This is a genomic window from Sphingomonas sp. AC522, assembly GCF_979258125.1.
The window spans coordinates 1,948,095-2,004,738 of record NZ_OZ409836.1; the positions used below are offsets into that span (position 1 = coordinate 1,948,095).

General features: G+C 64.4%; 53 protein-coding genes, 1 tRNA gene and 3 pseudogenes (1 of these 57 running past the window's edge). 34 read left to right on the forward strand and 23 right to left on the reverse strand.

Going from position 1 to position 56,644, the window contains the following annotated elements:
* The first annotated feature begins 56 nt into the window (after positions 1-56).
* Positions 57-953 (forward strand): hypothetical protein, encoded by an 897-nt coding sequence (locus tag ACZZZM_RS09630; protein ID WP_463594883.1) that lies wholly within the window; start codon positions 57-59, stop codon positions 951-953.
* Between the two features lie 91 nt (positions 954-1,044).
* Here ACZZZM_RS09630 and rpoC read toward each other — a convergent pair.
* A pseudogene (rpoC, locus tag ACZZZM_RS09635) lies at positions 1,045-5,323 on the reverse strand (DNA-directed RNA polymerase subunit beta').
* Positions 5,324-5,413: 90 nt separating this feature from the next.
* Positions 5,414-9,568 carry a DNA-directed RNA polymerase subunit beta gene (rpoB, locus tag ACZZZM_RS09640; RefSeq protein WP_463594884.1) on the reverse strand — a complete coding sequence of 1,385 codons (4,155 nt, stop codon included), beginning with the start codon at positions 9,566-9,568 and terminating at the stop codon, positions 5,414-5,416.
* A 368-nt stretch (positions 9,569-9,936) separates the two neighbouring features.
* Between rpoB and ACZZZM_RS09645 the strand changes: the two genes are divergently transcribed.
* The 6 genes from ACZZZM_RS09645 to ACZZZM_RS09670 all read left to right on the forward strand — a co-directional run bounded on the left by ACZZZM_RS09645 (position 9,937) and on the right by ACZZZM_RS09670 (position 18,286).
* Positions 9,937-11,220: a hypothetical protein gene (locus ACZZZM_RS09645; RefSeq protein WP_463594885.1), complete on the forward strand. Its 1,284-nt coding sequence runs from the start codon at positions 9,937-9,939 to the stop codon at positions 11,218-11,220.
* Positions 11,221-11,393: 173 nt separating this feature from the next.
* Complete coding sequence (locus ACZZZM_RS09650) at positions 11,394-13,331, forward strand: CocE/NonD family hydrolase (RefSeq protein WP_463594886.1); 1,938 nt, start codon at positions 11,394-11,396, stop codon at positions 13,329-13,331.
* Positions 13,328-14,206, forward strand: a complete 879-nt coding sequence (locus ACZZZM_RS09655) for an energy transducer TonB (protein WP_463594887.1) — start codon at positions 13,328-13,330, stop codon at positions 14,204-14,206. The genes ACZZZM_RS09650 and ACZZZM_RS09655 overlap by 4 nt, the downstream gene beginning before the upstream one ends.
* A 72-nt stretch (positions 14,207-14,278) precedes the next feature.
* Complete coding sequence (locus ACZZZM_RS09660; protein WP_463594888.1) at positions 14,279-15,673, forward strand: M16 family metallopeptidase; 1,395 nt, start codon at positions 14,279-14,281, stop codon at positions 15,671-15,673.
* Positions 15,673-17,079, forward strand: a complete 1,407-nt coding sequence (locus ACZZZM_RS09665; RefSeq protein WP_463594889.1) for a M16 family metallopeptidase — start codon at positions 15,673-15,675, stop codon at positions 17,077-17,079. The genes ACZZZM_RS09660 and ACZZZM_RS09665 overlap by 1 nt, the downstream gene beginning before the upstream one ends.
* 91 nt (positions 17,080-17,170) lie before the next feature.
* Entirely contained in the window at positions 17,171-18,286 is a 1,116-nt protein-coding gene (locus tag ACZZZM_RS09670) for a hypothetical protein (protein WP_463594890.1), read from the forward strand.
* Positions 18,287-18,506: 220 nt separating this feature from the next.
* Here the strand turns inward: ACZZZM_RS09670 and rplL are convergent, their stop codons facing one another.
* Complete coding sequence (rplL, locus tag ACZZZM_RS09675) at positions 18,507-18,884, reverse strand: 50S ribosomal protein L7/L12 (protein WP_463594891.1); 378 nt, start codon at positions 18,882-18,884, stop codon at positions 18,507-18,509.
* Positions 18,885-18,935: 51 nt separating this feature from the next.
* A complete protein-coding gene (gene rplJ, locus ACZZZM_RS09680; RefSeq protein WP_463594892.1) occupies positions 18,936-19,451 on the reverse strand; it encodes a 50S ribosomal protein L10 in 516 nt (171 codons plus the stop codon).
* A 405-nt stretch (positions 19,452-19,856) separates the two neighbouring features.
* Between rplJ and ACZZZM_RS09685 the strand changes: the two genes are divergently transcribed.
* Positions 19,857-20,039, forward strand: coding sequence for a hypothetical protein (locus ACZZZM_RS09685; protein WP_463594893.1), 183 nt, complete (start codon positions 19,857-19,859; stop codon positions 20,037-20,039).
* 372 nt (positions 20,040-20,411) lie between these two features.
* The gene (locus ACZZZM_RS09690) at positions 20,412-20,948 is read left to right on the forward strand and encodes a DUF4142 domain-containing protein (RefSeq protein WP_463594894.1); all 537 of its coding nucleotides are present in this window, start codon (positions 20,412-20,414) and stop codon (positions 20,946-20,948) included.
* Between the two features lie 13 nt (positions 20,949-20,961).
* Here the strand turns inward: ACZZZM_RS09690 and ACZZZM_RS09695 are convergent, their stop codons facing one another.
* Positions 20,962-22,740: a tetratricopeptide repeat protein gene (locus ACZZZM_RS09695; RefSeq protein ID WP_463594895.1), complete on the reverse strand. Its 1,779-nt coding sequence runs from the start codon at positions 22,738-22,740 to the stop codon at positions 20,962-20,964.
* 121 nt (positions 22,741-22,861) lie between these two features.
* Here ACZZZM_RS09695 and ACZZZM_RS09700 point away from each other — a divergent pair, with 121 nt between their 5' ends.
* Positions 22,862-23,620 (forward strand): hypothetical protein, encoded by a 759-nt coding sequence (locus tag ACZZZM_RS09700; protein WP_463594896.1) that lies wholly within the window; start codon positions 22,862-22,864, stop codon positions 23,618-23,620.
* Between the two features lie 84 nt (positions 23,621-23,704).
* Here ACZZZM_RS09700 and rplA read toward each other — a convergent pair whose 3' ends face one another.
* Together rplA and rplK are read right to left on the reverse strand one after the other, a co-directional pair.
* On the reverse strand, positions 23,705-24,397 hold the full coding sequence (gene rplA, locus ACZZZM_RS09705; protein WP_463594897.1) for a 50S ribosomal protein L1: 693 nt from the start codon (positions 24,395-24,397) through the stop codon (positions 23,705-23,707).
* Between the two features lie 4 nt (positions 24,398-24,401).
* Positions 24,402-24,833 (reverse strand): 50S ribosomal protein L11, encoded by a 432-nt coding sequence (gene rplK, locus ACZZZM_RS09710; RefSeq protein WP_463594898.1) that lies wholly within the window; start codon positions 24,831-24,833, stop codon positions 24,402-24,404.
* Between the two features lie 182 nt (positions 24,834-25,015).
* On the opposite strand from rplK, the gene ACZZZM_RS09715 reads away from it, so the two are divergent.
* On the forward strand, positions 25,016-25,327 hold the full coding sequence (locus tag ACZZZM_RS09715) for a hypothetical protein (protein ID WP_463594899.1): 312 nt from the start codon (positions 25,016-25,018) through the stop codon (positions 25,325-25,327).
* A gap of 137 nt (positions 25,328-25,464) precedes the next feature.
* Here ACZZZM_RS09715 and ACZZZM_RS09720 read toward each other — a convergent pair whose 3' ends face one another.
* From ACZZZM_RS09720 to ACZZZM_RS09755, 8 genes are all read right to left on the reverse strand, one after another.
* Positions 25,465-25,722: a hypothetical protein gene (locus tag ACZZZM_RS09720; RefSeq protein WP_463594900.1), complete on the reverse strand. Its 258-nt coding sequence runs from the start codon at positions 25,720-25,722 to the stop codon at positions 25,465-25,467.
* 91 nt (positions 25,723-25,813) lie between these two features.
* A complete protein-coding gene (gene nusG / locus ACZZZM_RS09725; protein WP_463594901.1) occupies positions 25,814-26,350 on the reverse strand; it encodes a transcription termination/antitermination protein NusG in 537 nt (178 codons plus the stop codon).
* Positions 26,351-26,365: 15 nt separating this feature from the next.
* Positions 26,366-26,563 carry a preprotein translocase subunit SecE gene (gene secE / locus ACZZZM_RS09730; RefSeq protein ID WP_463594902.1) on the reverse strand — a complete coding sequence of 66 codons (198 nt, stop codon included), beginning with the start codon at positions 26,561-26,563 and terminating at the stop codon, positions 26,366-26,368.
* Positions 26,564-26,850: 287 nt separating this feature from the next.
* Positions 26,851-27,099, reverse strand: a complete 249-nt coding sequence (locus tag ACZZZM_RS09735; RefSeq protein WP_463594903.1) for a hypothetical protein — start codon at positions 27,097-27,099, stop codon at positions 26,851-26,853.
* Positions 27,100-27,198: 99 nt separating this feature from the next.
* Complete coding sequence (locus ACZZZM_RS09740; RefSeq protein WP_463594904.1) at positions 27,199-27,765, reverse strand: YqaA family protein; 567 nt, start codon at positions 27,763-27,765, stop codon at positions 27,199-27,201.
* Between the two features lie 38 nt (positions 27,766-27,803).
* Positions 27,804-27,880, reverse strand: a tRNA-Trp gene (locus tag ACZZZM_RS09745).
* 46 nt (positions 27,881-27,926) lie between these two features.
* Entirely contained in the window at positions 27,927-30,284 is a 2,358-nt protein-coding gene (locus ACZZZM_RS09750; protein ID WP_463594905.1) for a putative bifunctional diguanylate cyclase/phosphodiesterase, read from the reverse strand.
* A gap of 268 nt (positions 30,285-30,552) precedes the next feature.
* Complete coding sequence (locus ACZZZM_RS09755) at positions 30,553-32,322, reverse strand: fatty acyl-AMP ligase (protein ID WP_463594906.1); 1,770 nt, start codon at positions 32,320-32,322, stop codon at positions 30,553-30,555.
* 121 nt (positions 32,323-32,443) lie between these two features.
* Here ACZZZM_RS09755 and ACZZZM_RS09760 point away from each other — a divergent pair, with 121 nt between their 5' ends.
* The 3 genes from ACZZZM_RS09760 (at position 32,444) to ACZZZM_RS09770 (ending at position 34,143) form a co-directional block, all read left to right on the forward strand.
* Positions 32,444-32,977, forward strand: coding sequence for a regulatory protein RecX (locus ACZZZM_RS09760; protein WP_463594907.1), 534 nt, complete (start codon positions 32,444-32,446; stop codon positions 32,975-32,977).
* 150 nt (positions 32,978-33,127) lie between these two features.
* Positions 33,128-33,637, forward strand: coding sequence for a cold-shock protein (locus tag ACZZZM_RS09765; protein WP_463596418.1), 510 nt, complete (start codon positions 33,128-33,130; stop codon positions 33,635-33,637).
* 44 nt (positions 33,638-33,681) lie between these two features.
* Positions 33,682-34,143, forward strand: a complete 462-nt coding sequence (locus tag ACZZZM_RS09770) for a DUF192 domain-containing protein (RefSeq protein ID WP_463594908.1) — start codon at positions 33,682-33,684, stop codon at positions 34,141-34,143.
* Positions 34,144-34,171: 28 nt separating this feature from the next.
* Here the strand turns inward: ACZZZM_RS09770 and ACZZZM_RS09775 are convergent, their stop codons facing one another.
* Positions 34,172-34,405 (reverse strand): hypothetical protein, encoded by a 234-nt coding sequence (locus ACZZZM_RS09775; RefSeq protein ID WP_463594909.1) that lies wholly within the window; start codon positions 34,403-34,405, stop codon positions 34,172-34,174.
* Between the two features lie 169 nt (positions 34,406-34,574).
* Between ACZZZM_RS09775 and ACZZZM_RS09780 the strand changes: the two genes are divergently transcribed.
* The gene (locus tag ACZZZM_RS09780; RefSeq protein ID WP_463594910.1) at positions 34,575-34,967 is read left to right on the forward strand and encodes an NADH:ubiquinone oxidoreductase subunit NDUFA12; all 393 of its coding nucleotides are present in this window, start codon (positions 34,575-34,577) and stop codon (positions 34,965-34,967) included.
* Positions 34,968-35,152: 185 nt separating this feature from the next.
* Positions 35,153-35,386, forward strand: a pseudogene (locus tag ACZZZM_RS09785) (DUF2155 domain-containing protein); the annotation flags it as partial.
* Between the two features lie 35 nt (positions 35,387-35,421).
* Here the strand turns inward: ACZZZM_RS09785 and aat are convergent.
* The 6 genes from aat to ACZZZM_RS09815 form a co-directional block, all read right to left on the reverse strand.
* Positions 35,422-36,168, reverse strand: a complete 747-nt coding sequence (gene aat / locus ACZZZM_RS09790; RefSeq protein ID WP_463594911.1) for a leucyl/phenylalanyl-tRNA--protein transferase — start codon at positions 36,166-36,168, stop codon at positions 35,422-35,424.
* A 90-nt stretch (positions 36,169-36,258) separates the two neighbouring features.
* Complete coding sequence (locus ACZZZM_RS09795) at positions 36,259-36,639, reverse strand: hypothetical protein (protein ID WP_463594912.1); 381 nt, start codon at positions 36,637-36,639, stop codon at positions 36,259-36,261.
* A 120-nt stretch (positions 36,640-36,759) separates the two neighbouring features.
* Entirely contained in the window at positions 36,760-38,046 is a 1,287-nt protein-coding gene (locus ACZZZM_RS09800) for a Y-family DNA polymerase (protein WP_463594913.1), read from the reverse strand.
* Between the two features lie 74 nt (positions 38,047-38,120).
* The gene (locus tag ACZZZM_RS09805; protein ID WP_463594914.1) at positions 38,121-38,618 is read right to left on the reverse strand and encodes a DNA-deoxyinosine glycosylase; all 498 of its coding nucleotides are present in this window, start codon (positions 38,616-38,618) and stop codon (positions 38,121-38,123) included.
* The gene (locus tag ACZZZM_RS09810; protein ID WP_463594915.1) at positions 38,615-38,869 is read right to left on the reverse strand and encodes a PIN domain-containing protein; all 255 of its coding nucleotides are present in this window, start codon (positions 38,867-38,869) and stop codon (positions 38,615-38,617) included. The genes ACZZZM_RS09805 and ACZZZM_RS09810 overlap by 4 nt, the downstream gene beginning before the upstream one ends.
* A 124-nt stretch (positions 38,870-38,993) precedes the next feature.
* Positions 38,994-39,263, reverse strand: coding sequence for a type II toxin-antitoxin system VapB family antitoxin (locus tag ACZZZM_RS09815; RefSeq protein WP_463594916.1), 270 nt, complete (start codon positions 39,261-39,263; stop codon positions 38,994-38,996).
* Between the two features lie 70 nt (positions 39,264-39,333).
* On the opposite strand from ACZZZM_RS09815, the gene ACZZZM_RS09820 reads away from it, so the two are divergent.
* Positions 39,334-39,666, forward strand: coding sequence for an Mpo1-like protein (locus ACZZZM_RS09820; RefSeq protein ID WP_463594917.1), 333 nt, complete (start codon positions 39,334-39,336; stop codon positions 39,664-39,666).
* On the opposite strand, the gene ACZZZM_RS09825 is transcribed toward ACZZZM_RS09820, so the two are convergent.
* Entirely contained in the window at positions 39,663-40,094 is a 432-nt protein-coding gene (locus ACZZZM_RS09825) for a hypothetical protein (RefSeq protein WP_463594918.1), read from the reverse strand. The two genes, ACZZZM_RS09820 and ACZZZM_RS09825, sit on opposite strands and share 4 nt — an antisense overlap.
* Positions 40,095-40,231: 137 nt before the next feature.
* Here ACZZZM_RS09825 and ACZZZM_RS09830 point away from each other — a divergent pair, with 137 nt between their 5' ends.
* The 17 genes and pseudogenes from ACZZZM_RS09830 to ACZZZM_RS09910 all read left to right on the forward strand — a co-directional run.
* Entirely contained in the window at positions 40,232-41,224 is a 993-nt protein-coding gene (locus ACZZZM_RS09830) for a cysteine synthase A (protein ID WP_463594919.1), read from the forward strand.
* Positions 41,206-41,607 carry a hypothetical protein gene (locus ACZZZM_RS09835; RefSeq protein ID WP_463594920.1) on the forward strand — a complete coding sequence of 134 codons (402 nt, stop codon included), beginning with the start codon at positions 41,206-41,208 and terminating at the stop codon, positions 41,605-41,607. Before ACZZZM_RS09830 ends, ACZZZM_RS09835 begins: the two co-directional genes overlap by 19 nt.
* Positions 41,608-42,049: 442 nt before the next feature.
* Positions 42,050-42,535, forward strand: coding sequence for a division/cell wall cluster transcriptional repressor MraZ (locus ACZZZM_RS09840; RefSeq protein WP_463594921.1), 486 nt, complete (start codon positions 42,050-42,052; stop codon positions 42,533-42,535).
* Positions 42,532-43,485 (forward strand): 16S rRNA (cytosine(1402)-N(4))-methyltransferase RsmH, encoded by a 954-nt coding sequence (gene rsmH, locus ACZZZM_RS09845; RefSeq protein WP_463594922.1) that lies wholly within the window; start codon positions 42,532-42,534, stop codon positions 43,483-43,485. Before ACZZZM_RS09840 ends, rsmH begins: the two co-directional genes overlap by 4 nt.
* Positions 43,485-44,039, forward strand: coding sequence for a hypothetical protein (locus ACZZZM_RS09850; protein ID WP_463594923.1), 555 nt, complete (start codon positions 43,485-43,487; stop codon positions 44,037-44,039). The genes rsmH and ACZZZM_RS09850 overlap by 1 nt, the downstream gene beginning before the upstream one ends.
* A gap of 83 nt (positions 44,040-44,122) precedes the next feature.
* Positions 44,123-45,510 (forward strand): annotated as a pseudogene (locus tag ACZZZM_RS09855) (peptidoglycan D,D-transpeptidase FtsI family protein); the annotation flags it as partial.
* A 30-nt stretch (positions 45,511-45,540) separates the two neighbouring features.
* Positions 45,541-45,738 (forward strand): hypothetical protein, encoded by a 198-nt coding sequence (locus ACZZZM_RS09860; protein WP_463596481.1) that lies wholly within the window; start codon positions 45,541-45,543, stop codon positions 45,736-45,738.
* Entirely contained in the window at positions 45,735-47,150 is a 1,416-nt protein-coding gene (locus ACZZZM_RS09865; RefSeq protein ID WP_463594924.1) for a UDP-N-acetylmuramoyl-L-alanyl-D-glutamate--2,6-diaminopimelate ligase, read from the forward strand. Before ACZZZM_RS09860 ends, ACZZZM_RS09865 begins: the two co-directional genes overlap by 4 nt.
* A complete protein-coding gene (locus ACZZZM_RS09870; RefSeq protein WP_463594925.1) occupies positions 47,147-48,520 on the forward strand; it encodes a UDP-N-acetylmuramoyl-tripeptide--D-alanyl-D-alanine ligase in 1,374 nt (457 codons plus the stop codon). The genes ACZZZM_RS09865 and ACZZZM_RS09870 overlap by 4 nt, the downstream gene beginning before the upstream one ends.
* Positions 48,520-49,590, forward strand: a complete 1,071-nt coding sequence (gene mraY, locus ACZZZM_RS09875) for a phospho-N-acetylmuramoyl-pentapeptide-transferase (protein ID WP_463594926.1) — start codon at positions 48,520-48,522, stop codon at positions 49,588-49,590. The genes ACZZZM_RS09870 and mraY overlap by 1 nt, the downstream gene beginning before the upstream one ends.
* Entirely contained in the window at positions 49,587-50,867 is a 1,281-nt protein-coding gene (gene murD / locus ACZZZM_RS09880; protein ID WP_463594927.1) for a UDP-N-acetylmuramoyl-L-alanine--D-glutamate ligase, read from the forward strand. Before mraY ends, murD begins: the two co-directional genes overlap by 4 nt.
* Before the next feature lie 38 nt (positions 50,868-50,905).
* Positions 50,906-52,084, forward strand: coding sequence for a putative lipid II flippase FtsW (ftsW, locus tag ACZZZM_RS09885; RefSeq protein ID WP_463596419.1), 1,179 nt, complete (start codon positions 50,906-50,908; stop codon positions 52,082-52,084).
* Positions 52,081-53,241, forward strand: coding sequence for an undecaprenyldiphospho-muramoylpentapeptide beta-N-acetylglucosaminyltransferase (gene murG, locus ACZZZM_RS09890; protein WP_463594928.1), 1,161 nt, complete (start codon positions 52,081-52,083; stop codon positions 53,239-53,241). Before ftsW ends, murG begins: the two co-directional genes overlap by 4 nt.
* Positions 53,238-54,644: a UDP-N-acetylmuramate--L-alanine ligase gene (gene murC / locus ACZZZM_RS09895; RefSeq protein ID WP_463594929.1), complete on the forward strand. Its 1,407-nt coding sequence runs from the start codon at positions 53,238-53,240 to the stop codon at positions 54,642-54,644. Before murG ends, murC begins: the two co-directional genes overlap by 4 nt.
* Positions 54,599-55,540 (forward strand): UDP-N-acetylmuramate dehydrogenase, encoded by a 942-nt coding sequence (murB, locus tag ACZZZM_RS09900; RefSeq protein WP_463594930.1) that lies wholly within the window; start codon positions 54,599-54,601, stop codon positions 55,538-55,540. The genes murC and murB overlap by 46 nt, the downstream gene beginning before the upstream one ends.
* Before the next feature lie 23 nt (positions 55,541-55,563).
* Positions 55,564-56,460: a D-alanine--D-alanine ligase gene (locus ACZZZM_RS09905; RefSeq protein ID WP_463596420.1), complete on the forward strand. Its 897-nt coding sequence runs from the start codon at positions 55,564-55,566 to the stop codon at positions 56,458-56,460.
* A protein-coding gene (locus ACZZZM_RS09910) for a cell division protein FtsQ/DivIB (RefSeq protein ID WP_463594931.1) crosses the window boundary here: on the forward strand, positions 56,453-56,644 show its beginning. It continues 705 nt past the right edge of the window; the window shows 192 of its 897 coding nt (coding positions 1-192); it begins with the start codon at positions 56,453-56,455; its stop codon lies beyond the right edge, outside the window. The genes ACZZZM_RS09905 and ACZZZM_RS09910 overlap by 8 nt, the downstream gene beginning before the upstream one ends.

Sequence of the window (56,644 nt, forward strand, 5' to 3'; positions counted from 1 at the left end):
CCGAGAAGAACGGCTATGGCAGCCGGCCAGACCTGATCTACGCCCGTGGCTGGCTGATGACGCATTATCTCGTCCTTCACCCGCAGCGCAAAGGCCAGTTGGCGGTCTATCTCTCGGCGATGAACCGCGGTGCGACCAGCTTGGATGCCGCGACCAAGGCCTTTGGAGATCCCAAGTCGCTTTACGAGGAAGTGATTTCCTATGGCCGCGGGCTTCTTGCCGCCCCGTTCCGCATCCCGCCGCCCGACAAGCCGGTAGAGGTCAAGCTGCGTCAGCTTTCCAAGGGCGAAGCTGCGATGATCGAGATTCATGCGCGCTCGACCAATGGCGTGAGCAAGCACGGCCAGCTCGGTCATGCGCTGAGTGCCCGCAAGATCGCCGAGAAATATCCTCAGGATGCCATCGTCCAGCTCCAGCTTGCCGAGGCCGAGTTCGTGGCGAGGCGTTATGACCGGGCCGACAGCGCGGCGGACGCAGCGCTTGTGCTCAAGCCCGATCTCGCGGGCGCGCTGATCTATAAGGGCAGGGTGGCGCTTCATGATGCGATCGAGGCCAAGGCGACCGATCCTGCGGTGTGGACGGCGGCGCGCGCCTGGCTCCTCAAGGCGAACCGGCTCCAGCCCAATGCGGCGCTGCCGCTCTATCTATATTATCAGAGCTTCATCGCGGCGAAGGCCAAGCCCAGCGCTGGCGCGGTCAAGGGCTTGTCACGCGCGCACGTCCTGTCGCCGGAGAATCCGTCGATCCGCGTCGCGCTCGCCCGGCAGATGCTCGAAGATGGCGACGGCACATCGGCGCGCAGCCTGCTCCAGCCGATCGCATTCGAACCTCACCATCGCACGCAGGAGAATGTCGCGCGCAAGACGATCGACCTGATCGATGCGGGGAAGGCGAAGGAAGCGCTCGCGGTGCTCAAGGGCGACAAGCCCGAGGATGAGAATTCGGACGGCTGAGCGGACCTAACCGCAAAGAGAAAGCCGCCGCCCGGTATCCCGGACGGCGGCTTTTCTTTGGTCAGAACCGGAAGGCTCCGAACTCAGGCGATCACTCGCTCTTGTTCAGATACTCGCCGGCATCCGCGTCGGTGCCGTGGCCCGAAGGGACCACTGCCGCCAGCGCATCGTCGCCGGTGCCGCTGTCTTCGCGGGCCGAGCGCTCAAGCTCTGCTTCGCGAAGCTCGGCCGCCGAGTTCTGGGGCTACCAGGGCTGCCTGCATCGCGCGCTGCGACACGCGGAGTGCGGCGTCGCGCGAATTGGCGGTGACGCGCAGGCGGTTCATGCCCGCGCCGGTGCCGGCGGGGATGAGACGGCCGACGATCACGTTCTCCTTGAGGCCGATCAGCGTGTCCTGCTTGCCCTGGACCGCCGCCTCGGTGAGGACGCGGGTAGTCTCCTGGAACGACGCCGCCGAGATGAAGCTGCGGGTCTGCAGCGACGCCTTGGTGATGCCGAGCAGGATCGGCTTGCCCTGTGCCGGGGTCTGCTTCTTGTCGAGCTTCTCGTTGACCTCGTCCATTTCCTTGCGGTCGAGCTGCTCGCCCACCAGCAAGGTCGTGTCGCCCGATTCGATGATCTCGACCTTCTGCAGCATCTGGCGAACGATCACCTCGATGTGCTTGTCGTTGATCTTAACGCCCTGAAGCCGATAAACTTCCTGGATTTCCGACACGAGATATTCAGCGAGCGGCTCGATGCCGAGCACCTCGAGGATATCGTGCGGATCCGGGCTGCCGCCGATCAGATTGTCGCCACGCTTGACGTAGTCGCCTTCCTGAACGTCGATCACCTTCGACTTCGGGATCAGATACTCCACGACCTCGCCGCCGTCCTCAGGCTGAATGCCGATCTTGCGCTTAGCCTTGTAGTCCTTGCCGAAGATGACGCGGCCCGAGACCTTTGCGATGATCGCATTCTCCTTGGGCTTGCGCGCTTCGAAAAGCTCAGCAACGCGCGGCAGACCGCCGGTGATGTCGCGGGTCTTGGCGGACTCGCGGGCAACACGGGCAAGAACGTCGCCGGCGAAGACCGTCGCATTGTCCTCGACCGAGAGCACTGCGCCCGGCGAGAGCATGTAACGGCCGGCCTCCTCGGCGCTTTCGCCAGTGAGGGTCAGACGAGGACGAAGGTCCTCCTTCTTTGCCGCAGCACCACGGTTCTCGGTGACGACGCGCTGGGTGATGCCCGTCGCTTCGTCGGCCTGCTCGGTCAGCGTCTTGCCTTCGATCAGCTCGACATACTTCACGGTGCCCGGGTTTTCCGTGATCACCGGCATGGTGAAGGGATCCCACTCCGCCATACGATCGCCCTGCGAGACGATATGGCCATCGTCGAACAGCACATACGCACCGTAAGGAATGCGGTGCACCGCGAGCTCGCGGCCATCCATATCGACGATCGCCAGCTCACCTGAACGGCTCAGCACGACGCGGCGGCCGCGCTGATCCTGGATGATGCGAAGATCGCGATATTCGATCGTGCCGTCCGAAGTCGCCTCGAGCATCGAGGTTTCGTTGAGCTGCGCCGCGCCGCCGATGTGGAAGGTACGCATCGTCAGCTGCGTACCAGGCTCACCGATCGACTGCGCCGCGATGACGCCGACCGCTTCGCCGATGTTCACCGGCGTGCCGCGGGCGAGATCGCGCCCGTAGCACTTGCCGCAAACGCCGATCTTGGCTTCGCAGACGAGCGGGCTGCGGATCTTCATGCCCTGGGTACCCAAGGCTTCGATCTGCGTGATCATCGCCTCGTCGAGCAACGTGCCCGAGGGGATGACGACCTTGCCGTCCTTGTCGAGCACGTCCTCAGCCGTGGTGCGGCCCAGGATACGCTCGCCGAGCGACGCGATGGTCGAACCACCCTGCACGATCGCGCGCATTTCGAGCATGCGCTCGGTGCCGCAATCTTCTTCCATGATCACGCAGTCCTGCGACACGTCGACGAGACGACGCGTGAGGTACCCCGAGTTCGCCGTCTTCAACGCGGTGTCCGCGAGACCCTTGCGGGCGCCGTGGGTCGAGTTGAAATATTCAAGGACGGTCAGGCCTTCCTTGAAGTTCGAGATGATCGGCGTTTCGATGATCTCGCCCGACGGCTTGGCCATCAGGCCGCGCATCCCGGCGAGCTGCTTGATCTGTGCCTGCGAACCGCGGGCACCGGAGTGGGCCATCATGTAGATCGAGTTGATCGGAGCTTCGCGGCCGTCTTCAGTCCGCTTCACTGCCTTGATCTCGTCCATCATCGCCGAAGCAACGCGGTCACCGCAGCCCGACCAGGCGTCGATTACCTTGTTGTACTTCTCCTGATGCGTGATCAGGCCGTCCTGATACTGCTGCTCGAAGTCCTTCACGAGCGCACGGGTCTCGTCGACCAGAGCGATTTTCGAGTGCGGGATGATCATGTCGTCCTTGCCGAACGAGATGCCGGCCTTGAACGCGTGACGGAAGCCGAGTGCCATGATCGCATCGGCGAACAGCACGGTCTCCTTCTGGCCGGTGTGGCGATAGACCTCGTCGATCACGTCGCCCACGTCCTTCTTGGTGAGGAGGCGGTTGACGACTTCGAACGGCACCTTGTGCGACTGCGGGAGCGTCTCGCCAAGCAGCATGCGGCCGGGCGTCGTCTCGACGCGCTTCATGTACTGCTTGCCGGCCTCGTCGGTCTGCGGGACGCGCGAGGTGATCTTGGTGTGCAGCGTCACCGCACCTGCGTTGAGCGCCTGGTGCACCTCCGACATGTCGCCAATGATCATGCCTTCGCCCGGCTCTCCGGTCTTTTCCATCGACAGATAGTAAAGACCCAGGACCATGTCCTGCGAGGGGACGATGATCGGCTTGCCGTTTGCGGGCGACAGGATGTTGTTGGTCGACATCATCAGGACGCGCGCTTCCAGCTGGGCCTCGAGGCTCAGCGGGACGTGGACGGCCATCTGGTCGCCGTCGAAATCGGCGTTGAATGCCGAGCAGACCAGCGGATGCAGCTGGATCGCCTTGCCTTCAATGAGAACCGGCTCGAACGCCTGGATGCCCAGACGGTGAAGCGTTGGCGCGCGGTTGAGGAGGACCGGGTGCTCGCGAATGACTTCGTCGAGGATGTCCCAGACTTCCTTGCGCTCCTTCTCGACCCACTTCTTGGCCTGCTTGAGGGTCATCGACAAACCCTTGGCGTCGAGGCGGGCGTAGATGAACGGCTTGAACAGCTCGAGCGCCATCTTCTTCGGCAGGCCGCACTGATGCAACTTGAGCTCGGGACCAGTGACGATCACGGAACGGCCCGAATAGTCGACGCGCTTGCCGAGAAGGTTCTGGCGGAAGCGGCCCTGCTTGCCCTTGAGCATGTCGGACAGCGACTTGAGCGGACGCTTGTTCGCACCCGTGATCGTGCGGCCGCGGCGGCCGTTATCGAACAGCGCGTCAACGGCTTCCTGGAGCATGCGCTTTTCGTTGCGGACGATGATGTCCGGCGCGCGCAGTTCCATCAGCCGCTTGAGGCGGTTGTTGCGGTTGATCACGCGGCGATACAGATCGTTCAGATCCGAAGTCGCGAAACGGCCACCGTCCAGCGGCACCAGCGGACGCAGCTCGGGCGGGATGACCGGAACGACATCCAGGATCATCCACTCGGGGCGATTGCCCGATTCCAGGAAGCTCTCGACGACCTTGAGGCGCTTGATGATCTTCTTGGGCTTCAGTTCCGACTTGGTGACGGCCAGCTCTTCGAGCAGGTCGCGCTTCTCGCCTTCAAGGTCGAGATCCATGAGCATGATCTTGACCGCTTCGGCGCCGATGCCGGCCGAGAACGCGTCTTCGCCATACTGGTCCTGCGCGTCGAGCAGTTCGTCCTCGGTGAGGAGCTGGAACTTCTCGAGCGGGGTCAGGCCCGGCTCGGTGACGATGTAGCTCTCGAAGTAGAGCACGCGCTCAAGCTGCTTGAGCTGCATGTCGAGCAACAGGCCGATGCGCGACGGCAGCGACTTGAGGAACCAGATGTGCGCGACAGGAGCGGCGAGTTCGATATGGCCCATGCGCTCACGACGCACCTTCGAGACCGTAACCTCGACGCCGCACTTCTCGCAGACGATGCCCTTATACTTCATGCGCTTATACTTGCCGCACAGGCACTCGTAATCCTTGATCGGACCGAAGATGCGCGCGCAGAACAGACCGTCACGCTCAGGCTTGAACGTGCGGTAGTTGATGGTCTCGGGCTTCTTGATCTCGCCGAACGACCACGAACGGATACGGTCAGGCGACGCGATGCCGATCTGGATCTGGTCGAAGGTTTCCGGCTTTGCCACCGGGTTTGCGAAGTTTGTCAGTTCGTTCATTTCTGTTTCCTCTTGGGAGGACAAATCTCTGGGCGGAAGTGGAAGGAGCGGGCGCCTTATGTTGGCGCCCGCCCCATTCCGGTATTCCACTTATTCAGCGGCGATCTGGATGCCGTCAGTGTCGAAGCCGGGCTCGTCGTTCTTGAGTTCGACGTTGAGGCCCAGTGAGCGCATTTCCTTGACGAGAACGTTGAAGCTCTCCGGGATGCCGGCCTCGAAGGTGTCGTCACCCTTGACGATCGCCTCATAAACCTTGGTGCGGCCGACCACGTCATCGGACTTCACCGTCAGCATCTCCTGCAGCGTATAGGCAGCGCCGTACGCCTGCAGAGCCCAGACCTCCATCTCACCGAAGCGCTGGCCACCGAACTGCGCCTTACCACCCAGCGGCTGCTGAGTAACAAGCGAGTACGGCCCGATCGAACGCGCGTGGATCTTGTCGTCCACGAGATGGTGAAGCTTGAGCATGTAGATGATGCCCACGGTCACCTTGCGATCGAATTGGTCGCCCGTGCGTCCGTCGAACAGATCCGACTGGCCCGACGTATCGAGACCTGCCAGCGTCAGCATGTCGGAGACATCGGCCTCACGCGCACCATCGAACACCGGGGTGGCCATCGGCACGCCGGGAGTCAGGTTCTGCGCGAGCTCGATGATCTGGTCTGACGAGCGTGCCTCGATCTCATCGGCATAATGGTCGCCATAGACTTCCTTGAGGCGCGACTTGACCGCATCCGGCATATCGCCGCCGACCGCATCCGGATTGGCATGGCGCCAATCCTCGAGTGCGACGCCGATCTGCTGGCCGAGCTGACGGGCAGCCCAGCCGAGATGGGTCTCGAAGATCTGACCGACGTTCATGCGCGAAGGCACGCCCAGCGGGTTGAGCACGAGATCGACCGGCGTGCCGTCGGCGAGGAACGGCATGTCCTCGGCCGGAAGGATCCGCGAGATGACGCCCTTGTTGCCGTGACGGCCGGCCATCTTGTCGCCCGGCTGCAGCTTGCGCTTCACCGCGACGAAGACCTTGACCATCTTGAGAACGCCTGGGGGCAGCTCGTCGCCACGCTCCAGTTTCTCGCGGCGATCCTGGAACTTCTCCACGATCCGCTTCACGGCCTCGTCATACTGGCCCTTCACGGCCTCCAGGTTCGATTGCATGGCATCGTCCGCGACTGCGAACTTCCACCACTCATGCCGATCGACGCTGTCGAGCAGGTCCGCATCGATCGCGGCGCCCTTCTTCAGGCCCTTCGGCGTGGCGGTTGCGGTCTGGCCGATCAGCATTTCCTTGAGGCGCGACCAGGTCGCACGGTTCAGGATGTTGCGCTCGTCGTCCGAGTCCTTCTTCAGGCGCTCGATCTCCTCGCGCTCGATCGCCATCGCGCGCTCGTCCTTGTCGATGCCGTGGCGGTTGAAGACGCGAACGTCGACAACGGTGCCCGACACGCCCGGGGGCAGGCGGAGCGAAGTATCGCGAACGTCCGAAGCCTTCTCACCGAAGATGGCGCGGAGGAGCTTTTCCTCCGGAGTCATCGGCGATTCACCCTTGGGGGTGATCTTGCCGGCCAGAATGTCGCCCGGCTCAACCTCTGCACCGATATAGACAATGCCCGCTTCGTCGAGGTTGCGAAGGGCTTCCTCGCCGACATTCGGGATGTCGCGCGTGATGTCCTCCGGCCCCAGCTTGGTATCGCGGGCCATGACTTCGAACTCGTCGATATGGATCGACGTGAAGACGTCGTCCTTGACGATGCGCTCGCTGATGAGGATCGAATCCTCATAGTTGTAGCCGTTCCAGGGCATGAACGCGACGAGCGCGTTGCGGCCCAGTGCCAGCTCGCCGAACTCGGTCGACGGACCGTCGGCAAGCACGTCACCGGCGTTCACATACTCGCCAACCTTCACCAGCGGACGCTGGTTGATGCAGGTCGACTGGTTCGAGCGCTGGAACTTCATCAGCGTGTAGATATCGACGCCCGATTCACCGGCATCGACATCGCCGGTTGCGCGGATGACGATACGCGACGCATCGACCTGATCGACCACGCCCGAGCGGCGCGCCGAGATGGCGGCCCCGGAATCGCGGGCAACGGTCTCTTCCATGCCAGTGCCGACGAACGGCGCTTCGGCACGAACGAGCGGAACGGCCTGGCGCTGCATGTTCGAGCCCATCAGCGCGCGGTTTGCGTCATCGTTTTCCAAGAACGGAATGAGCGATGCCGCGACCGAGACGAGCTGCTTGGGGCTGACGTCCATCAGCGTGATGTTATCCGGGATCGCCATCAGGAATTCGCCCGCCTGACGTGACGAGACAAGTTCTTCCTGGAAGCGGCCTTCGCTGTCGAGCTCGGCGTTGGCCTGCGCGATCGTGTGCTTGGCCTCTTCCATTGCCGACAGATAGACGACGTCGTCGGTGACCTTGTGATCGATCACGCGGCGGTACGGCGTCTCGATGAAGCCATATTTGTTGACACGGCTGAACGACGCCAGCGAGTTGATCAGACCGATGTTCGGGCCTTCCGGCGTTTCGATCGGGCAGATACGGCCATAGTGCGTCGGGTGAACGTCGCGGACTTCGAAGCCCGCACGTTCACGCGTGAGGCCGCCCGGCCCAAGCGCCGAAACGCGACGCTTGTGCGTCACTTCGGAGAGCGGGTTGGTCTGATCCATGAACTGCGACAGCTGCGACGAGCCGAAGAACTCGCGAACCGCAGCAACCGCAGGCTTGGCGTTGATCAGGTCGTTCGGCATCACGGTCGACACATCGACCGACGACATACGCTCCTTCACGGCGCGCTCCATGCGAAGCAGGCCGACGCGGTACTGGTTCTCGAGAAGCTCGCCCACCGAACGGACGCGGCGATTGCCGAGATTGTCGATGTCGTCGACTTCGCCCTTGCCGTCCTTCAGGTCGACAAGCGTCTTGACCACGGCGAGGATATCCTCGGTGCGCAGCGTGGTGTGCGTGTCCGGCGCGTCGAGTTCGAGGCGCATGTTTAGCTTGACGCGGCCGACGGCCGAGAGGTCGTAGCGCTCAGGATCGAAGAACAGGCCTCCGAACAGCGACTCTGCCGTCTCGAGCGTCGGCGGTTCGCCGGGACGCATGACGCGGTAGATGTCGGACAGCGCCTGCTCGCGCTCCTCGGCCTTGTCGGCGGCGAGGGTGTTGCGGATCCAGGGACCGGTGGTGACGTGATCGATGTCGAGTAGTTCGAGACGCTCGATGCCGGCCTTGTCGAGAGCTTCGAGGTTCTCGGCCGACACTTCGTCGCCCGCCTCGATATAGATCTCGCCGGTCGACTCGTTGATCAGATCATAGGCCGAATAGCGCCCGAAGATTTCCTCGGTCGGGATCAGCAGCGTCTCGAGACCGTCCTTGTGCGCCTTGTTGGCGGCACGCGGGCTGATCTTCTGGCCGGCGGGGAAGATCACTTCGCCCGACTTGGCATCGACGATGTCGAACATCGGCTTCTGGCCGCGCCAATTCTCGGTGACGAACGGGACCTGCCAGCCGCCCTGGCCGCGGACATAGACAACGCGGCCATAGAAGTGGTTGAGGATGTCTTCGCCGTTGAGGCCCAGCGCATAGAGCAGGGTCGTGACCGGCAGCTTGCGCTTGCGATCGATACGGACGTTGACGATGTCCTTCGCGTCGAACTCGAAATCGAGCCACGAGCCGCGATAAGGGATCACGCGGGCCGCGAAGAGATACTTGCCCGACGCATGCGTCTTGCCGCGATCGTGATCGAACAGCACGCCCGGCGAACGGTGCATCTGCGAGACGATGACGCGCTCGGTGCCGTTGATGAAGAAGGTGCCGTTGCCCGTCATCAGGGGCATGTCGCCCATATAGACGTCCTGCTCCTTGATATCGAGGACCGAACGGGCTTCCGTATCGGGATCGACCTCGAACACGATGAGGCGCAGCGTAACGCGCATCGGCGCCGCATAGGTGATGCCGCGCTGACGGCATTCCTCGACGTCGAACTTGGGATCTTCGAGCTCATAGGTGACGAAGTCGAGCTCGGCGGTGCCGGCGAAGTCGCGGATCGGGAATACCGAACGCAGCGTCTTTTCCAGGCCCGAGACATAGCCGATCGAAGGATCGCTCCGCAGGAACTGCTCATAGGATTCGCGCTGAACCTCGATCAGGTTCGGCATCTGCACCACTTCGTGGATGTTGCCGAACACCTTGCGGATGCGGCGCTTCATCGTGCCGCTTTCGATCGCCTTGGTAGCCATGGATTTATTTGCCTCGTCAGCCGAATATCAACGCCCCTATCCGGGGCCGGGACGTGCGAAGAGACGCGAAAAAGCCGCACGACTCCCCGTTGGGAATTCGGCAGCTCCAGCGTCTTATTGATACCCCAGCGCCAATTCGATCGACCCGCTGCGCGACGGCAAGTCATTTCCCGGTGCTGTGGTGTGAGAGCGATATAGGTGCGGCGGAGGATTCTGTCAAACCGCCCGAGGAACCTTTTTGTAGGAAAAACGTGGTCCCGCCAAAGCGCTGAACGACAGATTAACGAGTCTTTTCGTCGCTTTGGAGCCACCGCTCGGCGCAGGCCGGGGCTCCACGTCGCGGTTCCATTCATTTAACCTGCGATATGATGAAGAACCTCACAATCCGCCCCCGCGCCGCGCTGTTGATCGGTGCCGCGTTCGTCGCAACCCCAGCTTTTGCGCAAGACGCGCCGGGCGCACAAAGCGTGACCCCGCCGCCGATCATGGTCGCGCCGGCGCCCGCGCCGCAGCCCCAGGCGCAGCGTGTCATCCAGATCCAGCCGCAATCGCCGGTGGTGCAGTCGGTACCTGAGGCGCCCGCCGCCGCCGCTGCCGAACCACGCGCTGCCCAGGCGCGTCCGGCTTCGCGCCCCGCTCGGAGTGCCGCGCCGGTCCGCACCGCAACTCCGGCTGCCGCCGCGCCGTCGGCCGCCCCAGCGCCTGCCGCGGCACCGGTGACCGAAGCGCCAGCCCCGCTTGCGGCCGCGCCTGCCGCGGCGCCGCCCATCGTCGATACGCAGGCCGCACCGGCAGCCGCCACTGAGGCCACCAGCACGCGGACCAGCACCGGGGGCATTGCCTGGCCGTGGCTGCTCGGCGGCATCGCTCTGGTTATCGCCGGCATCGCCGCAGCCCTGCTGATGCGCCGCCGCCGCACCGATTATGTCGAGGAAGCCGATTATCGCGCGCCGGTCGCCATTCCGGTGGCCGAGCCGGCTCCGATTGCCGCCGCACCAGTAGTCGAGCGTACGGTGATCGAGCCGGAGCCCGCGTTCGCGGGTCTGCCGGCCGCCATTCCGGTGGCTGAGCCCGAGGTTCGCGAGGCCCAGGCCGCTGTTGCCACGGCAGAGGATGTGACCGTCGAACAGCCGGGCGAGGACGATCTGGCCGGCGTTGTCGATGGCACTGCTCCGGTCGCGCGCCGTCCGTGGATCGAGTTGGGCATGCGCCCGGTTCGCGCCGGCACCGACAAGGAAGACGCGATCGTCGATTTCGAGCTGACGGTCGGCAATTCGGGCGACACTTCGGCCAAGGACGTCCGCATCTCAACCTTCATGCTTGCCGACTCGGCGAGCCAGAGCGAGATCGAGAGCCTGATGACCGAGCATCGCGACGACAGCGCCGTGCCGCCGGTGACAATCGAGCCGGGCGAGGGGACGCGCGTCGATGCGCATCTCGCCGTGCCCAAGGGCGAACTGGGTCGCACGTTCAATCCGGTCGTAGTTGCCGAGGCACGCTATACGCTGCCTGACGGTCGCCAGGGCCGCACGGCCGCTGCGTTCAAGATCGGCTGCCCTTCAGAAACGGGCATGCGTCCGCTCGCCGCGACACGTCCATTCGTGACTGAGACGGTCGAGGCCGAACTCTACGGCACGCCCGAACACGCCTGACCCAGAGCGGGGTTTCGTCGGAGCCCGTCCTTCCCGAGCCGGGGAGGGCGGGCTTTCCGCATCCGGACACAGACCAGCAAAGACGGACCGGCAAAAGAGCGCGCCGGGTGGCTTCCCACTCGGGTTGCTTGGGCCTATCCAACGCCATCCGTCCTGCTGGAGACTGCACCCAAATGCGCAAGATGCTCGTCGCTTTTCTCGCCGGTTCGGCCTTTGCCGCCACTGCCGCACACGCCCAGGATCAGGCCCCGCTCTATCCGACGCCGTTCAACGATGTGCCGGCGAAGTTCACGGTTCCCGAGCAGGAAAAGGATTATATCCGCCGCGAAGTGATGGTGCCGATGCGCGACGGCGTGAAGCTGTTCACGGTCGTGATGATCCCCAAGGGCGCGAAAAATGCGCCCATTCTGTTGACCCGCACGCCCTATAATGCCGGCAACCGCGCCAAGCGCCTCGAGGGGCCGAGCATCCGCAACATGCTGCCCGAGGGAGATGAAGTGTTTGTCGATGCCGGCTATATCCGCGTCTTCCAGGATATCCGCGGGAAATATGGCTCGGAGGGAGATTACGTGATCACGCGGCCGCCGATCGGGCCGCTCAACCCGACCAAGACCGATCACGTCACCGACGCCTGGGACACGATCGACTGGCTGGTCAAGAATACGCCCGAGAGCAACGGCAAGGTCGGCATGCGCGGCTCTTCGTACGAGGGCTTCACGGCGGTGATGGCGCTGCTCGATCCGCATCCGGCGCTCAAAGTGGTCTCGGCCGAAAGCCCGATGATCGACGGCTGGATGGGCGACGACTGGTTCCATTACGGCGCCTTCCGCCTCGCCAATATCGGGTGGATCGCCGGCCAGACCGGCTTCAAGGGCGCGGGCAAAGCGCCTTCGCTCGGCGCCTATGACGATTACGACACCTTCCGCCGGGTCGGCTCGGCGGGGGATTGGGCTAAGAAATACGGCTATGACCAGCTGCCCTCGTGGAACCGCATGGCGGCGCATCCAGCCTATGACGAATTCTGGCAGGGACAGGCGCTCGACAAGTTGCTCGCGAAGAAGCCCTCGAACGTGCCGACGATCTGGGAGCAGGGCATCTTCGACCAGGAAGACATGTATGGCGCGGTCAACACCTGGGAGGCGCTGCAGAAAACGCCCCAGGCGGGCAACAATTTCCTGCTGATGGGGCCGTGGCGCCATTCGGGGTTCAATTATGATGGGCGCGAGCTCGGCACGCTCAAGTTCGAGGGTGACACTGCGCTACAGGCGCGCCGCGACGTGCTGCTGCCCTTCTTCAATGCCTATCTCAAGGACGGCGCGCCCGCCTTCAAGCCGGCGCCCGCGACCTTCTACAATACTGGCGAGAACCGCTGGGATTATCTCAGCAAGTGGCCGCTGGCGTGCAACGAAGGTTGCGGCACCAAGCTCACGCCGATCTATCTCAAGCCGGCCCAGGGCCTGGGCTTCGAGAAGCCGGGCGCGGGCTCGGACAGCTATGTCTCCGACCCCGCCAAGCCGGTGCCGCATCTGCCGCGGCCGATCAGCTTCAAGGACGGGCGCTGGCCGACCTATCTGATCACCGACCAGCGCTTCGCCGACGGCCGCACCGACGTGATGACCTATATGACCGACGTGCTGACCGAGCCGGTCCGCGTATCGGGCGCGCCGATCGCCAACATCTTTGCGAAGACCACGGGCACCGACGGCGATTTCGTGGTCAAGGTGATCGACGTCTATCCCGACGAGATCCCGGGCAAGGAAGCGATGGGCGGATTCCAGCTGCCGATCAGCCTCGACATCTTCCGTGGGCGCTATCGCAACAGCTTTTCGAATCCCACGCCGATCCCGGCGGGCAAGGTGCAGGAATACAAGTTCCGCATGCCCAGCGTGAACCATGTCTTCAAGCCCGGCCACCGCATCATGGTCCAGGTCCAGTCCAGCCTGTTCCCGGTCTATGACCGCAACCCGCAGAAATACGTGCCGAACATCTTCTTCGCCAAGCCTGAGGACTATCAGAAGGCGACCGTCACGCTCGTCTATGGCGGCGCGCAATCGAGCTCGGTGCTGCTGCCGGTGGTGCCGCTCGAGCAGGACGCTGCGAAGGTGAAATGAAGCGGCGGGCTCTCCACGCCCTGATGGGATTATCGGTCGCGGCGTCGGGCCTGTCCGCGGCGCACGCTTCCGACACTCCGGTGGAAGTGCTGCCACGTATCGGCAAATGGGTGCTCCGATACGATCGCGATGCCTGCCATCTGGTCGCGCAGTTCGGGCAGGGCAAGACGATGGTGACGGCGCGGTTCACGCGGTACCAGCCGAGCGACGCCTTCGACCTGGACCTGTTCGGGGACCGCTTTCGCGCATCGGATACCGAAAGCCAGGCGAAGCTGGACTTCGGCCAGTCCGGCGGGCCGTTCGAGGCGCGGGCGGTCAATGGCAGCGCCGGCAAGCTCAAGGCGGTGTTCCTGGGATCGGTGCGGATCGATGGCTGGCGAGCGCAGAAAGAGGGTGAGGACGGCCCGTCTATCACTGCTGCGCAGGAGGCATCCGTCGCCGGCCTGACTGTTGCCGTGGATCGAAAGCGCGCGTTTCGCCTCGAACTGGGCTCAATGGCAAAACCGCTTGCGCAGATGCGGACGTGCACGACAGATCTGGTCAAGACGTGGGGCTATGATCCCGAGGTTCAGGCCGCCCGGTCGCGTGAAGTGACACCGGTCAATTCGCCTGGGCGATGGCTGCGGCCTGACGACTATCCTGTCGGTGCTCTCGCTACCGGCTTGAATGGCATGGTGCAGTTTCGTCTCGACGTGGATGCCGAGGGGAAGATCGGCGGCTGCTATGTTCTGGCGCGCACCAGCCCCGACGCCTTTGCCGATCTTACCTGCAACATGCTGACCAAGCGCGCCAAATTGCTTCCGGCGCTGGATGCACAGGGCCAGCCCGTGCGGTCCTATTGGGTGCAGAAGGTATATTGGAAAATTGGGCGGTGAAGACACGGTATCCGCTATGCGCACGTGTAGCGGTACGCTAGATCACCTCCAGTAATTTCGGAGACTCATCAGATGAAGCAAAGGAGCATTGCGCTCGCGCTCGCAGCCACGGCGCTTGCCAGCCCCGCCTTCGCGCAGGGCGCCAAGCCCGCGGCCGAGAAGCTGAACGTCGATCACCGCTATTTCACGCTGCCCAATGGGCTTCGCGTGGTGCTGGCGAAGGACAATATCGCGCCGACCGTCACGGTTGCGGTCTATTATGGCATCGGCTTCCGCGTCGAGCCCAAGGAGCGCACTGGCTTCGCGCATCTGTTTGAGCATTTGATGTTCCAGGGATCGAAGCATGCCCCCAAGGGAGTGTTCGACCAGACGATCACCAATGCGGGCGGCGTCAACAATGGCTCGACGCGCTTCGATTTCACCAATTATTTCGAGATCGTGCCCTCGGGCGCGCTCGAGCGGATGCTGTGGCTCGAGGCCGATCGCATGGCCAATCCGGTGCTCGACGAGACCGTGCTCAAGAACCAGCAGGGCGTTGTCGGCAACGAGGTCAAGGTCAACGTCCTCAACCAGCCCTACAGCACCTGGCCGTGGATCGACCTGCCGATGCTGGCCAACACCAATTGGTATAACAGCCACAATTTCTACGGCGACTTGAAGGAAATCGAAGCGGCGACCGTGCCCGACGCCCAGACCTTTTTCGACGCCTTTTATCGTCCGTCGAATGCAGTGCTGATCATCGCTGGCGATCTCGATTACGACGCGACCAAGAAGATGATCGAGAAGTATTTCGGTCCGATCGCCAAGAAGCCCGCGGTGGTTCAGCCCGACATTTCCGAGCCGCGCCAGATGGCAGAGAAGTTCAAGAGCCGCGTCGATGCGCTGGCGCCGAAGCCGGGCTATGCGGCGGGATATCACGTGCCCGCGCGCGGAACGCCAGAATGGTATGCGATGGGGCTGATCGACCAGATGCTTCTCCAGGGCGACGACAGCCGCCTCTACACCAAGCTCGTCCAGCAGGAGGGCATTGCCGGCGAGATCAGCGGCGGGATCAACGGCGATCTCGGTGACATGTTCGACTATAAAGGCCCGATGCTGTGGAGCTTCAGCTTCACCCACGATCCGACGCACAGCACCGCGCAGATCACCAAGGCTGTGAACGACGTGATCGAGGGACTGCGCGCCACGCGCGTCTCGGCCGAGGAGCTTGCCCGCGCGCGGACCAAGATGCGCTCGAGCCTGTATGGCACGATCGACGGGGGCGGGCGTATTGGCCTGATCAACCTGCTCGGGGCCTATGCCTTGTTCGATAACGATCCCGGCGCGATCAATCGCATCGAGGATGGCTTCGCCAAAGTGACGCCCGAACTGATCCAGAAGACCGCGCAGGAATATCTGCGCTCGACCAATCGCTCGATCTACGTGGTCGAGCCGGGCGCCGCCGCGCCCAAGATGGGAGCCAAGTGATGAAGCGCGCGCTTTTGCTGACCGTGGCGCTTCTCGCCGCCGCACCTGCGTTCGCGCAGGATTTCCCGCCAGCACCGCCGATCGCGGATCCCAAGCCCTTCCGCTTGCCCGCGACCGAGACGTTTACCTTGCCGAACGGCATGATGGTGACGCTGGTGCCTTACGGCATCGCGCCCAAGACCGTGGTGTCGCTGCGCATCCGCGCGGGCAGCGTGACCGAGGGCGAGACGACATGGCTCGCCGAGCTGACCGGTGCGATGATGAAGGAAGGGGCGGGGGGTCGCTCTGCCGGCCAGCTCGCCACTGCTGCCGCTGGCATGGGCGGAGACCTTAATGTCGGGGTCGGCCAGCAGACCACCCAGATCACGATGAACGTGCTTTCTGAATATGCGCCTGACGCCGTCGCGCTGATGAGCCAGGTCGCGATGCGGCCCGATCTTCCAGCAAGCGAACTCGGCCGCGTGAAGGCCAACCTCGGCCGCCAGCTTTCGGTCGCGCTGTCACAGCCTGGCACGCTCGCGGACATCGCGCTCGCGCGCACCGTCTACGGCCCGGACCATCCTTATGGACGCGTCGTGCCCAGCCAGGCGCAGCTTTCGGGCTATACGATCGACCAGGTGAAGGCCTTCCACGACGCACAGTTCGGCGCGAAGCGGGCGCATCTCTACATCGCGGGCAAGTTCGACGCGGCGGCAGTGAAGGCCGCGGTGATCAAGGCGTTTTCCGAGTGGAAGGCAGGTCCCGAGCCGCTGCGGATCGAGGCGCCGCACAAGCCCGGCCCGCAGGTGGTGCTGATCGACCGTCCGGGCGCGCCGCAGACGACCTTGCGCCTTTCCTTCGATGCTTCGGCGGCGGGAAGCGAGGCGGATATCCCGCAGCGCGTCACCAATTCGCTGCTCGGCGGCGCATTCAGCTCGCGGATCACTACCAATATCCGCGAGGACAAGGGCTATACCTATTCGCCCACCTCCGGGATCGCGCTCAATCCGAGCGATGCTTTGTGGACCTTCGATGCCGACGTCACCACGGCGCAGACCGGCGCGGCGCTGAGCGAAGTGTTCAAGGAAATCCGCCGGATGCAGAACGAGCCGGCGCCGGAAGTCGAGTCCAAGGGCATCCGCACCTATATGGCGGGTTTGTTCTCCATCCAGAACTCGACCTCGGGCGCGGTCATCGGCACGTTGGCGACGCGCGACTTGCTCGGGCTGCCGAAGGACTGGACCGATCGCTATGTCCCCGCGGTACTCGCGGTCGGCCCTGACCAGATGCAAGCCTATGCGAAGCAGGGCTATCCGCTCGAGAAGCTCACGCTGGTAGTGGTGGGCGATCTCAAGACCGTCGAGCCGCAGCTCAAGGCGCTGCCCGAACTGGCCAATCTGCCGACCAGCACCGTCACAATGCCCTGAGGCCGCTCACCTGCCTTGCTCGTGCGACAAGCCGAGCGAGGCGGGGGCGGCATGCAGTTCCAATTCAGTTTCAGAGCGCTAGGGCATTCGAGTGCATGCGGGGAAATATCTGCCGGGCCTGATTGCGGCGTTCGCGGCGTTGCCCGTGCACGCCCAGCAGGTGACTCCCACTCCGGCGCCGACGCAGATTCCGCCGCCGACGGTGACGACGATTCCCGGCGTGGTTCCCGAGCGCTTCAGCATCGGCACGCCCGCGTCCGTGGCGACACCGGTCGCGACGCCAACGCCGACCCCGACGCCGCGTCCCAGGCCCACTGCGACTGCTACGCCGCGTGCCGCTGCGCCCGTTCCGGCCCGGCCTGTGCCGGGTCCCCAGGCCACGCAGCCGCAGCCCGGGCCGACTCCGTCACCGGCGGCTTCAACCGTGATCGCGCCGCTGCCCGGTGTCGCGCCGGCCCAGCCTCAGGTCTTCGCGACACCCGCGCCGCTTCCGGTGCCGCCCGAGCCGGCGCGGCCATGGCTATGGGCATTGCTGGGCGCGGGCGCGGGCGCGACCGCTGCGGCCGGGCTAGGGCTGTGGCTGTTCCTGCGCCGCAGGCGCCCGGAAGAGGACGGGCCGGCACCGGTCGCCGAGGCGCCTGCGGCACCGGCGCCGCCGGTTCGCGGACCGAGCCCGGCCATTGCTGCGCCGCCCGCCGCGCCGGTTTCGGCCGAACCATTCCAGATCGCGGTCCAGCCGATGGGCGTGCATATCGGCGAGCGCGAGATCCGTATCGATTTAGAGCTTACCATCGCCAACGCCACCGGGACCGGGGCGGATGCCGTGCGGTTGTCGCTCGCCGCGATCAGCGCCAGCCCCAATCAGGATGCGGAGATCGCAGGCTTCCATGCGGGCGCGCAACTGGCGCCTAGCGCAGAGCCATTCGACCTAGCCACCGGGGCGGGCGGGCGGATGCCCGTCCAGATCAGCATGCCCCGCGAGGCGATGCATGTGGTCGAGGTCGGCGGGCGTCCGATGTTCGTGCCGATCGTGGCGATCGATGTCCGCTGGCGCGGCGGGCTCAGCCTTCGCCGCTTCGGCGCCAGCTTCATGCTGGGCGGCGCAGGGCAGGGCGGCAAGCTCGCTCCCGTCTGGCTCGACCGCGGCCAGCCGCGTGGGCCGTTCGCGGCGACGCGCTACCAGCCGGGCAGCACCGCTGCCGCTTGAGCGCGGTCTATCTTCCCCGCGGACGAGGGGATCCCGCTGTTCTTTGCCACCGAGGATTTCAGAAGAAGAAGCGGAGCCCTCGCGTTCGCGTGGGTAACGAAGAGGCGACAAACGAAAAGGGCGGCCCGTTGCCGGACCGCCCCTTCCAAATTCTGCCGTGAAGCAGAAGCTCGATCCCGGCCCGAGCCGGGATGAGTCCCTCGCGCTAACGCGCTCAGGCTTACTTGATCTCGACGGTCGCGCCGGCTTCTTCAAGCTGCTTCTTGATCTTCTCGGCTTCGTCCTTCGACACGCCTTCCTTGACGGCCTTGGGAGCCGACTCGACCAGCGTCTTGGCTTCGGTCAGGCCGAGCGCGGTGATCGCACGGACTTCCTTGATGACGTTGATCTTCTTGCCACCGTCGCCGGTGAGGATCACGTCGAACTCGGTCTGCTCTTCAGCAGCCGGGGCAGCAGCGCCACCGCCAGCAGCAGGAGCCGCGGCAACAGCAGCGGCAGCCGAAACGCCCCACTTCTCTTCGAGCAGCTTCGAGAGCTCAGCGGCCTCGAGGACGGTGAGAGCCGAAAGGTCGTCGACGATCTTGTTCAGGTCAGCCATGGTAAACTCCATTCAATTCAATGTGTTGAAAACGAAATCTCGAAACAAAACTTACGCGGCGTCCTTCTCGGCATAGGCCGAGAGCACGCGCGCGATCTGCGCTGCAGGAGCCTGCGTGATCGTTGCGAGCTTGGTAGCGGGTGCCACCAGCAGGCCAACGAGCTTGGCACGCAGTTCGTCGAGCGACGGCAGCGAGGCGAGTGCCTTGATGCCTTCCGCGTCGAGCGCCTGAGTACCCATCGCGCCGCCGACGATTTCGAACTTGTCGTTCGTCTTGGCGAAATCGATCGCAACCTTGGCAGCGGCGACCGGATCGATCGACGATGCCAGGCCCACCGCACCAACCAGCAGCTCGTCAAGCGAGCCGTAGTTCGTGCCGTCGAGTGCGATCTTGGCAAGCTTGTTCTTCGAGACCTTATAGGTCGCGCCGGCTTCGCGCATCTTGTTGCGCAGGACAGTCGACTGGGCGACGGTCATGCCGAGATTGCGGGTGACAACCACCACGCCGACCTCGTTGAAGGTGCGGTTCAGTTCGGCGACGGCTTCGGCCTTTTGAGCACGATCCATGCCATTCTCCTCATATGAGTCTCCCTCGCGGGAAACCCGGTTCACTGATGTCCGAGGGAGCATGATCGTCGCGGCCGGGATATCCCGGGCATGACCCGAACGCGCTGCCGAGAGCGGGGTTCGGTGAAAAATCTGTCCCCGTCTTGGCTGGAAATTAAGACCGGCAAATCCCGGTCACCAACTGTCTCGGACGGTTTCCTGCCGAAGCAGGAGGCGCGCATTTAGCGGGAATGGGGGGAAAGTCAACGCCACGGCGCGTGGCCGGCTGGTAACCACGGCGATCGGAGCCATGAGCCGAAACGCTCCGCCGCGTCGACGGGCCGATGGGCGGCCCTAACATTTGCCGGTGAGGCCGGCGCCGATCTCGCACTAACAGCCCAATATCAACCTCTTGTGGATTTTGACATGGGTACGCAGTTCGACCGCTATTATTACGACCGGGCCGAGGCGGAGCTGGAGCGGGCGCAGCGTGCCGAGCATCCGGCGGCAGTTCGGGCGCATTACACGCTCGCGGGCTATTATCTGGATCTGTTCTATGGCGCACCCGAGGGCGTGGACTCGCAATTCGCTGCGCAGCTGGCGACCTGATCGCGCACGCGACACCGTCGGCTAACCGATGACGATTGCGGCTCCTTTCCGTGCGGCCAGACCGTACGCGGGCGAGCGCCGTCAATTGGTTCACCGATGCGAGTACGCCCATCGTTTGGATGGACCCGAAGGGCGCGTGATCGCAGTGTCGCTCGACGATTCCGGTGCCGTGCGCCGGCCCTATCGCAATGGCGCCATGCTGGGGGACGCGCTCTCGTGCCATCGCCGGTTGTGGAACCGCGCTTGAAGCTTGAACAGCGCTCAAATACCGAAGTAATTCGCAATGCTGATCCATGTTATTACTGACCTATATCAGTATCGGGAACGAAGCATCTTCCTTGTTGTTGGATTATCGCAACGGGAGTATTTCACATGAAGCACACACTTTTCTGCGCGGGATCGCTCGCGCTCGTCACGGCATGCGCGCCGATGGGCACCGATACGACCGATACCGCTGCGCAAATGCCCGCCGATGCGACGCCGACCGAGGCGATGCCCTATGTGGCGATGGCCGGATCCAGCGACATGTATGAAATCGAATCCTCGCGTCTGGCGCTGCAGCGCGCGCCCAGCCCGGCGGTGAAGCAGTTCGCGCAGATGATGATCGATCATCACACGATGACCACGCAGCAGGTGATGCAGGCTGCGCAAGCTGCCGGTCTCACTCCGCCGCCACCGATGCTGCTCCCACCGCAGCGCGCGATGCTCGAAGAGCTCCAGCCCGCAAATGGTGCCGAATTCGAGCGGATGTACCTCGATCAGCAGCGCATGGCGCACCGCATGGCGCTCGCGCTGCACCAGAATTATGCAAGCGGCGGCGACACGCCCCAGCTGCAACAGGCGGCCACCGCCGCGGTTCCGATAATCCAGCGCCATATCGACCAGCTGCAGACGCTTCCCGGCGGCTGAGCTGGGGCGGGGCCTAGCTGGGCAGAGTAGCCAGCAGGACCCGCGCCTCCGCCGCCTCCGGCGATTCATACGCGCCCTGCGCAACCGGGATTAGCATTCGCCGCGCGGCTTCGGTGGCGCCGCGTTTCGCCAGCGCTTCGCCGAGCAGCAGGCGCGGGCCGGGGGCTGCGGGGACGAGGTCTACGGCTTTCATCAGCCCTTCGACCGCGACGTCGGGCGGGGTTTCGCCGGCATCGGCGAAGCTGCGGTAATAAAGGATCAGCGGGAGCGGGCTTTCGGGGTTTTCGCGGATGGCGCGGGCGATCGTCGCGCGCGCGCCCTTGAGACCCGCGGCGCGATTGGACGCGGCGAGCGCGAGACCGACCTGGCCGGCGCCTTTCCAAGCCAAGGCGTCGGTGCTTTTCGGGTCGATCGCCAGCGCGCGATCGGCGGCGGCGGCGCATTCGAAGGGGTGGCCGCTGCGGCATTCGGCTTCGGCGAGGAGCAGCTGGGCCTCGCGATTGTTCTTATAGCGCCGCGCGTCCGTGCGCAGTTTCTCCAGCCATTGATCGCGCTCGCGAACCGCGACTGTACGGAGCGAGGCGAGGTCCGGATTGGCGGCGGGCGGGACGGTGACGCGCGGGCCGAGCTCGAGCTGGCCCTTCACGAATGCCGCCTGGCCCTCGGTCAGCCGCCGCACGATCGGCTCCTCGGCGCGGCCGGCGGGGAAGTTCACCCGCACATAGGGCACCTTGCGATTGTCATAGGTGGTAAGATCGCGCTGGAGCTTCTCCAGATCGCCGAACGCCGCCGCGGCCTGGGCCATGGTGTATCCAGAAGCGATCTTGGCGAGATAGGCGCGCAGCTGCTGGCGGCGCTCATCGTTGAAGAACAGCATGTGGGTGAGCACCCAGGCATGATAGGGCGTCCAGCGCTCGCCGGCCTTTCTGTCACCCAGATATTCGCCGGTCAGGACCTTGGCCGCCGGATAGCGCAGGTGATTGTCGAGCACGCGCGTATAATCTTCCGGCGGGCGGCCGAATTCGATCTCGCCATCGGCCTTTACCGCGACAGTCGCCAGCAGCTCGCCAAAGCCATCGACATACCAGCGCGGATAGGCGTTGGGGAAATAGGTGAGCAGATAATGCTGGGCATAGCCGGCATAGACGCGGTTCTCGGCGGGCAGCCGCACCGACAGCGCGTTGATCTTCACGGAGAGATCGCCCGGCGCGACGAACTGGATATTCTGGCCGGTATAAGGAAACAAAGCGAACGAGCCCGCTTCGGCCGACGGCCCCATGCCGGGCGGCAGCACGGGTTCGGGCGTAAGCTGCGCGCCGCTCAGGAAGCCGCTAAGGTCGCTGCCGCGCTGGAGCTCGACATCCTGATCGTAGCGCGAGCTGGCCATTACGGCGCCGTCCTCGCGGGGATCGTAATAGCGCGCGTTGCGGAACGCCTGGGAATAGGGGCCCGGCTGCGATCGCGTGTTTCGCAGCCGCATAGCGGCGAACTCGACATCGTCACCCACCAGCGTGATGCGCAATTTCACCGTGGGATCGGGCTGCTCGACGCGATCGAGAAGCGCGGAGAGCAGGAAATGCAACCGCTCGAGATTGTTGGCGATGCGGACGAGATCGCTTTCCTTCCCATCGCTGAGCACGGTGACATGATCGGTCTCGGCCAGCCGCCAGTTGCTCGGCGCCTCGCGCGTGCCCGTTACCGTGACGGTGTCGTCCCGCTGGGTCTGGGCCTGGACCGGGATCGCAGCCAGCCCGGCTATTCCCACCGCCAGCATTGCACGCATGCCCAGCATTTTCCCTCTCCCACATTCGGTTAGCGCTAATTTTGGTTAGCGCTAACATGCATTCAAACGTTGCGGGAGGGAAGGGGCCAACATGCTTGACTAGTAGGATTTGGCGGTGGAACCCTGGGCGATGTCAGACAGGAAACTTCGCCAGGCCGGGTATTGCGCGGCCTTTCTCAAGCAATTGCGCCGCACGGGCAATGTCAGCCTCGCGGCTGAGGCGACCGGGATGCATCGCCAGACGCTGCAGCGCTGGCGCGCGCGCGACGCCGACTTTGCGAGCGAATGGGACGCGGCAATCGCCTTTGCCGAAGCGCATTTGCTCGAAGCGGGGACGCAGCCGCCCACGGGCGACGCCGCGGTGACGCGCGGCGGCGAATATAGCGTGCGGGCAACCCGGGGGCGGCGGATGCAGGTTCGCCGTGCTGCGCCGGGCCTGCTGACTCCGGCGGGCGAGCGGACTTTTCTCGCGCATCTCGCGGCGACTGCCAATGTGCGGCTGTCGGCGGCGGCGACGGGGATCGGCTGGAACGCGATCTATGCGCGGCGGCGCAACTCGGAGACCTTCGCGCGCGAGATGGAGGGGGCGTTGTCCGAAGGCTATGATCGACTGGAGCTTGCGCTGTTTGCGCGCGCGATCGCATCGCTGGAACCCGATGGCTCCGATCTGAGCGGCTGGCGCGAAGATGCCGATGCCGCACCCGAGCCGCTGGAGCGCATGACGCCCCGCGAGGCGCTGCTGCTGCTTGGATACCGGCGACCGAACATGATCGAGGGACGGCGGCATGGCAGCGCGCGTTCGCTCTACGCGAGCGAGGAAGAGACCGACGCTGCGCTCGGCAAGGCGCTGGATCTGATAGAGAGGCGCCGGGCGCGGCGCGGGGAATGAGGGAGCGACAGCGCGGGAAGGGCACAAAGCAAAAGGGCCGGAGCTTGCGCCCCGGCCCTTCCGATTTTCTGCTTGAAGCCAGGCTTAGGCCGCGGCGACTTCCGCGGTGTCGACCTTGACGCCCGGGCCCATCGACGAGCTCATCGCGACCTTGCGAAGATACTTGCCCTTGGCGCCCGCGGGCTTGGCCCTGACCACTGCATCGACCAGCGCATCGAAGTTCGCACGCAGGTCTTCCGCCGGGAACGACGCCTTGCCGATGCCCGAATGGATGATGCCGGCCTTTTCGACGCGATACTCGACCTGACCGCCCTTGGCAGCCTTGACCGCGCCCGCAACGTCCATGGTGACGGTGCCGAGCTTGGGGTTCGGCATCATGCCCTTCGGGCCCAGGATCTTACCCAGGCGGCCGACCAGGCCCATCATGTCGGGCGTGGCGATGCAGCGATCGAAATCGATCTTGCCGCCCTGGATGGCTTCCATCAGGTCTTCGGCACCGACCACGTCTGCGCCCGCTGCCGTGGCTTCTTCAGCCTTGGCGCCCTTGGCGAACACGCCGACACGGACATCCTTGCCGGTGCCCTTGGGGAGCGTGACCACGCCGCGGACCATCTGGTCTGCGTGACGCGGATCGACGCCGAGGTTGAGCGCGACTTCGACGGTCTCGTCGAACTTCGACGTCGCGTTCGACTTCACGATCGCGATCGCTTCGTCCACGCCGTGGAGCTTGTTCGCATCGACCGACCAGGTCTTCTGCTTCTTGCTGAGCTTTGCCATGGTCTTAACCCTCCACAACCTGGAGGCCCATCGCGCGTGCGGAGCCTTCGATGATCTTGGTAGCTGCGTCGAGATCGTTCGCGTTCAGATCCTTCATCTTGACCTGGGCGATCTCCTCGAGCTTCGAGCGCGCGATCTTGCCCGCGGAAACCTTGCCCGGCTCCTTCGAGCCCGACTTGAGGTTCGCAGCCTTCTTGATGAGGTACGACGCCGGCGGCGTCTTGGTCTCGAACGAGAAGCTCTTGTCCGCATAGACGGTGATCACCGTCGGAATCGGCACGCTCTTCTCCTGATCGCCAGTGGCGGCGTTGAAGGCCTTGCAGAATTCCATGATGTTCACGCCGCGCTGACCCAGAGCAGGGCCGATCGGGGGCGAGGGGTTCGCGGCGCCGGCCGGCACCTGCAGCTTGATATAGCCGGTAATCTTCTTTGCCATGTCACTCTCTTTCTGCGACCCGGGGGCAAGCCCCGAGCCGGATCAAGTTTAGCGGTACAGACGGACGCTGGTTGAGGGCGCCCTCCCGCAGGGTTTCCATTGCCAATGCGTTGGAAGGGCGCGCGGTTAGCGCAAATATGCGGGGCTTGCAATGTAGGATTTGGCTTGCAAGCTACTCGCGAATGGCCCGACCATTCACACACGAGCATGCGCTCCAGAATCACGCCTTCCTAAAGGCGCTCGCCCGCACCGGCAATATCCGCCTCGCCGCCCACCAGACCGGGCTGAAATACGGCACCGTCCAGCATCGCCGCCGGCACCATCCGAGCTTCATGCAGCAATGCGATGCCGCGCTCGCCTTGGCACATGCCGCTCCAATTCCCGCAGAACCTCGAGCCCCACTTCCCGGCGGTCCATCATGGAGTGCAACCGTTAACGGCGTTCATGCGGAGACGAGTTCGTACTCCGTGCAGAAAGGCGACGAGATTCACTGAAGTCCCGAGTGGGCGCCTGACCTAACGAGCGTCCGCTTTTAGGCGCAAACCGCGCCGACTGGAACGACGGCAAGTGAGGCGCTAAGCAGACTATTGACCGTAGCTCGTCGGCGAATGTCAAACCTCAGCGGAAACCACTAAAGCCCGATCTTATTCAGCGCCGAGGCCAGTTCCTCGCTCACCATGGCCTCATCCTTCGGCGTAAGCCGGTTGAGTGCGGTCTGGATGCGCTTCTGCGCGACCTGGAGCGTTTTGTGGCGGACTTCGCGGGTGAGGTTGGTGCGCCAGGCCGGGCTTTCGCCGAGCAGGGCGGCCCATTTGGCTTCCTCGGCGGCGAGCAAAGCGAGGGCGAGGCGGAGGCCGTCGCGCTGGCCGCGGGCATGGTCTTCGGTCATCGGCTGGCTCCTCACCCCAAGCGGTTCCAACGAAAAGGCCGGAGCTTTCGCCCCGGCCCTTGCGGCATTTCATCGAAGAGGCGCGCGCGGCTTATTTGATGCGCTCGACATCCTCGAAGCCCAATTCCAGCGGCGTGGCGCGGCCGAAGATCGAGATCGAGACCTTGACGCGGCTCTTGTCGAAGTCGAGCTCCTCGACCACGCCCGAGAAGGTCGCGAAGTTGCCGCTGGTGACCTTGACCGTGTCGCCGATGTCGTAATCGACGCTGACGCGGGCCTTGGGCGCGGCGGCGGCTTCTTCCTTGGTGTTGAGGATGCGCGCGGCTTCGGCTTCGCTGATCGGCTGGGGCTTGCCCATGCTGCCGAGGAAGCCGGTCACCTTCGGCGTGTTCTTCACCAGGTGATAGATGTCGTCGTTCATGTCGAGCTTGGCCAGGACATAGCCCGGGAAGAACTTGCGCTCGGACTGGATCTTCTTGCCGCGGCGAACCTCGGTGACGGTCTCGGTCGGGACTTCGACCGATTCGACCAGGGCGTCGAGGCCCATACGCGTGGCGTCGGCCAGGATCTGATCGCGGACCTTGCCCTCAAAGCCCGAATAAGCGTGGATGATGTACCAGCGCGACATGTGGTTTCCTTGGGATTACTTGGCGAGGCTGAGCAGGAAGCGGACGAACACGTCGAAGCCCGAATCGATGAGCATGAAGAACAGGCCGAGCAGCGTGGTCATGATGACGACCATCACGCCGGTCATGATCGTCTCGCGGCGCGAAGGCCAGACGATCTTCTTGGTCTCAGTCTGGACCTGTTTGACGAATTCGATTGGATTGGTCTTCGCCACCTTGGGCCTCGCAAAAAAAGGTCGGTTCCGCTGCGGGGCATGGGTCCGCCGCCGCTTCCTTGTCAGGAACCGGCGAATACCCATCACGCTATCGGATTGGGCCGGATATCTAGCGATGGTTTCGCGGGTACGCAAGCCGCGTCGTGGGGCGGCGGCAGGCGGGGGCAGGGCGATGTGAGCGACGGCGCAGAGGCCCACGCACGTTTGAATAAATGCCCCGAACAGAAATGGGCGCCCCGACCGAAGCCGGAGCGCCCAAGTATTTGGCTAAGCTAGCCGAAAGCCGATTACGGGCTGTCGGGCGAATCGTCGACGATGTTGATCACGCCGGTCAGCTCGAGAACGCCAACAACGCCCACGATGCCGAGGACGAAGAACAGCGGGTTGATCGGGCCAACCTGCTTGCTGTCCTTCTTCATCGAAGTCACGGCGCGCTTCTGGCCGAGGCTGAGGGCCGAAGCCGAACCTGCCTGAGCTGCGGTGGCGGAAAACACCAGAGCAGACGCAGCGGCAGCCGCTGCAAATTTCTTGAACAAGATAACCTCCCTTATCATCCAGCGTCCGACGAGAATCGTGCGCTCAGGTCATGTATTAACAGGATTCGATCCTGGCATCAACCCGCTACGGAAACAAAGTTAAATCAACGCTACCGCAGCGAATCCTCCGACGAGCAATATCAGAAAACCCCAGGCGAACAAGTTGAGTCGTTCTTCGATAAAGGTTTGGACTGGGGCGCCAAAACGCTTGAGCAGAGCCGCAATTGTAAAAAAACGTGCCCCGCGTGTAATCGTCGCGAGGATAACGAACAGCGCGAAGTTGAAATGGGCGATGCCGCTGGCAATGGTCACCAGCTTGAAGGGGATGGGGGTCAGTCCCTTAAGCAGAATGATCCAGGCGCCATATTCGTTATAGGCGCCGGTGTAGGCGACGACCTTATCCTGGAGATGGTAGAGGTTGACCACCCATTGGCCGACGCTCTCCATCAGGAACATGCCGATGAAATAGCCGAATATTCCGCCGAGCACCGACGAGACGGTGCAGACGGTGGCGATCAGATAGGCCTGTTCGCGGCGCGCGATGACCATCGGCACCATCATCGCATCGGGCGGGATGGGGAAAAAACTGCTTTCGGCAAACGACACCACGGCAAGCGTCCGCAGCGCATGGCGATGGTGCGCCATGCGCAAGACCCAATCATACATTGCGCGGAACATTCGGGCCTGGGTCCGATCCTATGAGATGGCAGGGGCGCTCGGATTCGAACCGAGGGCCTTCGGTTTTGGAGACCGACGCTCTAACCAACTGAGCTACGCCCCTGTGCGGTTCGCGCCTGTAGCGGGCGCACGCGGCGTGGGCAAGGGCCTCAAGCCGCGACGCTTCCCCCGAGCGGGCGCATCGCCAGGGCGCGGGCTTCGTGGGTGGGGAGGGGGCGGCCGAAATAATAGCCCTGGACCTTGGTGCAGCCGAGCCCCTGGACCATGAGGTGCTCGTCCTCGGTCTCGACGCCTTCCGCGGTGGTGGCCATGCCCAGACTGTTGGCCAGGGCAACGACGGCGCGGATGATTGCGATGGCTTCCTTGGTGCCCTGCGATGCGCCCTGGACGAAGCTGCGGTCGATCTTGATCGAGCTGAAGCGGGTGCGCGCGAGATAGCCGAGGGACGAATAGCCCGTGCCGAAATCGTCGAGGCTTAGGCGGATGCCGAGATCGAGGATCTTTTCGAGCACTTCGATCGCCACCGTGCCTTCGCGCATGAACACGCTTTCGGTGACTTCGAGTTCGAGGCGATCGGCCGGCAGTCCCGATTGCGCGAGCGCCTGCGCGACCATGCCGACAAAGGCGGGATTGTAGAGCTGCTCGGGGCTGACATTGACGGCGACGCGGACGGGGATATCCCAGCGCGCGGCTTCGTCGCAGGCGGTCCGCAAAACCCATTCGCCGATCGGGGCGATCAGCCGGGCCTCTTCCGCGAGCGGCACAAACTTGGCAGGGGAGATGTTGCCGAATTCGGGGTGCGTCCAGCGGAGCAGCGCCTCGAAGCCGGTGAGCTGTCCCGTGCCGGCATCGACCACCGGTTGATAATTGAGGTGCATCTCGCCATTCTCGACGGCGCTGCGCAGCGCGATTTCGAGCACGCGGCGTTCTTCGGCGGCCATGTGGAGCTGGGGCTCATAGGCGTGGAAAACGCCGCCGCCGGCGTCCTTCGAGCGATAGAGCGCGAGATCGGCCGAGCGAATCAGCATCTCGGCAGTACGGCCGTCGCGCGGGCCGGTGGCGAGGCCGACCGAGCAGCCGATATAGAGCGTGTGCTGATCGACTTCGTAGGGGTCGGAAAGCTTGTCGATGATCGCCTGGGCGAGGCGCTCGGTGCGCGCGGTATCGGTCGCGTCGCGCACGACCACGGCAAACTCGTCGCCGCCCAGACGTCCAATCATTTCGTTCTGCGTCATCAGCTGCTTGAGCCGGTCCGACACGCGGCCCAGCAGGCGATCGCCCATCGGGTGGCCGAGCGTATCGTTGACTGCCTTGAAGCGATCGAGATCGATCATCATGAAGGCGCAGCGCGAGCCCCATTTCTCGGCCTCGGCCATAGCGTGTGCCAGGGTCTCGTTGATCAGCAGGCGATTGGGCAAGCCGGTGAGCGTATCGAAGCGCGCCATCTTGTTGATCTTGTCGGCGGACTTGCGCTGCTCGGTGACGTCCGAGCCGACGCCGCGGAAGCCGCAAAAGCCACCGCCCTCATCGAAGCGCGGCGAGGCAGAGATTTCCCACCAGCGCTCATCGTCATTGACGATGACGGGCAGGAGGATGTCGTGGAAGGGCTCGCGCGCCTTCAGCCGGTCGGCGAGTTCGCGCAGGCCGGCGGCGAAATTGCCGGCTTCCCAGGTCGGTCCGGCGAGGACCTGGAGGAAAGGCGTGCCGTTGATCGTCTTGGGATCGGCGCCGAGCGACAAAGCGAAGCGTGGATTGGCGCGGATCACGCGGCGCTGCGCGTCGATTTCCCAGAGCCAGTCGGCGCCCGAATCCTCGGTTTCGCGCAGCAACAGGCTGACGGTCTCGTCACGCTCGGCGATGGCCATCTCGCCGGCGCGGATGACGACCAGCGCCTTGCCGCGACCGAAAGTCGCCATGATGAGGAGAACGGTGAACAGCGCGGCGGCGGCGGCGAGGACGGGGCTGGCGATCAGCGCGAGCGTGGTGACGATCGAGGCGCCGACGATCGAAACGAAGGCGATCGTCGCGAGCGGCAAGGCGGCCATCGCCACTGCGGACGCGGTCATCAGCAGCGAGAGGATGATCCACAAGCCGAGCGCGGCGCTGGCGTCGGCCAAATGCCCGAAGGCTAGCGGTGGGATCGACCAGACGGCACCGAGCGAAATTCCGTCGAGCACGGTCTCACGCACGTCGCGCAACGTTGCGGTGACGGCGGAGCGATGGCGTTTGGAAAGCCGACGAAAGGCGACAGCGAGGCCTACGGCAGCGGAGAGCGCGCCCCAGCTGGCCAGCTGCCATAGCGGCACCAGCGGCGCGAGGATGAGGGTGATGAGTGCAGCGCCGATCAGATTGGCCGCGAGCATGAACATGGCGAGCTGGCTGCCCGCATGCATCTGCGCGGCGCGGATCGGCCCCCAATCGGTGGTGTCCGCCGGATCGTACAGACCAAGCAGCGCACGCGCATCGATGCGCGGCCTAGCGAATTGGGAAGTCGTCTGGCGTGTCACGCTCCGGGATGTACCGGAGGGGAGGTTAGCGAGTGGTTAGGTTTGGGGGCTGGAGGGAGGAATATTTTTTGGCATCGTAGACGTCTCACAAACCTTCTTCCGCCAGGGGAAGGATAGTGCAGCTTGGCGCTCCAGCGCCTAGCGGAGGTTGGATGAGGGTTCGGGAGCTATGGGGGCGATAGCCCCTCATCCAGCTTCGACTAAGGCCGGCCGAAGAAGCTGACCCAAGTCTTCGCAACCGCTCCCTATTGGAGAGGGGCAGGGAGGCTTACGCCGCGAGGTCGTAGGGCTTAATCTCGCCGTTGAGATAGAGGTTGCGCGCCTTGGCTCGCGAGAGCTTGCCCGAACTGGTGCGGGGCAGGGTGCGCGGGGGGACGAGCTCGATCACGCAGTTCATGCCGGTGACGGTGCGGACGCGTTCGCGGATTTCTTCGCGGAGGCGGACGCGTTCACCTTCGTCCGAGGTGCGACATTGGACAAGAACCGCGGGGGTCTCTTCGCCGCCGGGGGTGGTGATCGCGAAGGCGGCGACGTCGCCCTGCTTGAAGGCCGGCAGTTGCTCCACGGCCCATTCGATATCCTGGGGCCAGTGGTTCTTGCCGTTGATGATGATCATGTCCTTCGCCCGGCCGACGATGTAGATATAGCCGTCCGACAGATAGCCCATGTCGCCGGTATCGAGCCAGCCATCGACCAGGCAGGCGTCGGTCGCTTCCTGATCGCGGAAATAGCCGACCATCACGCTGGGGCCGCGGCACCAGACCTTGCCGATCGCCTTGTCCGGAAGCGGAGTGCCGTCTTCCTCGCGGACCTGGATTTCCATGTCGCGCGCGGCCTTGCCGCAATTGACGATGGCACGGTAGCGCTGGGGGCGATCCTCCCGCGAGACGCCGCCCGAGAGCTGGGTTTCCTCGACCAATTCGACCTGGATGCCTTCGCCCGGGGGCATGATCGACACTGCCAGCGTAGCTTCGGCGAGGCCATAGCTGGGGACGAACGAGCTGGCCTTGAACCCGGCATCGGCGAAGGCGTCGACGAACGCCTGCATCACGTCCGGACGGATCATGTCGGCGCCGTTGCCGGCGACGCGCCAGCGGCTGAGGTCGAAGCGGTCGCCGGCCTTGGTCTGGCTCGACATGCGGCGCGCGCAGATATCGTAGCCGAAAGTGGGCGAATAGCTCATCGACGTGCCGGGATTGCGGCTGATCAAATCGAGCCATGCCAGCGGACGGCGGGCGAAATCCTCGGTCTTGAGATAATCGCACGAAACCTGATTGGCGATGAGCCCGAGCAGGCAGCCGACCAGACCCATGTCATGATACCAGGGCAGCCAGGAGATGACGCGGTCGCCCTCCTGCAAAAGCATGCCATGCGAATGCGAGGAGAGATTGTGGAGCAGGGCGTTGTGCGTGATCGCGACGCCGTGCGGGAAGCGAGTCGAGCCGCTCGAATATTGCAGATAGGCAATGTCCCAGGTGTCGGCCTTGGGCAGATCGACTTCGGGAGCCTCGCGGCCCGCGAACTCGTCCCAGGCTATCCCATCGACGCTGCAGACGCGCGCGGCCTCGGCGCACATCGCCCCGATCTCGGGCGGATAGATCAGCATCATCGGATCGCTGCTCTTCAGCTGGACCGAGAGCTGATCAATATAGCTCTGCGCCCCGCCGAAGCTGGTCGGCAGCGGCAGCGGCACCGGCCAGGCGCCGGCATAGACTGCGCCGAAGAACAGCGAGGCGAATTCCGGCCCGGTTTCGGCGATCAGCGCGATCCGGTCCTTGGGCTTGACCCCGGCGGCGATCAGCCGGCGCGCCTGCGCCAGCGCATCGGTGCGCAATTCGGAAAATGGGTAAGGGCGCACCAGCGTGCCGCGCGCATCATGGAAATTGAGCCCGCGAACGCCCTGCGCAGCATAATCCAGCGCCTCGCCCAGCGTGGGGAAGTCGGCCAGACGACGCGGCAGCGTGTCATCGGTCGGCGTCGCAATCGGCTTTGCCTGATCCGCGCTCATTTCGTGCGATCCCGAAACTTCAGAATTCATTCTTTTGTCCGTGCCCCTGTCTAAAGGCTCGCCGTGCCCCCACGGCGCGAAAAAACTTCTTCTGGCCTCTGCAATGCACTGGCGTTCAAAATCCGTTGCCACTGTGGCACAATCATGGCCGATGCGCCGCGGCAAACGCCCCCTTGAGCCCCTCAAGCCCTCCGATCTGGAGTGGTTCGCGCTGCGCTATGTCGAGCGCTACGCCACGACGCGAGGCAAATTGGGCGACTATCTCCGCCGCAAAATTCGCGAGCGCGGCTGGGGCGGGGAGACCGATCCCGACGTGACGGCGCTCGCTCAGCGCCTCGCCGATCTCGGTTATGTTGACGACCGCGCCTTTGCCGAATCCCGCGCCGGGGCGATGGGAAGGCGGGGCTTGGGCGCGCGGCGGGTGACGCAGGCGCTGCGTTTCGACGGCATCGAGGAGGAAGATGCCGCGGCGGTTGCGCCGATCATCGAAGAAAATGTTGCCGCCAGCGCGATCGCTTTTGCCCGGCGCAAACGTATCGGCCCATTCGGGCGAGAGGCCGCCGACCGGCCTTTGCAGGAGAAGCAAGTCGCGTCGATGATGCGCGCGGGGCATGCGCCGGGGCTGGTCTGGAAGATCGTGCGAATGGTTCCTGGCGATGATCCCGAAGCACTGCTCGAAGACTGATTAAGATGCATTGATACAAAGCAATTCCATTTCTGGAAAATCTTGTGTTAAGTTCGCGGCTGGGGGACAATGAAAATGCGTGCTGACCCGCAGCTTGCGTCGAGGGACTTCGCCATTGCGGCACCGGTCAATGATGCTTTCGATGCCGATATGGCGTCGGAAGATCAGGTCTATTCCGGTACAGTCAAATGGTTCGACGTTACCCGGGGCTTCGGATTTCTGGTCGCCGATGACGCGAGCGTCGGTGATATCCTGATACACTTCACTGTGCTTCAGGAGCACGGCCGCCGTAGCCTGCCCGAGGGGGCGCGGGTGGAGTGCACTGCCGTGCAGCGCAATCGGGGCCTGCAGGCGCGCGAGATCAAGTCGATCGACCTGAGCGAAGCGATAGAGGCGCCCAAGCGCCAGCCCGAACGCGCCGACCGGCTCGAGATGATCGCCGCGGCCGGGCCGTTCGAGGCAGTCGAAGTAAAATGGTTCAATCGGCTTAAAGGTTACGGATTCCTGGTGCGCGCCAGCGACTCGGCCGATATATTCGTCCATATGGAGACGTTGCGGCGCGCCGAGATCGAAGAGATCGAGCCCGGCCAGCCCCTGAGGGCCCGCATCGTCGATGGCGACAAGGGGCCGCTCGCGGTGGCGGTCGAAAGGACCAGCTGAGTATCATGATTTCGAAGCGCGGGTTTAAGGCGGCGTGTGCCGCAATGGTGCTGCTCGGCAGCACGGCATGCAAGACCGATGCGGGGGCGGCCGCGAGCGCCGACCAGAACGCGGCCAAGGTGACTGTGACGGTTCAGACCGCAGGCGGCCCGCGCGTGTTCAACGTCGATGTAGCGCGCACCTCCGCCGAGCAGGAGCGCGGGCTGATGTTCCGCACCAATATCCCGGCGGACGGCGGCATGATCTTCACGCCCTATCCGGCAGCGGGCGGCGGGCCGCGCGAGGCGAGCTTCTGGATGAAGAACACGCCGAGCCCGCTCGACATCGTCTTCATCCGCCCCGACGGCACGATCGCCGCGATCGCCGAGAACACCGTGCCCTTCTCGGAGACCCCGGTGAAATCGGGCGAGCCAGTGAATGCCGTGCTCGAGATCAATGGCGGCAAGGCCGCCGAGCTGGGGATCGCGCCGGGCGACAAGGTCACCTGGCCGGGGCAGGGGCGGTAGGTTCCTGTCAAAGGTATCGGCTAATTATCTAGTCGGTACCGCGCTGGTCGGTGAGTTGCCTTGGCTTTGGCCGGAAGAACCGATCCCAGGCCCAGGAATAAGCGCGGTTCTTTCTGGCGCGCACCGCGCGCCGCGAGCGCCGCTGGCGCGTCTTCCAGCTATTGATCCAATAGATCGCGGCTGAACTGATCAGGGCGATGGTCAGCACAGCCCATAAAACTGCCCATATAGAAGCCGGAATCAGTTCCCAATGAAGTCGCATCGAGCCTCCCCGGGGCTCCTTTCTGCTAACTTATGCGAACGTGCAAGAAGCGGATGGGCTGTGCGCCAGTGCGCTGCGTTTCATTATGGGGTCGAATGTGGGGACGCCGAACGCGGCGACTTGCGCTTCGTCATTGCCTCGCTCACCGCGCGCGGCTAATCCGCCCGGCATGGGTATCTTCAAGAATGTCTTCACCTGGTGGGAAGGGGCCACCTTCGGCACCTGGGTCGGCTTGCGCGGCAAGGACCGGGTTGGCCAGGATGCGCTCGGCAACGTCTATTGGCAGGGCGGACGCGACGTGAACGGGCTTACCCGGCGCTGGGTGATGTATAACGGCGCGAACGATGCGAGCCGCGTGCCCGCCGAATGGTTCAGCTGGCTGCATCATCAGATCGACGACGTGCCAGATGTCGCGCTGCCGGCGCCGCGCGTGTGGGAAAAGCCGCCCGAACCTAATATGACCGGCACCGAGCTAGCGTATCGCCCGCCCGGCGCGCTCGAAAAGGGTGCGCGGCGCGCCGCGGCCACGGGCGATTACGAGGCCTGGACCCCCGGCGCATGAGGCCAAGCGGGCCGTTCGTTGCCGGACTGCTGGCGCTAGCGACGGCCGCATGCACCGGCGGCGGGGGCACGGGCAACAATGCCGCGGCCGACGAAGTGGTCACGACGGGCGAATCGCGCACGGACGGCACCGAAGTGATCTCGGTGCGCTCGGATGCGGCAGCCGAGGATGCGGCGGCGACGCCGATGGCCGATCGCGTTGCAGTCCTCGGGCTCCTCAACAAACGCAACGGCGTGACGCGCGAATTCAAACTCAAGCCCGGCCAGGCGACGCAGATCGACAATGTCATCGTGCGCCTGCGCGCGTGCGAAAAGACCGCGCCCTGGGAGGCGGACCAGCTGACCGGCGCATTCGTCCAAGTCGACGTCCAGCAGCTCGACAAGAAATGGTATCGGGTGTTTTCGGGCTGGCTCTACAAGGAGCGCCCGGCGCTCAACGTGGTCCAGCACGGCATCTACGATGTGTGGCCCAAGAGCTGCGAGATGACCTTCAAGGAAAGCGGTGCCGATACGGTCACGGCGCCGTCGGGCGGCGGATCGTCGCGGTCCAACGCGAAGAAATCGCCATCGACAGACGGCGCGCCCGATGCGAGGCCCGCCGCGGAATCGCCAAGCGCGCCCGCCAGCAACGCGACATAATCGTCGCGCGGGACTTCGACTGCGCCGAGCGAAGCCAGATGATCGGTCTGGAACTGGCAATCGAGCAGCGTGAAGCCGCCGGCCTTCAGCCGCGCAACCAGATGCGCGAACGCGACCTTGGATGCGTCGCGTACGCGGGTGACCATCGATTCGCCGAAGAATGCGCGGCCCAGTGCCAGCCCGTATAGCCCACCCGCCAGCCGGTTGCCGTCCCAGCACTCGATCGAATGCGCGAAACCGCGGCGGTGCAGTTCGACGAAGACGCGCTCGATCGGGCCATTGATCCAGGTATCGGGGCGGTCGCTCGCGGATTCGGCGCAGAGCTGCATGATCCGCTGGAATTCCTGATCGACAGTGACGCGGAAGCGGTCGGCGAGGATCGTCTTCCGGAGCGTGCGCGAAAGGTGGAACTGGTCGAGCGGCATCACGCCGCGCAGCTTGGGCTCGACCCAATAGACGCTCGCCGCCAGCCGATGATCCGCCATCGGGAACACGCCCATCGCATAAGCGCGAAGCACGAGGCCGGGATCGAGTTCCAGCTGGGGGGGAATCGGATGGCTCATCGCTTCATGCCTGATAGCAAACGCAGCCAGCCAAGAAAAAGGGCCGGCGGAAATCTCCGCCGGCCCCGGGAATTTTCAGGAAAGAGCGGCTCACGCCTTGCAGGTGCGCGTGCCTTCGTTCGGCGTGACGACGGTCGCAGTCTTGGCATTGCCGGTCAGCTTGTAGCCGCCCTCTGCGACGAAAGGCTCGCCGGCGTTCGGCGCCTTGAGCATGGTGCCAGCACCGTCCTTGCTGGTCTTGATCTGGACCATCTTGTCGCCTTGGAAGAAGTCCACGAAGACGAGGCTGTTGTCGCCGCAACGCATTTGCTTGCTGGCGGCGATTGCCGGCGGAAGCTCGACCGGCGCGGCGTTGGCGAGCTGCGAGGCCATCGGATCGGGCGCGACGCCGCTTACTTCCTCAGGCTTGTTTTCACAGGCCGCGAGCGAGAAGAGCGCTGCGGCGACGGCAATAAGGGGGAGTTTGTTCATAGCGAAACCGGTTTCCTCGAAGGGCTAACAATCGTCAAGCGATTCGTGATATAAAGTCACATTATTTTTGTGCGCCGCGGTATAGCATTGCTATTGTTGCGCTGGCCTGAATTGGCCGCCTTACTCGTGGAATTCGCTCATTTCCGGAATACGTCCGAAGGCGATCTTCGTGCCGACGCGATCGATTCTGCCGCCGTGCAGCGGACCGACCGAGACTGCGTTGCGGCCGAACCGCTCGTTGATCCGGTCCATTGCCTTGCTCAGCGAGAGCGTCCGCGTTTCGCGGGCGAGTGGATCGTTCGGATCGAGCGCGACGAAGAGCGAGCCCTGATCGCCGACCACGCCTTCGATCTCGCATAAGGTGACGCCGACCATGCGCAGCCTGAAGCCGCCGGTTCGCGCGCGCCCGGCCTCGGCGAGGCGCGGAAACAGCGAATCGAGCGCATGCAGGATGACGAAGCTGTCCTGCGTGTTGGGCAGCTTGATCGACGCGCGCCAATTGGACTTGTCGTCCTCGAACTTGCCGTGGAGCACCAGCAGTCGGCTGCGATAGCCTTTGCGCCGGAGGCGGCTGGCGGCCTTAAGCGCGAGGCGGCGCGCCGTGAGACGGACCGCCTCGAGACCCCGCTTGCTGGGGCTCAGCACATGGCTGTGGCCGATCGTGCGGCTCTGAGTGGGCTTTTCGGGCAAGTCAACGCCGTGGAGCTGATACCAGAGCCGATCGCCATTGACGCCGCCCCAGGCATTTCCGGCATCGCGCGGGCGGCGCTCGCAATATTGGCGGATGTCGAGGATGCCGTCCTGCGCCAGGCGCCGCTCCATCTTGGCGCCGATGCCTGCGATATCGCGCAAGGCGAGATCGAACAGGCGGTGCGGAAGCTGATCGGCGGTGAACATGACGAGCCCGTCGGGCTTTTGCAGATCCGATGCCAGCTTGGCGAGCAGGCGATTGGGCGCGATGCCGACCGAACTGGTCAGGCATTCGCCAATATTCGCGCGGATGCCAGCCTTGATCCGGTGCGCCAGCGCAATCGCCGCCTTGGGCGAATTTTCGTTGTCGAGCAGGCGGCAGGCGACTTCATCGATCGAGCAGACATGGGTGACGGGCACGTGCCGCCAGATCTCCGCGACGATCGCTTCGTGGAATTCGACATATTTGTCGTGCCGCGCGGGCGTGACGATCAAGTCGCGGCACAGGCGCTTGGCTTCCCACACGGGGGTGCCGGTGCCGATGCCATATCGCTTGGCCTCGATCGAGGCGGCGATAGCCACCGTGGTGTCGCTATCGACTGGCGCGACGATCACCGGCTTGGCGCGCAATGCCGGATCGAGCTCCTGCTCGACGCTGGCGAAATAGGAATTCAGGTCAAGGAACAGCCAGCGCAGCGGCCGTGGCGGAAAGGCCAATAGGGGCGAATCGGCAGGCTCCACGATGTGAACAATACCGGAACATCGGGATCGGGTGAACCCTGCCGATGGGATTAGTCGCGCAGAAAGCCGCCGAGCCCCTCCCATGCCGGTAGCTTGGCGGCAAGGCCGACGGTGTGGAGCGGGCTGCTGGAGGGGAGGGGGACGATCGCGTAGCGCTCCGTGGCCGCGCCAAGTTGCTTGAGGCCGTGCTTGAGCGAAGTGCCGCCGTTGAAGGCGATTGCGCGCAGATCGGGGAGGGATGCGGCGAGCGCGGCTATGTCGTGCCCGAGGATGTCGCGGATCGCGGCATCGGTGCTGCCGGGGCGGGTGGCGCTCGCGACGACATCCCACAGGCCGATATGCGCTTCGAGCAACGCGGCGAGGCGCGCTTCATAGGGAAGCGCCGCGAGGTCGCGCCCCGCGGCGGGGGAGATAAGCCGCCAGAACTGGTTTTGCGGATGCGCGTAATATCGCCGCTCGGCCAGCGAGCGTTCTCCCGGCAGCGAGCCCAGTACGAGCAGGCGGACGCGGGGATCGACGACGGGGAAGCTATGCTTTCGCAGGTTCACGCGGCGGCGATGTCCGTGTGGACGAAGTCGCTCTTGAAGAGCAGCGGCTCGCCGGTGGCCTTGGCCAGGGCATAGGCGAAGCAGTCGCCGAAATTGAGGCGGGCGCGATGATGGCCTTTGCCAAAGGTGCCATAGACCTTGCGCCCAATATCGGCTTGCTCGGCGGTCACTGGCGCGACCACTAATCGCGCTGCGTTGACAAGTGAGAGGAGGTCAGCTTCGACCTTCGCGTCGCCATAGCCACTGAGCACCGCTCCCAATTCAATTCAAGATCCCGCAGAATGCGAGCGCCAGGATTGGCGTGCAATTTTATCAAGAAATCTTTCGCTTCGGCTTCACCGCGCAGGATCGCGACGATAGTCGAGGTGTCTACGATCACTTGGACAGACCGCGTTCATCATAAAGATGGTCTTTATACGTGATCGACAACTCTTCGCCGTCGAACTCTGGCTTCCAGTGCGTGCGGGATTCCCTAACGATGGATCGCATCTGCTCCAGGCGGCTTTCCTGCTCTTCACGAAAAATCTCAAGTTCGCGCTCGATAGCCGTTCTGATCACCTGTGTGATCGGCTGTCCGGTTATCTCGGCTAGCTTTCGCGCGAGCCGCACCGTCTCGGCATCCTTGATATTCAGCTGCGCGCCCATCGTTCTACCTCCATCGCGCGGCTTTCTACCATCGCTTGCAACATGGCGAAAGCGATGTAGCTTCGGGGGCATGCAAGCCAAGATCACCCGCTATCGCGACTTCTGGCCCTTTTATCTGCGCGAACATGGCAAGCCGCAGACGCGGGGACTGCATTATGTCGGGACCGCGCTCAGCCTGTGGTTCCTGTTCATTGCGCTGGGGACCGGCGGTTGGTGGTGGGTGCTGGTGCCGCTGGCGGGGTACGGCTTTGCCTGGGGCGCGCATTTCGGCGTGGAGAAAAACCGGCCGGCGACCTTCACTTACCCGCTCTGGTCGCTGTTTTCGGATTACCGGATGTTCTTCCTGTGGCTGTTCGGCCGGCTGGACCCGCATCTGCAGGCGGCCGGCATCGCGCGGGCCTAGCGCGAGAGGCCGGCCCGCCGGAGATCGGCGTGGACGCGCTCGATCGCTTTCTTCGCCTCGCGCTGGGCAGTGCCGTCGATCGCGCGCTTGACCGCGGGGTCGCTCATCACGGCTTCGACATATTTCTCCGCGCGTGCGGAGATGCGGCGAGCCATAATGCGGGTTTCGTCGTCGTCGACGCGCTTGCCGTCGGCGCAGATCAGGGCGCCGTCCTTGATGTTGGTGTTCTGCTCGTTGAAGTCGCCGGTATAGCCGCATTTGCGGGCGATCAGCGCCTTGTCGCTCTTCGTGACGATCGGCTCCTGCGAGGCGCCGGCCTTGTGGATCGCTTCGCTGATCTCATCGTGCTTTTGTGCACTTGCAGGCGTTGCCGCAAACATGGCGGTCGCGATGATCGCCGCAGCCGAAAATCGAATGAACGCCGTCATTTCCCACATCCTCGCCGTTACGACTACAGTTGTAATCGTAAGTCGGGCGCGGGTCAAGCGGGTGCCAGAATTTGTGTTGCCGGGGGCATAGCATCGCTTGCTTGCCCCGCGGGCACTCGCACCCCTATCTAGGCTCCATGCACACAATATCCGACACGCTGGCGCTGATCGGCAACACGCCGCTGGTTCGCCTGAAGGGGCCGAGCGACGCGACCGGCTGCGATATCTATGGCAAATGCGAGTTCGCCAACCCGGGCGCATCCGTGAAGGATCGCGCGGCTTTGTTCATCGTCCAGGACGCGGAAGAGCGAGGCGCGATTCAGCCGGGCGGAACGATCGTCGAGGGCACTGCGGGCAATACCGGCATCGGCCTCGCGCTGGTCGCGAATGCCAAGGGCTACAAGACGATCATCGTGATGCCGGAGACGCAGAGCCGGGAGAAGATGGATACGTTGCGCGCACTCGGCGCCGAACTCGTGCTGGTGCCAGCCGCACCTTATTCCAACCCGGGCCATTTCGTGCACACGTCGCGGCGGATCGCGGAGGAAACGCCCAACGCGGTGTGGGCCAACCAGTTCGACAATATCGCCAATCGCCGCGCGCATATCCAGGGCACCGCCGAAGAGATTTGGGCGCAGATGGAGGGCCGCGTGGACGGGTTCACCTGTGCCGTGGGTACGGGCGGAACGCTGGCGGGGGTCGGGCTGGGGCTCAAGGCCAAGGACGAGAATGTCTGCATCGCGCTGAGCGATCCGGATGGCGCGGCGCTCTACGAATATTATGCCTGCGGCGAGCTCAAGTCCGAAGGCGCCTCTGTGGCCGAGGGAATCGGGCAGGGGCGGATCACAGCCAATCTTGAGGGCGCGCCGATCGACGCGCAATTCCGTATCTCGGATGCGGAGGGAATGGAATGGGTCGAGCGGCTGCTGGCCGAAGAGGGGCTGTGCCTGGGGCTTTCCTCGGGGATAAACGTTGCCGGAGCGATACGGCTGGCGCGACAATTGGGGCCGGGCAAACGCATCGCCACCATCCTGTGCGACACCGGATTCCGTTACCTTTCAACGCTCTACAATGGCGAGTGGCTGAAGGCGAAGGGATTGCCTGTCCCGGCATGGCTCGCGGCGAACTGAGCCGCAGTCTCGACAAGCCGACATTAACGCGTTACATTTATGCCACAGGTATGAAGTCGGGATCGCATCAGGACTCCGCTCAGGCGATGCAGCGAGTACGGGTCGGAATGACCGGGCTGCTGATCGTGCTGGTATTGATCGGGCTGGCAAGCGCGGTCTTTTCATCGGCAAATCGGGACGTCCCGGTGGCCGCTATCGGCGCGTCCAATGCATCCGTAGTCGCCAACCTTGCCGATGGCGGGGCCGCCAACGTTATCGTCGAAAAGGGCAAGGATGAGCCGCTCGCCGAAATGGGCGTGACACCGAGCACGGGATCGACCGAGGCCGTCGACGCCGCCGCGATCGCTCGGCAGCAGCGGGCTGCGCGCCAGGGGCAACGTTAACCTAATTGTCGTGAAATTTCGCGGCGACTCGCAGGATTCCTGCGGTTTTCCGAAGGTCTGATGACGTGTGCCGCCTTATCGGCGATGCTATGCTGGTCGCGAATTAAATCTAAGATTTGCCGATACTTGCGTCATTCCACTGACTAGGAGCCATTTCGACTGGCTTGTCTGCCGATTTCCAATGCTTTCATGCGCAGAGAAGAGACATTGAAACCAATCAAGAACAAACGACGACTCTACTAAGAACATTTCTGTTCTAGAACGAAAAGTGGGGCGATTTCCCATGAAATCCCCGTTTCGCCCATTGTGTCCCCAAGCGGCTGTGGTAAACCACGATGCTTAAGAGGGGGCACACCCTTTTACCGTCGGGGATCGCGCCGGGGGCCAGCTGCAGAGGCTGATTCCGGAGACGGGAAAGCTGTGCCCACATGGGGGTAACGGCGTGGCTGACAGGGAGCTCTTCGAAGGATTTGCGCTTCAGGCGGTCGACCAGAAGGGTCGCGTCGCCATCCCCGCAGACCTGCGCGCCGCCGCCGAACGCAATTCCGACATCCGCCAGATCGTGGTCGGCTCGCACCCCTTCGACCCATGCCTCTCGGCGCATGACCTGAGCTGGTCGAAGGAAAAATACGAGCGTATCGACAATCCCGAACTGGTTCCGGGCGACGCCGGCCAACAGGCCGACGCCCGCGCCAAGCGCCGTGCCTTCGGCCTGGTCGAGAAAGCGCCGTACGACGATAGCGGCCGCTTCGTGATCCCACCCTTCTTCAAGAAGAAGGCCAGGATCGACAAATGGGCGTTGTTCTACGGATCGGGCGAAAGCTTCGAGATCTGGGCGCCCGAAGTGTTGATGCAAACCCCGGACATCGATCCGGACCTGCGCGAGATCTGCGAATATCTTTGCGAGATCAAGGGGGTGAAGCTGTGAGCTCGCCTTCCGCTCCCCATGTTCCGGTACTGCTCGACGAAGTCGTCGATGCGCTCGCCATCGTGCCCGGCGAACGCCATGTCGACGCGACCTTCGGTGCGGGCGGATACACGCAAGCCATCCTCGAGCGGGGTGCCGAGGTGGCCGCTTTCGATCGCGATCCCCAAGCGATCGGGAGCGGTCAATCCTTTGCCGCCACTGCCAATGGACGCCTGACGCTGATCGAGGCGCCGTTCAGCCAGATGGAGCGCGAGCTCGCCGAGCGCGATTTGGTGCCGGTCGATGGCGTGACGATGGATATCGGCGTTTCGTCGATGCAGCTCGATCAGGCTGAGCGCGGATTCTCGTTCCAGCAGGACGGCCCGCTCGACATGCGCATGGCCGGCGAGGGGATGACTGCGGCCGAATGGCTGAACGAAGCCGACGAAGCCGACATCGCCGACATCCTCTACAATTACGGCGACGAACCACGCTCGCGCCGCGTTGCCCGCGCCATCGTATCCGCAAGACCCCTTACGCGGACTTCCGAACTCGCAAACGTGGTTAGGAAGGCGTTAGGACATAAGGCGCACGACAAGAAGGACCCGGCGACGAGGACCTTTCAGGCGGTGCGCATTTTTATCAACCGTGAGCTGGACGAGCTGGCCGAAGGGCTCGCGGCGGCGGAGCGCGTGCTCAAGCCCGGCGGCCGGCTGGCGGTGGTGACGTTCCACAGCCTCGAGGACCGGCTGGTCAAGCGTTTCCTGCGCGAGCGCAGCGGCAGCGAGCCGGCAGGCTCGCGGCATCTTCCGGCAAAGGCCGCCAAGGCCGAGCCCAGTTTCGAAACTCCCGCCAAGGCCGTTCGCCCGGGCGAGGAGGAAGTCGCGCGTAATCCCCGCGCCCGTTCGGCGACGTTGCGCGTGGCGCGGCGGACCTCGGCGGCCCCGTGGGCGAGTGAAGGAGTAAGCTGATGGCGGTTCAGGGTTTCAAGGGGCTTGGATGGTTCCTGTGCGGCGTAGTCGTTGCACCTACCTGCTACATGGTGAACTCGCATGGCGCCGCCGAGCGCGCCAAGCTCGATGCGGTCAAGGCTGCGATCGTCCAGGCGCATAAGGATATTCGCGGGCTCGAGACCGAATTCGACACGCGCGCGAACCTGGCTCAGCTGCAGCGCTGGAACGGCGACGTGCTGGCAATGGCCGCACCCGCGCCACAGCAATATCTGGCGAGCGAAGCGGCGCTCGCGGAGCTCGATCGCCCCGCCGAAGTGCAGATGGCGTCGTTGGTGATTCCGGCCGGCGCGCGCGTGGAACCGGCTCCCGCAGTGGTAGTGACAGCAGCGGCCGTGCCGGTGCATAGCCCGGGCAACAGCAAGAGCGCTGCGCAGCAGGACAAGGAATTGCGCAGCCTGATGAACAAGGCGGACAAGCGCACTGTGGCGATGGTCGACAACAATATTCTGAGCGCATCGACGATGAATGATCTGACCCAGTTGGCGGCGCGCGAGAAGAAGTCACTGCGTTGATCGTCGTCGTCGCCCCGCCGACCCGGCAGGGTCGTACGGGCGGTGCCCGGCAGGCGCTTGTCGCCGTCGCACAGGTGCGGCTGATGATCCTGTCGCTGCTGTTCGGCTTCGGTTCGCTGCTCGTGATCGGCAAGCTGGCGCTGCTGGCGCTGTGGGCCGAGCCTGCAACGGCGCGCAACCTGGCCGCGACGCTGATCCCACCGCGCGGTGACATCGTCGATCGTAACGGCGCTCCGCTGGCGCGCTCGATCGATGCCTGGGCAATCGCGGTGCATCCCGATCAGGTGATCGGCGACAAGGGCGCGCTGGCGCAGAAGCTCGCCGAGATGTTCCCCGAAAAGACCGCCGGCAGTTATTATGCTCTGCTCAATTCAGGCGGCAGTTTCGCCTGGATCAAGCGTCGCGCGCTTCCCGAGGAAGTCAACGCAGTCAACGCGCTGGGCGAGCCCGCGATCGAATTCCAGCGCGAGCCCGAGCGGCTCTATCCGCAGTCCGAAATGGCTGCGCACATCCTTGGCTTTCTCGACGACAAGGGCCGAGGCGTCTCCGGCATGGAGAAAGTGCTCGAGGCGCAGCTGACCGATCCGATGCGGCGCGGCAAGCCGACGGTGCTGTCGATCGATGCGCGCGTCCAGGCGGCGCTCGAGAACGAACTCGGCAATGCGATGACCGTATTCCAGGCGCGCGGCGCGGCCGGCGTGATCCTCGACGTATCGACCGGCGAAGTGATGGCGATGGTCTCGCTGCCCAGCTTCAATCCAAACAAGCTGCACGCGGCGCCGCCGCCCAACAACGTGACGCAGAGCGTTTACGAGCTCGGATCGACCTTCAAGCCGATTGCAGTCGCCGCGGCGATCGAAAGCGGCGTGATCACGTCGATGTCGCGCCGCTTCGATGCGACCGTGCCGCTCCAGGTTGGCCGCTTCAAGATCCGCGACGATCCCGGCGACGAGCAGTTCCGCTGGCTCAACATTCCCGAGACTTTGATCTATTCGTCGAACATCGCCACCGCGCGCATCGCCGACGAATTGGGCGCCGAGCGGCTGCAATCGATCTTCAAGCAATTGGGCTTCGGCAATCGGCCGGAGATCGAGCTGGACGCGGCGCGTCCCCTGTGGCCCAGCTTCTGGGCGCGGACGACAGTGATGACCACGGCCTATGGCCACGGCATTGCTGTGACGCCGATGCATCTTGCCAGCGCCTACGCGACCATGGTCAACGGCGGCATCCATCGCCCCTCCACTTTGTTCAAGGTCAAGCCGGGCAAGCAGGCCGCGGGCACGCGGGTGTTGAGCGAGGCGACCAGCCACCGGATGCGCCAGCTGCTGCGTCTAATTGTGCTGCGCGGCACCGGCCGCAACGGCGAGGCCAAGGGTTATCGGCTGGGGGAAAAACCGGAACTGCCGAGGCGGCTTCGGGCGGTGGTTACGACAAGAGCAGGAACGTTTCGACCTTCGCGGTGGCTTTCCCGATCGATGCGCCGCGCTATGTGATGGTTGCCATGCTCGATTCCCCCAAGCCCAATGCACAAACGCCGCGCACGACTGCGGCATGGACCGCGGCGCCCGTCGTCTCGCGCGTGATTTCGCGCGCCGGATCGATCCTCGGGGTCGCACCCGACGAGAAGCGCGACATCGACGTGAGCGAATTGCTGCCGCTGATCTGGGCCGGCCCCGACGGCAAGAAGAGCGCGGAATGAAGCTGGGTTCACTGACGGGGGGCGCAGAGAGCGCCATCGTCACGGGTTTTGCAATCGACCACCGCAAGGTTGCGCCGGGGACGATCTTCGGCGCATTCCAGGGCACGCAGGTCAATGGCGAGGACTTTATCGCTGCTGCCGTGAAGGCGGGGGCAGTGGCTGTCGTCGCCCGGCCCGAGGCTTTGGTCGAGGGTGCGCTGCACATTTCCGACGACAATCCGCGCGAGGTTTTCGCGGCGCTGGCGGCGAGGTTCTTCGCGCCGTTCCCGGCGACTGCAGTTGCCGTGACGGGGACCAACGGCAAGACCTCCACCGTCGAAATGACGCGGCAATTGTGGCGGATGACGGGGCATCATGCCGCGTCGATCGGCACGTTGGGAGTGACCACGTCGGACGAAAGCGTCTCGACCGGGCTGACCACGCCCGATGTGGTGACCTTCCTCTCGAATGTTGCCGGGCTGGCGCGCGAGGGCGTGACGCATGTCGCGTTCGAGGCGAGTTCCCACGGGCTGTCACAATATCGGACCGAGGGACTACCGGTACGCGCAGCGGCCTTCACCAATCTCAGCCGCGACCATCTCGATTATCATGGCGATATGGCCGCCTATTTCCACGCCAAGCTGCGGTTGTTCTGTGAAGTGCTGGCTGAGGACGGCACCGCGGTGGTCTGGGCCGACGATCCCAATTCGCCGCGGGTCGAGGAACTGGCGCGGGCGCGTGGCAACAAGCTGATCACGGTCGGCGAGCATGGCGAGACGCTGCGCCTGACGGCGCGCGATCCCAGCCTGCTCGGACAAAAGCTGACCATCGAGGCGGGCCGCAGCACTTATGAAGTGATGCTGCCGCTGATCGGGGCATATCAGGCTGCCAATGCACTGACGGCGGCGGGGCTGGTGATCGCAACCGGTGGCGACGTTGCGGCGACGATCGCCAATCTGGCGCGGCTCCAGCCGGTGCGCGGGCGGCTCGAGCGCGCGGTGATCACGCAGAGCGGCGCGCCGGTCTATGTCGATTACGCGCACACCCCCGATGCGCTGGAGGCGGCGATTGCGGCGCTCAAGCCGCACACTTCGGGCCGGCTGATCCTGATGTTCGGCGCCGGCGGCGACCGCGACACCGGCAAGCGCGAGCCGATGGGCCAAGCGGCCGCGGCGGGCGCGGACGTAGTGATCGTCAGCGACGACAATCCGCGTTCTGAAGACGCGGCCGCGATCCGCGCCGAGGTCTTGAAGGGCGCACCAGGCGCTATCGAGATCGGGGGGCGCCGCGAGGCGATTGCCGCTGCGATTGCGATGGCCGAGGCGGGGGATATCGTTTTGCTCGCCGGCAAGGGGCATGAACAGGGCCAGATCGTCGGCGACCGCGTGTTGCCGTTCGACGATGTTGGCGTCGCGCGCGAGTGCGCGGCGTGAGGCTCTGGACCTCCGCGGAGATTGCGACCGCTACAGGCGGCACTGCGAACGAGGATTTTGAAGTTTCGGGAGTCACGTTCGACTCCCGCGAAGTCGGCCCCGGCGACCTGTTCCTGGCGCTGAAGGGGGAGGCCAGCGATGGCCACCGCTTTCTCGACCAGGCATTCGGCCAAGGGGCTGCGGGTGCGGTCGTTCACTCCCAGACACCGCATCCGCACGTATCGGTGCCCGACACCACCGCCGCCCTCGATGCCTTGGGCAGGGCCGGGCGCGCGCGGATGTCGGGCAAGGTGATCGGCGTCACCGGGTCGGCGGGAAAGACCGGAACCAAGGAGGCGCTGTTCGCGGCGCTCGACCGCATCGATCCGGGCTATGCGCACCGGTCGGTCAAGAGCTACAACAACCATGTCGGCGTGCCGCTCAGCCTCGCCCGGATGCCCGCCACGGCGCGGTTCGGCGTATTCGAGATGGGGATGAATCATTCGGGCGAACTCGCGGCGCTGACCCAGTTGGTGCGCCCACACGTCGCGATCGTCACGACGATTGCACCAGCGCATATGGGCTTCTTTTTGGGCGAAGAGGCGATTGCCGACGCAAAGGGCGAAATCTTCCAGGGGCTGGAGCCGGGCGGGACCGCGATCGTGCCGTTCGACAGTCCGCACCGCGACCGGCTGATCGCCGCCGCCAAGCTCTATGCGGCGCAGATCGTCACCTTCGGACTCGGCAAGGGCGCGGATGTGCATGTGCTCGAATCGATGCGCGCGCGCGGCGGGGGGACTTTCATCACTGCGAAGCTGCCGGGGCGCGAGTTGAGCTTTACGCTGTCGCAGCCGGGCGAGCATTGGGTTTCGAATGCAATGGCGATCCTCGCCGCGGTGCAGGCAGTCGACGGCGATCTCGAAATGGCTGGCCTCGCGCTTGCCGAACTGGGCGGGCTCACCGGGCGCGGTGCGCGCCTGACGGTCGCGGCGGGCACCGGCGAAGCGCTGGTGATCGACGAGAGCTACAATGCCAATCCGGCATCGATGCGCGCGACGCTTCAGGTGCTGGCGCAGGAACTCGGCCGCAAGATCGCAGTACTTGGCGAAATGCGCGAGCTGGGAGCGCATTCGGACGCATTCCACGCCGAGCTTTCGGGACCGATCGAGGCCGCGGCAGTCGATTACGCGATCCTAGTCGGCGAAGCGATGGCGCCACTCGCGGAAGCGCTTGAGGGGCGAGTGGATTTCGTCCATGTGCCCGACGCGGCGACGGCCGGCGCGCGGCTCGAGGCCGTGCTTGCCCCCGGCGACGCAGTTCTGGTCAAAGGGTCGAACGGCGTGCGGCTGTCTACGATCGTCGCGGCGCTGACGGAAAGGGCTCCTGCCTGATGCTGTATTTCATTGCAGAATGGCTGGGCTTTCCGGGCATCTTCAATCTTTTCCGCTATCTCTCGTTCCGCTCGGGCGGGGCGGTGGCGACGGCTTTGCTGATCGGGCTGATCATCGGCCCCAAGTTTATCGGTTGGTTGCGCGTTCGCCAGGGCAAGGGCCAGCCGATCCGCGACGACGGCCCGCAATCGCACCTCGCCAAGCGCGGCACCCCCACGATGGGCGGGCTGATGATCCTCACCAGCCTGATGCTATCGGTCTTCCTGTGGATGGACCTGCGCAACCCCTATGTCTGGGCCTGCACGTTTGTGACCTTCGGGTTCGGGATGATCGGGTTTCTCGACGATTACGACAAGGTCAAGAAGGCCAGCACCGCCGGCGTATCGGGCAAGGTGCGGCTGCTGGGCGAATTCGCGATTGCCGGGATCGCCAGCTGGATCATCGTCTCGCAGAGCAATACCGTGCTTTATGTGCCCTTCTTCAGCTGGATCCACCCCGATCTAGGCTGGGCTTACATTCCCTTCGCCGCCTTCACGATCGTCGCCTTCGGCAATGCCGTGAACCTGACCGACGGGCTCGACGGCCTCGCGACGATGCCGGTGGTGATCGCGAGCATGGCGTTCATGCTGATCGTCTATCTGGCGGGCAACAAGATCTACGCAACCTATCTGGGCATTCCGCACATCCCCGGTGCAGGCGATCTCGCGATCTTTTGCGGGGCGATGATCGGCGGGGGACTCGCGTTCCTGTGGTTCAATGCGCCGCCCGCGGCAGTGTTCATGGGCGATACCGGCTCGTTGGCGCTAGGCGGTGCCCTCGGCGCAATTGCCGTGACTGCGCATCACGAACTGGTGCTCGGCATCATCGGCGGATTGTTCGTGATGGAAGCGCTCAGCGTCATCATCCAGGTCTTCTTCTTCAAGCGCACGGGCAAGCGCGTCTTCAAAATGGCCCCCATCCACCATCATTTCGAGCAGCTCGGCTGGTCCGAGCCCACCGTCGTGATCCGCTTCTGGATCATCGCGTTCGTGCTGGCGCTGGCGGGGCTTGCGACGCTGAAGCTGCGGTGATCACCACCCGGGCCTGGAGCGGCAAACGCTATGCAGTGCTCGGGCTTGCGCGGTCCGGGCTGGCGACGGTCCATGCCTTGCTGGCGGGCGGGGCTGAGGTCACGGCGTGGGACAGCAACGAGGAGGCGCGCGCCAAGGTACAGGGCGCTGAGCTAGCCGATCCACTGGAAATGGACCTGACAGGTTTTGACGGGATCGTCGTTTCTCCCGGCGTGCCGCTGAACACGCATCCGATCCGCGCGCATGCCGCCACTGCCCGCGTACCGGTCATCGGCGATGTCGAGCTGTTCGCCGAAGCCCGCGCCGATCTGCCGCCGCACAAGGTGGTTGGGATCACCGGGACCAACGGCAAATCGACCACCACAGCGTTGATCCACCATATCTGCGAGACCGCGGGCCTGCCGACCCTGATGGGCGGCAACATCGGCCTGCCGATCCTCGGGCGCGATCCGCTCGCCGTTGGCGGCGTCTATGTCCTCGAGCTATCCAGCTACCAGATCGACCTGACCGCCACCCTCGATTGCGATGTCGCAGTGCTGCTCAACATCACGCCGGACCATCTCGACCGCTATGACGGCTTCGAAGGCTATGCCGCCTCGAAGGCGCGGCTGTTCGGGATGCAGTCGCCCGAGCATGACGCAGTGATCGGCATCGGTGATGCGCCGAGCGCTGCGATCGCGCGCTCGCTTTCGGCGCGCGGGCCGCATCTCACCAAGATCGCGCCGGGGCTGTGCATGGACCAGTCGCGCTGGCCCGCCCTGCAGGGGCCGCACAATGCCCAGAACGCGCTTGCGGCGATTGCGGCCTGCGAGGCGTTGGGGATCGACAAAGCGAGCATCGACAAGGGGCTTGAGACCTTCCCCGGCCTGCCGCACCGGATGGAGCGTGTCGCGACCAAGAACGGCGTGCTGTTCGTCAACGACAGCAAGGCCACCAATCCCGATTCCACCGCGCCCGCGCTTTCCGCCTATCCGCGCATCCACTGGATCTTGGGCGGGCTCGCCAAGACCGACAATCTCGACGCCTGCCGTCCGGGATTTTCCCATGTCGTCCGCGCCTATACGATCGGCGAGGCGGGGAGCATGTTTGCCGAGCTCCTCGCCCCCGAAATGCCCGTCGAGGAAAGCGGTACGCTCGAGGGCGCGGTGCAGGCCGCGGCGGCGAATGCCAAGCCGGGCGAGGCGGTGTTGCTCTCGCCGGCCTGCGCGTCCTTCGACCAGTTCAAGGATTATGAGGCGCGTGGGTCAGCGTTTCGCGACGCGGTGGCTGCGCTGTGAGCGACGAAGCCGAGGGCAAATCGCTCGTTCGCAGCCGCATGAGCACCCAGCTTGGCCGCGCCAGCCAAAGCCGCGCGGGCATGTGGTTCTGGGAAGTCGATCGCGTGCTGATGCTGCTCGCCTTCCTGCTCATCGCGATCGGGCTGGTCGCCGTCGCCGCGGCATCGCCTGCGACGGCCCGGCGCTATTCGGACGCAACTCACGTCATGCAGCCGATGTATTATTTCTGGCGGCAGCTGGTGTGGGTGTGCGTCTCGGTGCCGGTGCTGATCGCTGTCTCGATGTTGCCGATCACGCTGGCGCGGCGGCTGTCGCTGGTCGGGGCGGGCATCTGCATCTTGATGCTGATGATCGTGCCGTTCATCGGCGGCGAAGTGAACGGGGCGAAGCGCTGGATCAATCTGGGGATCTCCGACATCCAGCCCTCCGAATTCCTGAAACCCTTGTTCATCGTCTCGACTGCCTGGATCCTGTCGTTTCGCGCCAAGGATCCGCAGCTTCCGGTGATGGTGATCACCGGCGGGGTGGTCGCACTGATCGCCGTGCTGCTGATGATGCAGCCCGATTTCGGGCAGACGATCATCTTCGGATCGGTCTGGCTGATCCTGCTGATGATCGCGGGGATTTCGCCGATGGTCATGGGGGTTCTGGGCGGGACCGCGCTCGGCGGCATCGTCGCGGCCTATCTGTTTTACGGCAATGCGCGCAGCCGGATCGATCACTTCCTGTTTCCCACCAAGGAAGCCGCGCTCACCGAACGCTATCAGATCGAAATGGCGCACAACACGCTGACCTCGGGTGGGCTCACCGGCACCGGGCCGGGGAGCGGCACCGCCAAGTTCCGGCTGCCCGAGGCGCATACCGATTATATCTTCTCGGTGATCGGCGAGGAATTCGGGCTGATCGCCTGTGCGGTGATCGCCATCCTCTATCTCGCCATCGTCATCCGAGTGTTCATGAAGATGCTCGACGAGGAAGACGCCTTCCGCCTGCTGGCGGCGGCGGGCCTCGCCGCGCAGTTCGGCGTCCAGGCGCTGATCAACATGGCGGTCAATACCGGCATTGCGCCCAGCAAGGGCATGACCTTGCCCTTCATTTCCTATGGCGGCTCTTCGATGGTGGCTTTGTCGATCGGCTTCGGGTTGCTGCTCGCCTTTACCCGGCGAAATCCGTATCTGAAGCGCTCTCCCTATACGGGCCGCTGGAGCACTACATGACGAATTCGCGCAGCTATGTCCTCGCCGCCGGCGGTACGGGCGGGCATATGGTGCCCGCTGCGGCGCTCGCGGCGGAGCTGATTTCGCGCGGGCACCATGTCGCGCTGGTCAGCGACGATCGTGGCGTGCGCTTCCCCGGGCTGTTCGAGGATGTCGAAACGCATGTGCTGCCCGCGGGTCGGCTGGGTGGCGGCGTGCTCGGCTATATGCGCGCAGGCGCCAAAATCATGGCGGGCCGATCAATGGCGCGGCGGCTGTATAAGGAATTGTCGCCCTCGGCAGTGATCGGGTTCGGCGGCTATCCCGCGCTGCCGTCGCTGCTCGCGGCGTTCCGCAATGGCATCCCGACGGTGATCCACGAGCAGAACGCCGTGCTGGGACGCGTCAACCGCTTCGTTGCCGGCAAGGTCGATGCGATCGCCACATCCTATGAGGATGTCGAGCGGCTGAAGCCCAATTGGCAAGCCAAGACGCATCTTGTGGGCAATCCGGTTCGCGAGGCGGTGCTCAACCTGCGCAACCGGCCCTATCCGATGCTCGAGGAAGACGGGATCTTCCGCGTGCTGGTGACCGGCGGGAGCCAGGGGGCGAGCATCCTCAGCCAGGTGGTGCCCGACGGGCTCGCGCTGTTGCCGGTGCATTTCCGGCGCCGGCTGCAGGTGACGCACCAGGCGCGGGTGGAAGACATCGAAGCCGTGCGGGCCAAGTACAAGGCGCACGACATCCCCGCCGATATCTCGACCTATATCGCCGACATGCCCGAGGCTTTGGCCTGGACGCATATCGTGATCGCGCGCGCCGGCGCCTCGACGATCGCCGAGCTGACCGCAGCGGGGCGGCCCGGCATCCTCGTGCCCCTGCCGATAGCCACCGACGATCACCAGACCGCCAATGCGCGCGAGATCACTGCGGCGGGCGGTGCACGGACGATATCGCAGCGCGCCTTCACGGCGACCGAGCTTGCCAAGCAGATCCAGAAACTGGGGCTCGACACGCAGGGGCTTGAGAATGCCGCGGCACGTGCGCGCAGTTGCGGACGCCCACATGCGGCACGCGACCTCGCCGATCTGGTCGAATTGATCCATGCGCCGACCGCGCCGATTGGCGTTCGTCGCGCGGCGAAGCGGATGCAGACCGGCCGGGAGGCATTTGCGTGAAGGGCGTCGCAACCGACATCGGCACGATCCATTTCGTTGGGATCGGCGGCATCGGCATGTCCGGCATCGCCGAAGTAATGCACAATCTCGGCTATTCCGTGCAGGGCTCGGACGTGGCCGAGGGCTATGTCGTCCAGGGGCTGCGCGACCGCGGGATCAAGGTGACGATCGGCCATAACGCCGAAAATCTCGGCGATGCTGCGGTGGTGGTGACCTCGACTGCGATCGTGCGCACTAACCCCGAAGTCGAAGCTGCCTATGAGCGCCGCATTCCCGTGGTGCGCCGCGCCGAGATGCTTGCCGAGTTGATGCGCCTGAAGTCCACCGTCGCGGTGGCGGGCACGCATGGCAAGACCACGACCACCTCGATGGTCGCGGCGTTGCTCGATGCGGGCGGCGTGGACCCGACCGTGATCAATGGCGGGATCATCAATCAGTACGGCTCGAACGCGCGGCTGGGCGCGAGCGAGTGGATGGTGATCGAAGCAGACGAGAGCGACGGCAGCTTCCTGCGGCTCGACGGCACGATTGCAGTGGTCACCAATATCGATCCCGAGCATCTCGATCATTACGGCTCGTTCGAAAAGGCCAAGGACGCCTATGTCGAATTCGTCGAGAACGTGCCTTTCTATGGCGCGGCCTTGCTGTGCCTCGATCATCCCGAGGTGCAGGCGATCATCCCGCGCGTCCGTGACCGGCGGATCGTGACTTACGGGTTCGCGGCGTCTGCGGATGTGCGCGGCGTCAATGTCACGCCGCATGCCGGCGGCAATCGCTTCGAGGCGATCATTCGCCAGCGCGACGGCAGCGTCCGCTCGATCGAGAATATCGAATTGCCGATGCCCGGACGCCACAACGTCCAGAATGCGCTCGCCGCCATCGGCGTGGCGCTCGAGCTCGGCATTCCCGACGTGACGATCCAGAAGGGCTTTGCGCGCTTCGGTGGGGTCAAGCGGCGCTTCACCAAGGTGGGCGAGACCAATGGCGTTACGATCATCGACGACTATGGCCACCACCCGGTCGAGATCCGCGCAGTGCTGGCAGCGGCCCGCGAGAGTGCCGAAGGCCGGGTTATCGCTGTGATGCAGCCGCACCGCTTCTCGCGGCTGGGCAATCTGATGGAAGACTTCGCCCAGGCCTTTAACGACGCCGATATGGTCTATGTGACCCCGGTCTATGCCGCGGGCGAGCAGCCGATTGAGGGTGTCAGCTCGGATGTACTGGTCGAGGGCGTGCGCCGGCGCGGGCATCGCTCGGTGCAGAGCGTCGAAAGCGCCGAGGTGCTGGCGGCGGCGCTCGCCGAAGTCGTGGTGCCGGGCGACATGGTCGTGTGCCTGGGTGCCGGCGACATCACCAAATGGGCAGCGGGCCTGGCCTCAGCGATCGAGGACGCACGCGCTTGAGCACTTGCTACGCCCTTCCGCCGGTTCGCGGCACGGTCGAGCAGCAGGGCAGCCTCGCCGATTTTATCTGGTTCCGCACCGGCGGGCCGGCGGAATGGCTGGTGCGTCCGGACGACGTACAGGGGCTGGCGGCGTTCCTGGCGGCGCTCGATCCCGAGATTCCGGTGCTGCCGGTGGGTGTCGGATCTAACCTGATAGTCCGCGACGGTGGCGTGCCCGGCGTGGTGGTGCGACTGCCCAAGGCGATGGCCAAGGTGATGATCGAGCCCGGCAACCGGGTTCGCGCGGGTGGCGGGGCGATGGGGATCACGGTGGCCAGCGCCGCGCGCGACGCGGGGATTGCGGGACTTGAGTTTCTACGCGGAATTCCGGGCACGGTGGGTGGAGCAGTGCGGATGAACGCCGGCGCCTATGGTCGGGATGTCTCCAATATTCTGGTCGAAGCTACGATTGTGACTCGCGATGGGACAGTCGAGGTCTGGCCAGCCGAGCGTTTGGGTTACACCTATCGCCATTCCGAGCTGCCCACGGGCGCCGTGGTGGTCGAGGCGCTGTTCGAAGGCACGCCTGGCGATAAGATCGAGATCGGTGCGGAGATGGATCGCATCGCCGCTGAACGCGAGGCTTCTCAGCCACTTAGGTCGCGTACCGGAGGCTCGACCTTCAAGAACCCCGAAGGGCAAAAGGCCTGGGCCCTGATCGACGCAGCCGGTTGCCGCGGTTTGCGGCGGGGTGATGCGCAGGTCAGCGAAAAACACTGCAATTTCTTGCTCAATCTGGGCAATGCTTCGGCAGCCGATATCGAAGCGCTGGGCGAAGAAGTCCGCGACAAGGTGAAGGCCCAATCGGGTATCGAGCTGGAATGGGAAATCCAGCGAGTTGGGGTGAGTAAGTGAGCAAGTTGCACGTGGCAGTCCTGATGGGCGGGTGGTCCGCTGAGCGCGAGGTCTCGCTGATGTCAGGCGCCGGGATTGCCGAGGCATTGGAAAGCCTTGGCCACCGAGTGACGCGCATCGACATGGATCCCAACGTTGCCGCAGCCCTCGCAGCCGCGAAGCCAGATGTCGTGTTCAACGCGTTGCACGGTACGCCCGGCGAGGACGGTACGGTGCAGGGCATGCTCGATCTGATGGGTCTCAAATACACCCATTCGGGGCTCGTCACCTCGGTGATCGCGATCGACAAGCAGCTGACCAAGCAGGCGTTGATCCCGCATGGCATTCCCATGCCCGGCGGGCGTATGGTGCCGGTCGAGGAATTGTACCAACGCGATCCGCTGCCGCGGCCCTATGTGCTCAAGCCGGTCAACGAAGGTTCGTCGGTCGGCGTGGCCATCGTCACGCGCGAAGGCAATTATGGCGATCCGATCAGCGCCGAGGCCAAGGGCCCGTGGCAGGAATTCTCCGAGCTTCTGGCCGAGCCCTTCATCCGCGGCCGCGAGCTGACCACGGCGGTGCTCGGCGAGCAGGCGCTGGGCGTGACCGAGCTCAAGCCCAAGAGCGGCTTCTACGATTATGACAGCAAATATACCGACGGGCTGACCGAGCACGTCTTTCCGGCGCAAATTCCGGACGAGATCACCGAGGCCTGCAAGCGCATCGCGCTCGATGCGCACAAGCTGCTCGGCTGCAAGGGCGCGTCGCGTTCGGACTTTCGCTGGGATGACGAGCAAGGGGTCGAGGGACTGTTCCTGCTCGAAGTGAACACCCAGCCCGGCATGACTCCGCTCAGCCTCGTTCCCGAACAGGCTCGGCATCTCGGTATTTCCTACCCCGAACTGGTCCAGAAGATCGTCGATGAGGCGCTTCGTGAGTAGGGCGCCCGCCAAGCGCGCGACGACGCGGCGCGGGGCCAAGCCCACCCGCAAGGGCGTGCGCAAGCAAAAAGGGCCAGGCCTGCTCGACCGGGCGGTCGCCGCGCTGCCGGTCAGCCAGGCGACGCTCACCAGGATCGCGACTTGGGGAATCGTCGGGCTGGCGGGGCTGGGCGTGCTCGGCGTG

Excerpts from the sequence above, each read along its gene's own strand:
- ACZZZM_RS09630 (WP_463594883.1), top strand. The coding sequence starts at position 57 with ATGACGCATTATCTCGTCCTTCACCCGCAGCGCAAAGGCCAGTTGGCG.
- rpoB (WP_463594884.1), bottom strand. The coding sequence starts at position 9,568 with ATGGCTACCAAGGCGATCGAAAGCGGCACGATGAAGCGCCGCATCCGC.
- ACZZZM_RS09645 (WP_463594885.1), top strand. The coding sequence starts at position 9,937 with ATGAAGAACCTCACAATCCGCCCCCGCGCCGCGCTGTTGATCGGTGCC.
- ACZZZM_RS09650 (WP_463594886.1), top strand. The coding sequence starts at position 11,394 with ATGCGCAAGATGCTCGTCGCTTTTCTCGCCGGTTCGGCCTTTGCCGCC.
- ACZZZM_RS09655 (WP_463594887.1), top strand. The coding sequence starts at position 13,328 with ATGAAGCGGCGGGCTCTCCACGCCCTGATGGGATTATCGGTCGCGGCG.
- ACZZZM_RS09660 (WP_463594888.1), top strand. The coding sequence starts at position 14,279 with ATGAAGCAAAGGAGCATTGCGCTCGCGCTCGCAGCCACGGCGCTTGCC.
- ACZZZM_RS09665 (WP_463594889.1), top strand. The coding sequence starts at position 15,673 with ATGAAGCGCGCGCTTTTGCTGACCGTGGCGCTTCTCGCCGCCGCACCT.
- rplL (WP_463594891.1), bottom strand. The coding sequence starts at position 18,884 with ATGGCTGACCTGAACAAGATCGTCGACGACCTTTCGGCTCTCACCGTC.
- rplJ (WP_463594892.1), bottom strand. The coding sequence starts at position 19,451 with ATGGATCGTGCTCAAAAGGCCGAAGCCGTCGCCGAACTGAACCGCACC.
- ACZZZM_RS09685 (WP_463594893.1), top strand. The coding sequence starts at position 19,857 with ATGGGTACGCAGTTCGACCGCTATTATTACGACCGGGCCGAGGCGGAG.
- ACZZZM_RS09690 (WP_463594894.1), top strand. The coding sequence starts at position 20,412 with ATGAAGCACACACTTTTCTGCGCGGGATCGCTCGCGCTCGTCACGGCA.
- ACZZZM_RS09695 (WP_463594895.1), bottom strand. The coding sequence starts at position 22,740 with ATGCTGGGCATGCGTGCAATGCTGGCGGTGGGAATAGCCGGGCTGGCT.
- ACZZZM_RS09700 (WP_463594896.1), top strand. The coding sequence starts at position 22,862 with ATGTCAGACAGGAAACTTCGCCAGGCCGGGTATTGCGCGGCCTTTCTC.
- rplA (WP_463594897.1), bottom strand. The coding sequence starts at position 24,397 with ATGGCAAAGCTCAGCAAGAAGCAGAAGACCTGGTCGGTCGATGCGAAC.
- rplK (WP_463594898.1), bottom strand. The coding sequence starts at position 24,833 with ATGGCAAAGAAGATTACCGGCTATATCAAGCTGCAGGTGCCGGCCGGC.
- ACZZZM_RS09715 (WP_463594899.1), top strand. The coding sequence starts at position 25,016 with ATGGCCCGACCATTCACACACGAGCATGCGCTCCAGAATCACGCCTTC.
- ACZZZM_RS09720 (WP_463594900.1), bottom strand. The coding sequence starts at position 25,722 with ATGACCGAAGACCATGCCCGCGGCCAGCGCGACGGCCTCCGCCTCGCC.
- nusG (WP_463594901.1), bottom strand. The coding sequence starts at position 26,350 with ATGTCGCGCTGGTACATCATCCACGCTTATTCGGGCTTTGAGGGCAAG.
- ACZZZM_RS09740 (WP_463594904.1), bottom strand. The coding sequence starts at position 27,765 with ATGTATGATTGGGTCTTGCGCATGGCGCACCATCGCCATGCGCTGCGG.
- ACZZZM_RS09755 (WP_463594906.1), bottom strand. The coding sequence starts at position 32,322 with ATGAATTCTGAAGTTTCGGGATCGCACGAAATGAGCGCGGATCAGGCA.
- ACZZZM_RS09760 (WP_463594907.1), top strand. The coding sequence starts at position 32,444 with ATGCGCCGCGGCAAACGCCCCCTTGAGCCCCTCAAGCCCTCCGATCTG.
- ACZZZM_RS09765 (WP_463596418.1), top strand. The coding sequence starts at position 33,128 with ATGGCGTCGGAAGATCAGGTCTATTCCGGTACAGTCAAATGGTTCGAC.
- ACZZZM_RS09770 (WP_463594908.1), top strand. The coding sequence starts at position 33,682 with ATGGTGCTGCTCGGCAGCACGGCATGCAAGACCGATGCGGGGGCGGCC.
- ACZZZM_RS09775 (WP_463594909.1), bottom strand. The coding sequence starts at position 34,405 with ATGCGACTTCATTGGGAACTGATTCCGGCTTCTATATGGGCAGTTTTA.
- ACZZZM_RS09780 (WP_463594910.1), top strand. The coding sequence starts at position 34,575 with ATGGGTATCTTCAAGAATGTCTTCACCTGGTGGGAAGGGGCCACCTTC.
- aat (WP_463594911.1), bottom strand. The coding sequence starts at position 36,168 with ATGAGCCATCCGATTCCCCCCCAGCTGGAACTCGATCCCGGCCTCGTG.
- ACZZZM_RS09795 (WP_463594912.1), bottom strand. The coding sequence starts at position 36,639 with ATGAACAAACTCCCCCTTATTGCCGTCGCCGCAGCGCTCTTCTCGCTC.
- ACZZZM_RS09815 (WP_463594916.1), bottom strand. The coding sequence starts at position 39,263 with ATGGGCGCGCAGCTGAATATCAAGGATGCCGAGACGGTGCGGCTCGCG.
- ACZZZM_RS09820 (WP_463594917.1), top strand. The coding sequence starts at position 39,334 with ATGCAAGCCAAGATCACCCGCTATCGCGACTTCTGGCCCTTTTATCTG.
- ACZZZM_RS09825 (WP_463594918.1), bottom strand. The coding sequence starts at position 40,094 with ATGACGGCGTTCATTCGATTTTCGGCTGCGGCGATCATCGCGACCGCC.
- ACZZZM_RS09830 (WP_463594919.1), top strand. The coding sequence starts at position 40,232 with ATGCACACAATATCCGACACGCTGGCGCTGATCGGCAACACGCCGCTG.
- ACZZZM_RS09835 (WP_463594920.1), top strand. The coding sequence starts at position 41,206 with ATGGCTCGCGGCGAACTGAGCCGCAGTCTCGACAAGCCGACATTAACG.
- ACZZZM_RS09850 (WP_463594923.1), top strand. The coding sequence starts at position 43,485 with ATGGCGGTTCAGGGTTTCAAGGGGCTTGGATGGTTCCTGTGCGGCGTA.
- ACZZZM_RS09860 (WP_463596481.1), top strand. The coding sequence starts at position 45,541 with ATGCTCGATTCCCCCAAGCCCAATGCACAAACGCCGCGCACGACTGCG.
- ACZZZM_RS09865 (WP_463594924.1), top strand. The coding sequence starts at position 45,735 with ATGAAGCTGGGTTCACTGACGGGGGGCGCAGAGAGCGCCATCGTCACG.
- mraY (WP_463594926.1), top strand. The coding sequence starts at position 48,520 with ATGCTGTATTTCATTGCAGAATGGCTGGGCTTTCCGGGCATCTTCAAT.
- ftsW (WP_463596419.1), top strand. The coding sequence starts at position 50,906 with ATGAGCACCCAGCTTGGCCGCGCCAGCCAAAGCCGCGCGGGCATGTGG.
- murG (WP_463594928.1), top strand. The coding sequence starts at position 52,081 with ATGACGAATTCGCGCAGCTATGTCCTCGCCGCCGGCGGTACGGGCGGG.
- murB (WP_463594930.1), top strand. The coding sequence starts at position 54,599 with ATGGGCAGCGGGCCTGGCCTCAGCGATCGAGGACGCACGCGCTTGAGC.
- ACZZZM_RS09905 (WP_463596420.1), top strand. The coding sequence starts at position 55,564 with ATGGGCGGGTGGTCCGCTGAGCGCGAGGTCTCGCTGATGTCAGGCGCC.